The sequence below is a fragment of the Polaribacter sp. Asnod6-C07 genome, assembly GCF_045063625.1.
Taxonomy (GTDB): domain Bacteria; phylum Bacteroidota; class Bacteroidia; order Flavobacteriales; family Flavobacteriaceae; genus Polaribacter; species Polaribacter vadi_A.
The window spans coordinates 2594817-2652487 of record NZ_JBEFOF010000005.1; the positions used below are offsets into that span (position 1 = coordinate 2594817).

Here is a 57671-nt window from a genome sequence, read left to right on the forward strand (position 1 = left end):
TGCTAATGTTTTAAAAAATGGCAATGTTGCACCTAGAGTTGCTGTTAATAATTTAGGAGAAAATAGTGTAGAACTTTTGGCTTTGCCTTATGTAGATTGTAATAATTATTGGGATGTTTTTTGGGACACAAGACAAAAAATTGTAGAAGCTTTAGGTAATGCAGGCTATGAGGCTCCTTTACCACAAAGAGTTGTTACAATGACAAAATAATTCGAAACGAAAATAAATTTAAAAAGACTGTTTTATTGAGCAGTCTTTTTTTTGTATGTTTACTTTTTTTGACAACCAAATTTGAACGAACAAGATTTTATAAATAATTTAAAGCAAGGTAAGCAATCTGCATTTAGTCATCTTTTAGATGATTATCAGCAGAAAGTTTTTAGCACTTGTATTTCATTTATACCTAATAAAGAAGATGCAGAAGATGTAGCACAAGAAGTGTTTTTAGAAGTTTTTAAATCGATTACAAAGTTTAAAGGCAATTCTAAACTATCTACTTGGATTTATAGAATTGCAACCAATAAATGTCTAGAATTCATCAGAAAAAAAAATACCAAAAAACGATTTGCTTTTATGCAATCTATTATGGGGAATGAAATGCCAATAGATAAAACTAGTTATTTTACGGAGTTTAATCACCCAGGAATTTTATTAGAAAATAAAGAAAAATCAGCCACAATTTTTAAGGCGATAAATACTTTGCCAGATTCGCAAAAAGTAGTGTTTACTTTAGCTAAAATAGATGGTAAAAGCTATCAAGAAATAGTAGAAATTACAGGTAAAAGCTTGTCTTCTGTAGAATCTATAATGTTTAGAGCAAAAAAAACATTAAAAGAAAAATTAGCAACTGTTTATAAAAATGAATCATATTAAGTTGTTAAAAATTAATTAAATAAAATTATTTTATAAAGAGCGCAAGTTTTTATAACATAAAGCATCTAAATAATTATAAAATTATTTTATTAAAAAAATGAAAGATGAAACCTAAGAAAGAAATAGAAAATAATATTGATGATGCTTTTAAAGTATTAGAGAATATAGAAGAGGTGAAAGTAAATCACTTTTTTAAACATAAGGTTTTACAACAATTAGAAAATCAAAAAGAAGAAAAATCTAAAGTTTTAGGTTGGTTTTCTCCTCAGTTACAATTAGCAACCTTAGGTTTGGTTTTATTATTAAATGTTAGTGCATTATTTTACGCATATTCATCTCAAAAGGTAACTAACAATGTAACTTTAGAGAATTTTGCACAAGAATATTCTTTACAACCTGAAACAAATTCGATTTTAAATTAAGGCAATATGAAATCAAAATTACTTCCAATATTATTAGTAGTTCTTATTATTTTAAATGGTGTTTTAATTTTTATGTTGATAAAAAAACCGCATTTAAATAATAGAAATCAAGCAGAAAGAATTTTTTTAATAGAGCAGTTACAGTTTTCTAAAGATCAGCAAGAAAAGTTTAAAAGCCTAGATAATATTCATAGAAGAAAAATGATGGATTTAGATCAAAGAATTATAAAACAAAAAGATATTTTGTTCAATTCTTTTGCAGATGAAACTAAAAATATTGATTCTTTAGTAACTGTTGCAGGTAATTTAGAAATAAAAAAAGAGTTAGAAGTATTTAGTTTTTTTAAATCTGTTAGAAAAATATGTACTCCAGAACAACAGAAAAAGTTTGACGTAATTATAGATAAAGCCATACAAGGTGGTAATTCTGGGCATCCAAGAAATAACGAACATCATCCAGAAAGAGGAGAAGGAATGCCTCCACCACCAAGATAATTTTATTTTTTTCAAACTATTTTAAAAAACATAGGTCTAAGGTTAAAAGCGTATAAATGTTTGGGGGAATATTTAAATGTTTTTAGATCCCTACTTATGTTTTAAGTAGGGGGTTTTTATTAGATTAAAAGGTGATAATGTTACAAATAGACAAAATAAGATCACCATTTGTGTAATATTAAACTTTTAATAAATTATAAAGTCTAAAATATAACCACTACATTATAAAATGAAAAATTTTCAAATTATTAAATTTTCTAGCTTATTTTTTCTAGCAACAATTATTATTCTTTCTTGCAGCTCTTCTTCAAATGAAGAAGATATTATAGATGAACCAGAAATTGTAACAGAAACAGATTATGATATCACTTCAATTTTATCAAAATTCGATAATATTGATGCTCTCTCTTATTCCGTAAACGGATCTACTGTAACATTTACAACTACAGATTTACCAAATCACACTAGTCCTTATTGGGACACTTCAAATCCTTTGTATGAAGCTTATAATGGAACTAATACAAGTTGGAACCAAAACCCAAATACAATTGCAGAACAAAATGTAACATTTACAATTTCCTTAAATCCTAAAGAAGCTACCACCAAAAGTGCTACAAGTTTAGGTCCTATAGGAATTTCTAGAAACGGAGTTGTTTTTTTTAATCAGTATGCAGGTCCAAATGAGCAGGAATTAACAAGTGAAATTAATTCTTTCGACCAATATTTAGGACACCCAACAGGAACTAGTCAATATCATTATCATATAGAACCAACTTATTTAACAGGTGAATTTGGACAAGATGCATTTTTAGGTTTGTTAGCAGACGGTTTTCCTGTGTATGGACCTCAAGAAAATGGAACAACAATTACAAATGCAGATTTAGATGATTACCATGGTCATACTTCTGTAACGTCAGATTTTCCTGAAGGAATTTATCATTATCATATTACTACAGAGGCTCCATATTTAAACGGAAATGGTTTTTTTGGAACAGCAGGAAGTATAACAAACTAACCATTTTCTTTTGAAAATTTTAAAAATTATTATTTTAATAAATGTGTTTTTTATTTCTTGTGATACAACAAAACAAGATGTAAAAGAAGTTATTCTTGTTAATGAAATTCAAATTCCATCCATAGAAAAGAATAAAAATAATTCTAATTTTAAATTAAAAAATGGTGTTTTATGGTTTAATGATAAACCTTATTCTGGAATTGTAAATGAATTTTATGTAGATGGTAATTTAAAGTCATATTCAGAATACTATCAAGGAAAAAGAGAAGGGAAATATTTTGGGTTTTATCCTGATAAAAAGAAATGGTTTGAGCGTTATTATGCTAAAGGTATTAAAATTAATAGGCATAATGGATGGTTTAAAAACGAACAGCAAATGTTTGATTATCAGTTTAATGATAAAGGTGTTTATAATGGTTTTGTGAAAGATTGGTATTCTAATGGGCAAATAGCAAAACACTTCAATTTTACTGATGGTAAAGAATCTGGGAGTCAAAAAATGTGGCAACCTTCAGGAAAAATAAAAGCTAATTTTTATACAGTTAATGGAGATAGACATGGTTTAATTGGTTTAAAAAAATGTGTAAGTGTTGTAAATACTGAAAATGAATAAAATGAAATTTAAATTGATAATCTTATTTTTTATTGTCTGTATTTCTTGTAAAAAAGAAACTTCAGTAGATAAATCAAAGGTGCTTCCTTTTTATAATTCAGAAGATTTTACTCCAGAATGGATTTCAGAAAATGATGATAATTATTCTAAAATTCACACAGTAGCTCCTTTTGAGTTTACAAATCAAAATGGAAAAAAAATTACAAATAAAGATTTTGAAGGTAAAATTTATATTACAGATTTTTTCTTTACAACTTGCCCAAGTATTTGCCCAATTTTATCAAAAAATATGAATACTTTTCAAGAAACCTATAAAAGTGATGATAACATTTTATTATTATCTCACTCAGTTATGCCTTGGGTAGATACTGTTGATAAAATTAAAGAATATGCCAAAGAAAAAAATGCGATAGATAATAAATGGCATTTAGTAACAGGTGATAAAAAGGCTATATATAAAATTGCAAGAACTTCTTATTTTGCAGATGAAGACTTTAAAAAAACAAAAGACGAATCTGAATTTATACATACAGAAAATTTTATTCTAGTTGATAAAAAAGGAAGAATTAGAGGTGTTTATAATGGTACTTTATCTTTAGATGTACAACGTTTAAAACGTCATATAGAAATTCTTAAAAAAGAAGAGTAAATTTTAAATAAATGCTAAGTATTTAATTATTAATGTATTATTGTTTTTGTTTTATGTAAAATGGAGATTTTTTATTTGTTAATTTACTTTCTTTGTTAAACTTAAGTTAACGACAACAAGTTTTATAAAGCAACAGCATCTTAATATACATAACATATTAAAAATATAAAAAATGAAAAAATCAATTTTAACAGTAGCAGTAATTTTATTAAGTTTTACAGCAGTATCAGCACAAGAAAACAATGATGATAGAAGAAGAGAAGGACCACCATCTGCAGAACAGCTAATTAAAGAATTAGATAAAGATGAAGATGGTAAGCTTTCTCTAAAAGAAGTAAAAGGACCTTTAAAAAAAGACTTTAAAAAAATAGATACAGATGAAGATGGTTTCTTATCTAAAGAAGAACTAGAAAAAGCTCCAAAACCAAAAAGAAGAGAAAGACCAGAAAATAAATAATTTCTGCACAATTTTTTTAGAAATAATACATCTAATTATTTAAATATTAATTAAATCAACCAAAATGAAAATCAAATTTATTAAAATCACTTTATTTTTAGCAATGTTTTTTACAGTTTTTGTTTCTTGTAGTTCTAATGAAGATGCAGAAGTTGAAACAGAACCAGATGTTACAGACGATGCTATAACTGAATTGCCTGCAGCTTTTGCAGCATTTAATTCTGATGCAGTTACTGTTACCTTATCAGATGATGGTACAGAAATTTACTTGGAAACAACTGGTTATCCAAATCACACATCAATTTACTGGGAAACTGATCATGAACTTTATTTAGATGAATCAGATTATGTTACAAAAACAACAGAAAATACTTATATTGGTGGTGGTACAGGTGAAGCTTCAAGTTTTACTGTTGACTCTACACCAAATTTAAATGGTGCTACAGTTGATACAGAATTAAATACTATAGGTATTGCAGTTAGTGGAGCAGCTATTTTTAATGACCAAGAAGGTATGGGAGATTTAGATCAAGCTGCTGGTAGTTTAGATTACAATGGAGCACACAAAGGTCCAGGTGTTTATCACTATCATTTAGAGCCAAGATCAATATCTAATGATGATGATGAATTGGTAGGGATATTAATGGATGGGATATTCCTTTATGGAAGAAAAGATTATCCTTCAAATGATTATCCTACAGATTTAGATGCATCTGGAGGACACTTTGGCCCAACACCTTATAATGAAGATGGTGAATATCATTATCATATAATTAATGAAGAATACAATGCACCATTATATGGTTATGATGAAGCAGTTGTTCTTTTTGCTGGACCATTTCAAGGATACTAAAAAGTAGGATATATGAGACCAATTCTTTTTTTTATACTAGTAACGTTATCTATTATAGGTTGTAAAAATACAGCATCTAACAAAACTGTTAATACAGATGTAATTGTTGATAAGCCTATTATAATTGATAGCACAGAAGTGTTAAAAAAAGAGTTGGTTCTTAATGGAAACGTTGGACGATGGTATTATAAAGAAAAACCTTATAATGGATATTCTTTAAAGTATTATTCCAATGGAGTTTTAGAAGAAAAATGGGGTTTTTATAATGGTAAAAGAGAAGGAGTTGCTAAGAGATGGACAAAAAGAGGTAAACTTCAAGTGAAATCTTATTATAAAAATAATCGTTTAACAAACGAATATAAAACTTGGTGGGAAAATGACACTTTAGCAAGCCTATCATATTATAAAAATGGTCTTTTGCAAGGTGAAGAGAAGAAATGGTATTCTTCTGGACAATTAGCCAAATTACGAAACCTTGTTGACGGAAAAGAAAATGGTTTTCAAAAAGCTTGGTTAGCAAACGGAAAGCTATATGTTAATTATGAGGCCAAAAATGGACGTATTTTTGGTATGAGAAGAGCAAATTCATGTTATAGATTAGAAGATGAGGTTATTATTAGAAAAAAAATATAGTGTAATATTTCTTTTGTTATTTGGAATTACATTTAGTTGTAAAAAACAAATAAAAAAAACAAATATTCAAGTTGAAGAAACAAGTAGGGTGGAGTATTTACCTTATTATGAAGATGAGTCTTTTACTCCAAAATGGATTACACCAAATTCTATTGAAGAAAAAAGTTTTCATAAGATTCCAGATTTTAAACTAATAAATCAACTTGGAGATACAATTACAGAAGAAACATTTGAGAACAAAATATATGTTACAGATTTCTTTTTTGCTTCCTGCCCAGGTATTTGTCCTAAAATGACAAAAAATATGTTTAAAATTCAAGAAGAATTTAAGTCAGATTCTATTGTATTATTATTATCACATTCTGTAACACCAAGTATAGACTCAGTTTCTGTTCTAAAAAATTACGCTAAAAGTAATGGTATAATTGATAATAAATGGCATTTAGTAACAGGTGATAAAGAAGAAATTTATAGTTTAGGTAGAGATTCATATTTTGTTGAAAATGATTTAGGAGAAGAAAAGAGTATTGAAGATTTTTTACACACAGAAAATTTTTTGCTAATTGATAAGAATAAACATATAAGAGGTATTTATAATGGTTTAAATAGATCTTCTATTGCACAATTAATTATTGACATTAACGCATTAAAAAAAGAATAAAAATTTAAATTTGGTTGGTTTGATTAAAAGACTTCTAACTTCGGTTTGAGGTCTTTTTTAATTTTATCAAATTAGAACAAGTTTTTAGAATAATCTGCATCTAAAATCATAACAGTATAAAGTTTTAAACTTGAACTCAGTTCAAAAAATATTTACATAAAGTTGTTATCAATAAAAATATTAAAAATGATAAAAAAAATAGCAATAGCTTCAATCATGATCTTTGTTGGTTGTAAGAGTAAGCATTCACATTCGCATTCAGATCAGGATCACACACATCAACAACAAGATTATTTTAAATCTTATAGTTTAGAAGATGATAATTATGGAACCAAAACCATAGTTACCGTAAAAAATGGCAAAAGAATTATGACAACTAATGCATTGCCAAATCACGAAACAGGTAATTTTCCAAGAAAAGGAAATCCAAATAAAATTTCTGCACAAAACAGAACTTATACATTTTCTGCTAATCCAAAATATACAGGAAAACCAACTTGGGTAAGAGAGCCAGGTGTTGCTTTAAATGGTGTAAAATTTGAACCAGGTACAGCAGAAGTTGTAGAATGTGAAAATGGAGAAAACTATAGAGTAGAAGCACTGCAAGATGTAATTAATTTAGGCTTAGACTTTAATCATGCACATGTGCAACCTACTGGCGCATATCATTATCATGGAACACCAACTTCTGTAATTGAAAACTTAGATACTGGTAATGATTTAGTTCATATTGGTTTTGCTCAAGATGGTTTTGCCATGTATTATTCAAAAAGTGGTAAGTACAAACCAAGCTACAAATTATTAGATGGTACAAGAGAAGGAGAAGATTGTGTATATGAAAATCCGAAGCAAAAAATAGATATTTCTGTTGGTGGTCATCATGATGGAACTTATGGTTCTGATTTTGAATATGTAGCAGGTTCAGGTGATTTAGATGAATGCAATGGAATTACAATTGATGGTGAATATGTGTATTTGGTTACTAACGAGTTTCCTTATATAAGTCGTTGTTTAATGGGGCAAGTAGAACAACAAGAAAGAAGAGGGCCAGAGAATGAACAACAAGGAGCAAGACCTAAAAATAACCAACGTTTAAGTGCAGCAGATTTGTTTACAAGAATGGATCAAAATAAAGATGATAAACTATCTAAAGAAGAAGTTAAAGGGCCTCTAAACAATCAGTTTACAAAGTTAGATACCAATAAGGATGGGTTTTTATCTAAAGAAGAATTAGAAAAAGGTATTAAGAGATTAGATCAAAATGCCCCAAGAAGAAACTAATTTATTCAATTATTTTAAAGAGCCCTTTTTACAGCAAATAAAACTTGTTTTGTTAAAATATAGTTAATGAGCACAAGTAATTTAAAAAAGAATCATCTAAAATAATAGAATCAAAAATTAAAAATTAGCCAGAGATTAAATTTAAAAAATATGAAAAATTTTAAAACAAAATTGTTATCAGCCTTATTAATACTAATCATTTTTTCATGTTCTAGTGATGATGTTTCAGATATAAATGATGATGAAACTAGCGAAGATACTGTTGAAGTTGAAGTAGATGATACAGATTTTGAACCAACAGATTGGACCACAGAAACACATAGTAATGATGTAGACCCCAATTTAGATGAAGTATTTGAAGACAATACTGTAAAAAGATTAGATTTTGTAATTTCTGAAAATAACTGGCAAAGTATGTTAGCTGATATGACTTCTTTATATGGAACTTTTGGTACAGGTAGAGGTTCTTTTTCAGATGATGACGAAGACCCAATTTTTGTTCCAGGTCAAGTTTTTTACGAAGGTATAGAATGGTATAAAGTAGGTTTACGTTTTAAAGGAAACTCTAGTTTAGCTTCATCATGGTCTAGTGGAATTTTAAAATTATCGTTTAAAATGGATTTTGATGAATTTGAAGATGATTATCCACAAATTAAAAACCAACGTTTCTATGGTTTTAAAAAGTTTAGTCTTAAAAATAATTATGATGACGAATCTTTATTAAGAGAAAAAGTAGCAACAGATGTATTTAGAAATGCTGGTTTGGCAGCTTCTCACACTGCTTTTTACACTTTATATATAGATTATGGTGATGGACCTCAATATTTTGGTTTATACACTTTAGTAGAAGAAGTAGATGATACAGTTATAGAAACTCAATTTACATCAGAAGAAGAAGGAAACCTATACAAACCAGATGGTGATGCAGCCACCTTTGCTAGTGGAACTTATGATGAAGATGAGTATGTAAAGAAAAATAATGAAGATGAAGCAGACTTTACAGATGTAAGTAATCTATTAACAGTTTTACATGATGGAACAAGAACAACAGACCCAGAAACTTGGAGAACAAATTTAGAAGCCGTTTTTGATACTGACGTATTTTTAAAATATTTAGCCGTAAATACAGTAATTCAAAATTGGGATACTTATGGTAGAATGACACACAATTATTATTTGTATAACAATCCAGAAACCAATAAATTAACATGGATTCCTTGGGATAATAATGAAGCATTAAAAACGGGTAATCAACAAGGTGCTTTACCATTAAATTTTTCAGGTTTAAGTTCTACTAGTTGGCCTTTAATTGGCTATTTATATCAAGATGATGTATATAAAGCTAAATATGATACTTATGTTCAAGAAACTATAGATGGGCCATTTAATGAAACAACAATGCAAGATTTGTACACAAATTATCAAACTTTGGTAGAAGAATATGCAACATCTGAAGTTTCTGGATATTCATTTTTAAACAGTAGTTCAAGTTTTTATTCTGCCATTAGTACATTAAAAAGTCATGTAACATCAAGAAAAAATGCTGTAGAAACATACTTAGATTAATTTTTTTCTAAAAATAGAATTTTAATTAAGGTTTATATTTTTTGTAAAAAAGGGTATTACAATTTTTTAAGCTTTAAAAGTAGTATTGTAATGTTTGGGGGAATATTATAATACAAATCAGATGTCTTGTCATTAATGATAAGACATTTTTTTTTGATTTTTTTAACAAATTTAGAACAAGTTTTCTAAAGCTTTTGCATCTAAAAATAAGTAACAATTTAATAACAATAACTAAACTTTAAAGAGAAATTTTATGTTAAAGGATGTAGAAAAAATAATTGAAAATTTTAAGCCAATTACTTTAAATGAAATGAATAGTGTTGCTTTAATGAAAAGAACGGATACAAAGTTTGTGGTTAATAAAAGTCAATTAATTTCCATCTTAGAAAATCTTAAAAACGATTACAAAGTGCTCGAAATTAATAGTGATAGAATAATGAGTTACTCGTCTTTATATTTTGATACAGAGAGTAATAAGTTTTATAATGATCATCATAATGGAAAAAACAACCGAACTAAAATTAGACAAAGAAAATACGTAGAATCTGATTTATGTTTTTTAGAAATTAAACAAAAAAACGGAAAAGGAGAAACTAACAAAACTAGAATTCCTGTAAAAGATTTTGAATTAAATCTAACTCAAGATTCTAAAAAATTTATTGCTAACACTACACATCAAGAGTATAATTTAGAACCAAGTTTATGGAATGCTTTTAACAGAATAACCTTAGTAAATATTAAAAGTAAAGAACGAGTTACGTTAGACTTAAATTTAAATTATAAAATAAAAGATGTAGAAAAAAGCTTCGAAAATTTAGTAGTTATAGAAGTAAAACAAGAGCGTTTTAATAGAAAATCTAAAATAGTAAAAGCATTAAAATCCATACACCAACATCCATATAGTATTAGTAAATATTGTATTGGTATGATTAGTCTTTACAACGATTTAAAATACAATGTTTTTAAGAAAAAATTAATAAGAATAAATAACACAATAGCTTAATATGGAGTTTTTAGAAATCCCAATTTTTGATGACGATTTTTTTAAAATGTCATTTCGTTTTACAATTAATTTAATTTTTTTAACACTGATTATTAGGTGGTTATATTACACATCAACAAGAAGAAAAGATTACCTTTTTACTTTTTATATGATAAGTTTTATCGTGTTTTTCTTGTGTTTTACCTTAAAAAAGTTTGAACTTGATATTGGTATGGCTCTTGGTCTTTTTGCAATATTTGGCATTATTAGGTATAGAACAGATGCCATAAATATTAAAGAAATGACCTACTTATTTGTGGTAATTGGTGTTTCTGTAATGAACTCTTTAGCTAACAAAAAAATGAGTTATTCAGAAATAATTTTAGCCAATGTTGTTATTGTTGTTTCTATTGCTATTATCGAAAAAATTTGGCACTTAAAACATCAAGTATCAAAAGAAATTATTTACGAAAATATCGATAATATAAAACCAGAAAACTACAATTTATTAAAGCAAGACTTAGAAGATAGAACAGGTTTAGAAATTAATAATATAACCATTGGTAATGTAGATTTTTTAAGAGATACAGCTGTACTAACCATATTTTACTTCAACAGAAAGTAGTAACAAAAAACTTAAAAATGAATATTTATAAAAAAAATAAAAATGCAATTATTAAAATTGTGTTTGTAAACTTCCTTTTACTTTCTAACATAAGTTTAGCGCAAGAAGGTGATAAAGATTGGGCTTCTTGGAACACTATAGGAATTGAATATAAGTTAAATAAAAAATGGAATTTTGGCTTAGAAGAGCAATTCAGATTAAAAGAAAATTTTTCTGCAGTAGATGAATTTTTTACACAATTATCTAGTGAATACAAAGTTTTTAAAGGTTTTAAACTAGGTGCTGCAATTCGTTATATAAGAGAAAATGACAATCAAGGAAATGTACAGGGTTACGAAAATCATTTTCGATTTCAGTTTGAAGCAAAGTACAAACACGAAATCAATGACTTTACAATAGGGTACAGATTCCGTTATCAAAATAAAAATGAATTAGGGATTTCTGTTGATGAAGGAGATGAGGCAAAACAAAACCTACGTTTTAAAACTTCTTTAGAATATAACTTTAAAGATTGGAAATTAGACCCAAAGTTTTCTGCAGAAATATTTAATAGGTTTCAAGCAGAAGAAGACAATGGTTTTAGTAAATACAGACTAACATTAGGTACAGATTATAAAATTAAAAACTTCGGAGAATTGGGTATCTATTATAGGTATGAAAGAGAATTAAACGAAGACTACCCAGATGTAAATAACATTTTAGGTTTAAAATATACGTACAGTTTTAAAAGTAAAAAGAAATAAAAAATTGAATTTGGTTGATTTGATGAAAAGGCTTCTAACTTAGGTTTGAGGTCTTTTTTTATTGAATAATATTAACCTCTATTTCCAAAGTAATTTTAAACTGCTCTAAAATTGTTTGTTGAATTTTTTCAGCAAGCTGATAAATATCTTTACCAGAAGCATTACCATAATTCACTAAAACCAAAGCTTGTTTTTCGTGAACTCCAAAATCACCAAAACGTTTTCCTTTAAAACCGGCTTTTTCTATCAACCAACCAGCAGGAACTTTTCTTTCATTTTCAGAAATTATATAACTTGGTATATTTGGGTATTTTTTTTGTAAAGCTAAAAATGCTTCTTTATTAATTACAGGATTTTTAAAAAAACTACCACTATTACCAATCACTTTTGGATCTGGTAATTTCGATTTTCTAATGGCAATTACAGCATCAGAAATATTTTTTAAAGTAGGTTTTTCTATTTTTTTTGATGCTAATTCAGTTTCAATTGCACCATAAGAAGTATTTAATTTATGATGCTTTTTTGTTAATTTAAAACAGACAGCAGTAATTATATATTTCCCTTTTACTTCGTTTTTAAAAATGGAGTTTCTATACTCAAAATTACAATCTTGGTTAGAAAAAGTATTTAGTTTTTGAGTCGCTATTTCTAAAGCTTCAACTTTGGTAATTATATCTTTAACTTCAACACCATAAGCACCAATATTTTGTATTGGGCAAGTACCCACATTACCAGGAATTAAAGATAAATTCTCAATTCCTCCATAATTTTGTGATACAGACCACAAAACAAATTCGTGCCAATTTTCACCAGCATTTACTGTAATGTAAGCATTGTTATCGTCTTCATTATCAATAGAAATTCCTTTAATATCTATATGTACAACTAATTTTTCAATATTTTTGGTGAGTAACATATTAGAACCACCAGAAATTAAAAAAATGTCTTTTTCTGTTTTTAATAATTGTTTTAATTGATAAACAGAATCTACAGAAACAAAACGTTTTGCAGTAACATCAATACCAAACGTATTGTAGTTTTTTAGAGATATATTTTGTTGAATTTTCATAAATAATAAAAAATATAAAGTTGAGTGTAGCTAAAAACAGCAACTACACTCAACATAAATATTTATGAATTATATTGTTTTAAAGCTTCGCCTAAAATTTCTACAGATTTAATTAAATCTTCATTTTTTAAAACATAAGCCATTCTTATTTGGTTTTTTCCTTCACCTTCAGTAGAATAAAATCCGCTTGCAGGTGCAACCATAACAGTTTCGTTATTCAAATTGAATTTTTCTAACAACCACTGTGCAAAATCATCAGTATCAGTAACAGGCAATTCTGCAACACAATAAAAAGCTCCTTTAGGATTGGCAACTTTTACACCTTCAATTTTTTTAAGTTCTGTTACTAAAGTATTTCTTCTTTCTACATATTCTGCTTTTACATCATCAAAATATTGTTGAGGTGTATCTAAAGCAGCTTCACTTGCAATTAATGCATACGTTGGTGGGCTCAATCTTGCTTGAGCAAACTTAATAGCAGTTTTTATAAACTCATCATTTTTAGAAACTATACAGCCAATTCTTGCGCCACACATACTATAACGTTTAGAAACAGAGTCAATTACAATTGCGTTTTGCTCCAAACCTTCTAAAGATAATACAGAAGTATGTTGTAATCCATCATAAGCAAACTCTCTATAAACTTCGTCTGCAATTAAAAATAAATCGTGTTTTAAAACAATTTTTTTTAGTTTTTCAATTTCTTCTTTAGAGTATAAATAACCTGTTGGGTTACCAGGGTTACAAATTAAAATTGCTTTGGTTTTTTTGGTGATTAATTTCTCAAAATCTTCAATTTTTGGCAAAGCAAAATTATCTTCAATTTTAGAAATTACAGGTACAACTGTTACTCCAGATGCTTTAGAAAAACCGTTATAATTGGCATAAAAAGGCTCAGGAATTATAATTTCATCACCAGGATCTGTAATGCTACCCATTGTAAATAATAAGGCTTCAGAGCCACCTGTAGTTACTACAATGTTGTTTTCGGTTACATTTATTTTATGATTTGCATAATAGTTTGCAAGTTTAGTTCTATAAACTTCAGAACCCTCAGAACGTGCATAAGATAACGTTTTAATATCATTATTTTTTACAGCATCTAAAGCCACTTGAGGTGTTTTTATATCTGGCTGTCCAATATTTAAATGATAAACTTTTGTTCCTCTTTTTTTTGCATCTTCAGCATAAGGTACCAATTTACGAATTGGTGATTCTGGCATTTGTAGTCCTTTTTCAGAAATTAATGGCATAATATGTGTGGCTTTAATTGAAATACAAAGTTGCGAAATAAAATTTATATCTCACTTTTAATTTAAGATTCTTTAAATGATTAAATAATTATTAATAATTATTTAAAAATTAATCTTTAAATTGTATATTCATTATTCATTTAATTTATTTTTTTTTGAAAAAAACGCTTTTTTTATTTATAGTTCTTTCTCTAAATTTTTCTTGGATACTTAGTGCACAAGGAGAATTTCGTTTTTTAAATAAGCAGTTCACAAAACAACGAATTTCTTTTGAATTAATCAATAATTTAATTGTAATTCCTGTAGATATTAACGGAGAAAAACTTTCATTTATTTTAGATTCTGGGGTTAGTAAATCTATTCTTTTTAACATTACCCAAAATGATAGTATTGGTTTAAATAATGTAAAGAAAATTGAGTTATTGGGTTTAGGAAATGGAGAACCTGTAAATGCTTTACTATCTAAAAACAATAAAGTTGCTATTAACAATATTGTTAATTATAACGAGTCTTTATATGTAATTTTAAAAGATTATTTTGATTTATCTAGTAAAATGGGAGTTACTATTCACGGTATTTTAGGCTATAACTTACTTAAAAACTTTATTGTTAAAATAAATTATAAAACAAAAAAAATAGAATTTTATAATCCTAGAAAATTCAAACCTAAAAAATGTAAAAAATGCGAAGTTTTTCCACTTCAATTTTATCGAAAAAAACCATATATAACTGCTCAAGTTCAATTAGATACTATTGGTAATGAACTTATAGATGTAAAACTTTTAGTAGATTCTGGAGGTAGTGATGCTGTTTGGCTTTTCGAAGATACTAAAGACAAAATAACAACACCTAAACTTTTTTTTAATGATATTTTAGGAGAAGGTTTAAGTGGGCCAATTTATGGTAATAGGAGTAGAATTTCTAGAATAAAGCTAAAATCTTTCGAGTTAAAAAATCCTACAGTTTCTTTTTTAGATTCTGCTTCTACAAAAAGCGCCAGAAAATTTAAAGAAAGAAATGGTAGTATAGGAGCAGGAATTTTAAAAAGGTTTGTGGTTTGGTTCGATTATCCGAATAAAAAGATGATGCTTAAAAAAAATAGATTTTTTTATAGCGATTTTAACTATAATATGAGTGGTTTAGATGTTGTTTACAATGGTAAGCAATTGATAAAAGAGCAAAACATAAATCGTTATATAGATGGTTATAATCAAAACGTAAGCTCTAACAATTCCGTAAGTTTTATTACTAGTTTTTCTTATAAATTTAAGCCTTCATTTAAGATTAAAAATGTAGTAGAAGGTTCGCCTGCAGCAAAAGCAGGTTTGCTTAAAGGAGATGTTATTTTAAAAATAAACAATACATCTGCATATAATTTTACATTGAGTAAAATTACCCAAGTTTTTCAAGAAAGAAACAATAAAAGGATAAGAATTACAATAGTAAGAAATGCTCAGAAAATGAAATTTGAATTTCGTTTGCAAAAGAAAATCTAACTATCAGAAAGTAAACTTTTCTCTTTTTCTAAAGAAATTTCTTTATTTACGTTTCCTTTAATTCTAATTACTTTTCTAGGATTCTTAGCATTAGAAAAAATTGTAATAGATTTAGAGAAACCACCAACTATTTTTGTATTGTAAGAAACTTTAATTTCGCCTTTTTCTCCAGGCATAATTGGTGCTTCTGGCTTTTTTGGAACTGTGCAGCCACAAGTAGATTTTATGTTTTTAATAATCAAAGGTTTATCACCAATATTTGTAAAAATAAACGTTCTTTCTCCATTAGAACCTTTATTTATTTTACCATAATTAATACTTTCTGCCTCAAATTTAAACTCTTGAGCAGTTGTTGCTAAACTGATAAATGCTATGAATAATAATGTGAAAATTGCCTTCATAATGTTTTTATTTACTGATGTAACCTTTTATTTTAATTCGTTTTATTGCTTCTTTTGCATTAGAAAAAATGATAATTTCTTTAGAAAAACCTCCCAATTTAGAAGTATCATATTCTACTATTAACTTCATTTTTTCACCAGGCATAATAGGTTTTTTAGGTTTTTCAGGAATAGCACAATCACAAGATGTTTTAATGTCTTTTATAATTAAAGGGGCATTACCTATATTGGTAAACTCAAAAATGCGTTTTCCATTTTCACCTTTTTTAATTTTGCCATAGTTTATGATCTCTTTTTTAAATTCAAATTCTTGTGCAGAAACCTTTAAACTTAAGAAGAATATCAATAAAAAAATAAAACCTTTATGCATATAACAAATTTACAATTTTTAAAATTATAAAATAATCAATCACTAATTTTCTCTACAAAAAAGAGAATTGTATTTTTGCCAACTATATATCAAAAAGGATACCAAAGTATGACAATTCCATCTAAATACGATGCAAGTAAAGTAGAAGATAAATGGTATGATTACTGGATGAAAAACAACTATTTTCATTCAACACCAGATGAAAGAGAGCCTTACACTATTGTAATTCCACCACCAAACGTAACAGGGGTTTTACACATGGGGCATATGCTAAATAATACCATACAAGATGTCTTAATAAGACGTGCACGTTTGTTGGGTAAAAATGCTTGTTGGGTTCCTGGAACAGACCATGCATCTATTGCTACAGAAGCAAAAGTGGTTGCTAAATTAAAAGAACAAGGAATTTCTAAAAGCGATTTAACCCGTGAAGAATTTTTACAACATGCTTTTGATTGGAAAGATGAATATGGAGGAATTATATTAGAACAATTAAAGAAGTTAGGAGCTTCTTGTGATTGGGAAAGAACTGCATTTACAATGGATCCAGAAATGTCTGAATCTGTAATTAAAGTTTTTGTTGATTTATACTACAAAGGTTTAATTTACAGAGGATTTAGAATGGTAAATTGGGATCCTGAAGCAAAAACTACACTTTCTGATGAAGAAGTAATTCACGAAGAAAGACAAGGAAATCTATATTATTTAGAATATAAAATCGAAGGCTCAGAAGATACTTTAACCATTGCTACTACTAGGCCAGAAACTATTTTTGGTGATACTGCAATTTGTATCAACCCAAATGATGAACGTTTCACGCATTTAAAAGGTAAAAAAGCAATTGTGCCTTTATGTAATAGAGTTATTCCTATTATCGAAGATGAATATGTAGATTTAGAATTTGGTACAGGTTGTTTAAAAGTTACGCCTGCGCACGATGAAAATGATAAGAATTTAGGTGATAAGCATAAATTAGAAGTAATTGATATTTTTAATGATGATGCTTCTTTAAACTCATTTGGTTTACATTATCAAGGAAAAAATCGTTTTGTAGTTCGTAAAGAAATTGCTGTAGAACTAGAAGAAAAAGGAATTTTAGTAAAAACTGAGGTACATACAAATAAAGTAGGTACATCAGAAAGAACAAAAGCGGTTATAGAACCAAGATTATCAGATCAATGGTTTTTAAAGATGACAGATTTAGCAAAACCTGCTATTGATGCTGTTTTAGGTGATGATACTGATATCAATTTATATCCAAAGAAATTCGAAAATACCTATCGTCATTGGATGGAAAATGTGCGTGATTGGAACATTTCTCGTCAGCTTTGGTGGGGTCAGCAAATTCCTGCTTATTATTATATTTCTGCAAGTTCTAATGGTCAAAAAGAATTTGTAGTTGCAGAAAGTAAAGAAGAAGCTTTAAAATTAGCTTGGAAAAAATCTAACGATTATGAATTAACTTTAGAAGATTTAACGCAAGATGAAGATGCTTTAGATACTTGGTTTTCTTCTTGGTTGTGGCCAATGTCTGTTTTTGATGGAATCAGAAATCCTGAAAATGAAGAAATTAAATACTATTATCCAACAAACGATTTAGTTACAGGACCAGATATTTTGTTTTTCTGGGTAGCAAGAATGATAGTTGCAGGTTACGAATATAAAGGAGAAAGACCTTTTAATAATGTTTATTTAACGGGTTTAGTTAGAGATAAACAAAGACGTAAAATGTCTAAATCTTTAGGAAACTCGCCAGATGCATTAAAATTAATTGATGATTATGGAGCAGATGGTGTAAGAGTTGGACTTTTATTAAGTTCTGCTGCTGGTAATGATTTAATGTTCGATGAAGATTTATGTCAGCAAGGAAAAGGATTTGCCAACAAAATTTGGAATGCTTTTCGTTTGATAAAAGGTTGGGAAGTTGATGAAACTTTAGAGCAACCAGAAACCGCAAAAATAGGTTTGGCTTGGTACGAAGCTAAGTTTCAAAAAACGTTAGCAGAAATAGAAGATCATTTTTCTAAATATCGTTTGTCTGATGCTTTAATGGCAATTTATAAATTAATTATGGACGATTTTTCGTCTTGGTTATTAGAGATTGTAAAACCAGCATATCAACAACCCATTGATAAAATTAGTTTTGATGCAATTATAGAAGTTTTAGAAAATAATTTAAAAATATTACATCCTTTTATGCCGTTTTTAACGGAAGAAATCTGGCAATTTATTTCAGAGAGAACATCAGAAGAAGCTTTAATTATTGCTAAATATCCAGAACAAAAAGAATTTAATACTACAATTATTTCTGATTTTGAATTTGCAACAGGTGTAGTTTCCGGAATTAGAACTATCAGAAAAGAAAAAAATATTTCTTTTAAAGATGAAGTCGAATTATTTGTGATTGATGCAGAACAAAATTCTAAAGAATTTGATGTTGTTATTCAAAAATTAACAAACACTTCTGCCATAAATTATGTATCAGAAAAAGTAGATGGAGCCTCTTTTAGAGTGAAATCGAATGAATATTTTGTGCCAATTTCTGCAGCTAATATCGATGTTGAAGCAGAAATTAAAAAACTAGAAGCAGAATTAAAAAGGGCAGAAGGTTTCTTATTTGGTATTTCTAAAAAATTATCAAACGAACGTTTTGTAGCTAATGCACCAGAAAAAGTTATTGCTTTAGAACGTAAAAAAGAAGCAGATACTTTAGCAAAAATTGAAACTATTAAAAGTAGTTTAGGTTCGCTTAAATAAAATTGTATCAATTTATAATATTTATAAGTCTATAAAAACTAGTTTTTTATAGACTTTTTTTGTGCTTTTAAAATAAATTTAATTTTTTGGGTAGGGTAATTTTAAAGTGAGTTGTTATACCTATAGAGAACTATTAAATAACCCAATGGCCTTTTTGGCTATATAACTTAAATTAATAAATTATGAGAAAATTAATTATTCCTGTTGTAGCAATTTCTTTATTAGCAACATCTTGTGTTTCTAAGAAAAAGTATGTAGAATTAGAAAATCAATTAATAGACACTAAAGGAAATCTTCAAAAAACAACAGTAGAAAAAGAAGAATTAGAAAGTAAATTTGCAACTATAGAAAAACGAGTAGCAGACTATAATCAAAAAATAAATTCTTTAACAGAAAACAATGCTTCTTTGCAAACAGAAAATGATGTAAAATTAGATATGGTTGGTAATACAGCAGTAATTTCTAATAATACAAAAGAATTAATGATGAAAACTTTAGCTAAAGTAGATCCATCAGAATTAGCAAAAGCTAAAACATTAAAAGATTCTTTAAATTTAGCCATTTCTTATAATCTGAAAAATAAGATTAATACTGCAGATTTAAATGGTTCTGATGATGTAAATATAGATATCGATCAAACTGTGGTTATGATTTCTGTATCAGACAAATTATTATTTAACACTGCAAGTTACAGAGTTAAAAATCAAGCTTATGATTTAATTGAAAAGTTGGCAACTATTATAAAGTCTGAACCAAGTATGGATGTTATGATAGAAGGCCACACAGATTCTAGAACAATTAGTAACGCAACTGTAGAAGACAATTGGGATTTAAGTGTAAAAAGAGCAACCTCTATTGTTAGACTTTTAGAAAACAAATACAATATTGATGGTAGCAGATTAATTGCAGCTGGTAGAGGTTCTACAATGCCTTTAGTAGAAAATACAACCAATGAAAATAGAGCAAAAAACAGAAGAACTAGAATTGTTATTCTACCAAATTTAGACAAATTCTTTGCTTTATTAGCTGATGAGCAACTTACTGATTAAGTAAAGTTTGATATTAAAGGAAATAAAAAGGCTATCTGATAAGATAGCTTTTTTTATACTCTTAATTTTAAAAATGAGTAGAAAAGTAATATTTAAGACTAATAATCAAGATCAATTAAGTTTTTATTTTCTAGTTAGGATGAAAACAGCGTTGTTTGTATGTGTAAGCTTTTTTTGGAAATATGAAACTACAATATGAATTTTAAACGATTATTTATTTTAAGGTGATATATAAAGTAAGTGTCAAATGTGTTTAATTGATAAGTATCATAACTTTAAAAAGTAAAGTTAAACTGTAAACTAAGCCAATAACTTTTAAAGGATTTACTTTTAAATCAAATTTAGCTAACCAATTTCTAAATTAGAGCTATCATAATAAAAAATCGCCTAAAAATAATCTTTTAGACGACCTTTTTTTATTTTTATAGAATTCTCTTATCTAAATATAATTTTTGAAGTTCCGTAATTTGTTAATTTACTATTTACTTTTAAGTACATAATACCCGGTTTTACTTTTATATTAAATTCTAATTCATTTTTACCAGCTGTTAATTTAGTTGGTGCTTTATAAATTTCTTTCCCAGTAATATCATATAAAGTTAAAGTTGCTTCTGTATTTGTGTTGCTATATAAAAGTACATTTACATTTCCTTTTGATGGATTAGGATACGTTATAAAGTTATTGTTTAAAGCTTCAATTTTCTCTACAGTTTGGCTTAATACAGAGTTTTTAGTGAATTTTACATCAGAAATTTTTAGATCTAAATCGTTGGTATTTGCTTCAATAGCCAAAAATGTAAATGTTAGGGTAGTTAAATCATCAGCTGTAATTTTATCAGTACTTCCAGTAGATGAAAATAAATCAAAAGGTACAAAGTAAGTTTGTTCTTCGTCTGATAGATCTACCATAACTCTATACTGTTCTTTCCATTCTTCTACAGAAGATTTTATTAAACCTAATTCAATTAATCCAGATCCTTTGGCAGTAAAAGATAGATATTTGTACTCAGAATAATCTGCAGATATATTACCAGGTAGTAAAGATTTATAAATACTTAAGTAATCATATTCACTAAATGCTTTTATTTGTACATTTCTATTGATGGTATATTCATCTTCATTATATACTCTGTCAGAATTATTAGTTACAAAATATTCTTCAATTTCAGTGTATTGAGAGTCGTAATCTAAGCCCCAGTTACCATCAGCATGATAGAATTCATCCTGTATTTCGCCATCAACTTTAATCATACCTTCATACTCATATCGATCATCAATATTTATTTTTAAAGTTTGTTTTAATTCGGTGTTTAAAGGGTTATATCTATATTTTAATTCCTGAGAAGTTTCTGAGTAATTCTCTATCATAGAAACTTCTGTACTTAAACCTACCTTAATACTTTCTAAGTTGATAAATAAATCAGATTTTTCTCTATAAATTTTAGTAGCAAAAGTTTTTGGTATTTTTTGAGTTTCTGTTTGTGTAACAGGTAAGTTAGATTTTAAGTTTGTTAAAATATCTTTTACAAGTTTTTGTGTGTCTTCATAATTTGTAGACCAAACTTGAAAGTTATAAACATCATTAAATTTAGTATAGCCACTTATATACCAGTTTGTTTGTAGTGTGTAATTTACATCTTCGGTATTTTTACCAACTACAAATGAAATGGCATATTCAACAACACCACTTCGTTGTTTAATTCCTTGCATTAAGAAGTTATAGCCATCTAATTTTACTGTTTGTATATTAAGTATTTCTGCACCTCTTAATCTATCACAAGAAGCTTTTGTGTGGTTATAAACCTTGTCTGTAGTTTTAATACCTAATACTACACCTTTAGTTTTTCCGTCTACAGAGAAATCTACGGATAAAACTTCATCTGCAACAGTATAGTCTAAAATATCTGTTGGAGAAGTAACATTAGAAACGTTACCAGCTACTAGCTCTGTAGGAAACATATCTAATAAAGTTTGCCCTTTTCCTTGGTATGGTTGCTCTCTTTTTAATTTCTCTTTGTTGTACAGGTTCTTCTCAGATTTAACAAAAATAGTTGGTACACTATTCATTTTACGTTTTACGTAAATTTTAGAAATAGCATCTCCTAAGCTTTCACTTTCAGTACCACCATCGTTTCCACCACTAACTTCTCCAGAAGCAATTACAACTTCATAATTTAAACTTTGTGGGCAACCGTCTTTAATTCCTGTTAGAGTAAGTGTGTAAGAATCTTCTGCAGTAAAATCAAAAGTTACAACTTTTTCATTCGGATATAAGTTAGAACCTACGTCTACTAATTTCCAAGAATATGTATCAAAATACGTATCATTATCTAATGTAAACTCTTTAGTAACAGTTCCAGATCCACTAGCTAATGTCTCCTCTGTTAATATTGGTAAATCAATTTCGTTATTGACTGTAACTTGTTGGCTAGTTGTATCTGTACCATAAGTATTAGTTGCAACTAAAGTTACTGTATAAGTACCAGAAGTTGTATATGTTTTAGAAGGATTCATTAATGTACTAGAAGTACCATCTCCAAAAGTCCAATTATAAGTAATAGGATCTGAAGGTTGAACAGTAGTTCCAGTATTAGAAGTATTGTTAAGTACAAATTCATTACTTTCAAAACATTGGTTATTATCATTAGTAGTAAATTCTGCAATAGGAGCGATGCCAGTAGCTGGGCTACAAGTTTTTATTGCAGGTTCAAAATTTGCAGAATGTACTTCTCCTCCAGAATGTAAAAACGATTTACCAATTATTTGTCCTTCTATGTTAGATTGATTTGCAGTTTTGTTAATGTCTGCAAAAGGCGCAAATACAGTACCTTCAATTGTAGAATTACCTTCTATATTAAGAGTAGTAGTATTATAAAAATTATATATAATATAAGGTGCATTTTGTTGTGAAACACCAGATTGGTTCCAAACATCCCAATTAAATGTTCCAGAAGCATTTACATTTATAACCAATACTTTTGTTGCACTTGGTGTGTTGTTGTATGTAAAAACATCTACATTATTTAAATCAGTTCCCTTAACATTTAAGTAGTTAATACCATCTTGTAAGTTAATTTTTACTTGATTTGGTAAATCAGTATTAGAAATCGATTGTCCATTAGGATTTGTTAATTGCGCATTATGATCATTTTTAGAAATACTTGTTGAGTTTAGTTCTAAGGTTTGAAAAGCGCTTGCAAAATCGATTAAATTACTTTCAAAAACAGGGTTGTTTGTAGAAGATACATTTAATGAATTTGAGTTTGCTTGTAATAAAACCCTTGGCGAAGAATTATAATCTGAACTAGGAGTTATTCTAATATTAGAATAAGCATTGTTTTGATCTTTATACCAAACTGTAGATCCTTGATTGTCTCCTATTTTTATATAACTATTTTGATTTACTTGTAAAGAGTTACCTGATGTATATATAATTTTACCTCCTACTAATAAACCAATAGGAGTATTGTCTACTTCAAAAGTGCCTACTTCATTTGTAGCAATTTGGTAACTTCCAAGTATTGTTAAATCTCCTCCAGTTGCTACACTTCCTTCACTTTCATTTGTTTTTAATTTTAAACTTTCTAAAGTAAAAACATTAAAACCTAAAGCAGGCTCTGTTGGTGAGGTTTCTTTACAGTTTTCAACATTAGAAACTTGTTCTACAGTAATTGTTACTGTAGCATTTTTAGTATCTCCATTTGCATCTGTAATTGTATACTCAAAAGTATCAGTTCCACTAAAGTTTGATGCTGGTGTGTAATTTATAGTGTCATCTGTTGGATCATTTGGAGTATCGTAATTATTTACTGTAACTGTTCCGTTATTATTGGTTGTTCCACTAGATAATGTTATTGCCCCAGTATTAGGTCCATCACCTCCAAAATCATCATTATCTAAAACATCAATATTATTATTAGTACTATTCTCGTCTACTTTTGCAGTATCGTTTACAGCATTGGGTAAATCGTTTACTGCATCTACAACTATTGTAATTAATGCACTATCTGTACCATTATTATCATCGCTAATTGTGTACGGAAAGCTTACTGTGCCATAATAATTATTAGAAGGAGTAAAAGTGATTGCTCCTACAGCATCTATAATTACATTACCATTAGTAACTGGTATCGTTTGTGCAACACCAGTAAGAGTAACTCCGTTTATAGAAGTAATGGTTAAAACGTTTTCTTCAGGATCACTATCTGAAGTACCCGTTGTTAAGGGAGTTAAGGTTGTTGAGGTATCTTCGTTAGTTATATAATTATCAGCAACTGCAGTTGGTAATAAATTTACAGATAAAGTTGCAGAACTAGATTCTAATAAACAAACATTATTATTATGAGTTACTATTACATAATATTGTGAAGCGTCAAGCCCATTAACGTTAGAAATTTTTAAACTACTAGTGTTGGTTCCTGAATAGACACCAGTGTCAGAAAGTAAAGTTCCTCCATTATTAGGTTCTCCTAAATACCATTTATATACAATGCCGATATTAGCATTTCCGGCAGTACCAAATGCTGGTGTTCCGTTTGCATAACTTGTAGCTTCTTCTGCGGAAGCTTCAACAGTAAAAGTTGTATCGTCGTTTTCGTTAATTGTTTGATTACTTAGAGTGTTAATTGTGCTTAATTGAAGTGCCGTTAATTCTGCTCCATTAGATCCATTGTATCCACCAGTATTTCCGGTAACTCTTCCTTCATTATCATAACCAGTTCCATCTAAAATTCCATCTCCATTTGCATCTATTCCTCCAGATTCTACAACATCTAAACAGCCATCTCCATCAGAATCTAAATCTTGACTATTTGGAATTCCATCTCCATCTGTATCTAAGCATATTTGATTACCGCTTAAATCTATATTTAAAACTTTTGCACCATCATTTGAGCTTGATGCAGTACTGTTAGAAAAAAAAGTTGCGTTAAAAGTTGAGTTATTTAAATCTACTAGATAAATAACCCCAGTTGTATTGTTACTTAGGTATAATTTACCATTTAATGTAGCATATGCTGCACCATAATTAGCTGAAGGCAGATTATTAACTGCTCCAAGTAATGTAGATAATTCATTTTCAACATCAATTTTGTAAATATTTTTTGAATTACCCCTAATTCCGTAGAAGTTACCATCATTTGAGTTATAAGCAATATCAGGAATGTTTTTGCCAGGTCCTGCAAAAGATTTCACTAAGGTTTTATAACCCGATGAATTTGGGTCTCCATCATAAACATAGATTTTTTTCCCATTAGAAGAAATCATTATATATTGTTTTTTTACAATATCGAAAGCTCCAGAATTAATGTTATTCTCAGTAAAATTATTTGGTAATGTATCTTCAATAGCAAAAGTTGTTGGGTTTATTAATTCTATACTGGTTGTTTCATTATTATATACCCAAAATAAGTTGTCAATTTCATTAATAGCAACAGCGTTGTATGAATTATTAAATGTGTGAATTTTTGCACTCTCACCAGTTTTTAAATCTACTGTAAAAACTTGTGTAGGACTTTTTTGAAATAAATATCCTTTTGTAGCATTTGGGAAGGTAGAGATAATGTCTCCACAACCTTCTTCTGTATCTAAAATACCATCATTATCGTCATCTAGATCACATACGTTATTTATTCCATCTCCATCAATATCATTTGCGGTAATAGTACCTACTATTGCACCTTCTGTACATGTATCTGTAGTTTTGTTATTTGTTATATCTAAAAAAGTCTTTGTAGAATTTACTTTTTCTTTTTTATTCCAAAAAGGGGCAGTATTAAAGAACTCTTTGTTTATCCAGTTTAATTTGTAATTCTCATAAAAAGAATTTGATTTTTTAATTTCAACCTTTTTATAAGACAGCTCTAAATTTGTAGTTTCCTTAGAAGTAGAAAAGGCTGATATAAATTGAAATGAAAAGAATAAACTGACTAATAGAATGGAGGTAATATTTTTTTTGTAATTCATAGCTTATATTTATTAATATTAAATTCTTGCTCGGGGGGATAATTACGATAAATAGATTAAAAGTAAATTATACGTTATAAAATGAATTATCAACTTTAAAATCTTGATTAAATTTACAAAAATATTTTTAATTAACTCACTTATTGATATTTGTTTTTAGAAAAAAAAATAAAAGACATTTATTATTATTTAATTTTTTGGCATTATAGTTATTGATTTCTCAATTTTGAGTTCTAAAAAACAATAAAATGAATTCTTTAAAACGAAAAAATATGAATTTTAAAAAAGTGATTTATTAAATTTATAAATTTTAGATAACAAAGCAGTGATATCAAAAAAAAGAAAGAGCAAGTTTCAATAAGACATTTTTCTAAATTGAAACTAAGAAATTGACTACAGCCAATACTTTTAAGGCTACCTTAAACTTAGCTATTTCTTATAATTTTAAAATAAAGATTAACACAGCAGATTTAACTAATTCTGATGATGTAAAATTGTTATACTTTTAGAAAATAATATAATATTGAAGGTAGCAGATCAATTGTATCTGGTAGAGGTTCTATAATGCCTTTAGTTGATAATAAAACCAATGAAAATAGAGCAAAACATAGAAGAATTAAGATAGTTATTTTACCAGATTTAGATAAAACCTTTGCTTTATTGGCTGATGAGCATCTTACATATTAAGTTAAGTTTGATTTTAAAGGAAATAAAAAAGGAAGCATTTTGCTTCCTTTTCCTATTTTAAAATACTGTTTATTTTTTCTAATTCATCCTCAGAAAAAGTGGTGTTTTCAATAGCTTTTACACTATCTAAAATTTGTGATGTTTTACTAGCGCCAATTAAAACAGAGGTAATTCTATCATCTTTTAAAATCCAAGAAATGGCCATTTGTGCCAAATTCTGATTTCGGCTTTCTGCCACCTCATTTAATGTCTTAATTTTAGGTAACATTTCTAAAACAGTTTGTGTATTTAAAAACGGACTGTCTTTTACAGCTCTAGAGTCTTTTGGCAAGCCATTGATATATTTATTAGTTAACATGCCTTGTGCTAAGGGAGAAAAACAAATTGCGCCTACACCAGAATTGCCTAATAAATCTAACAATCCATCTTCTATCCATCTATCAAATAAACTATATCTTGGTTGATGTATTAAGCAAGGTGTACCTAAATCTTTAAGAATTTTAAAAGCTTCAGTAGCTCTTTCTGGCCTGTAATTAGATAAACCAACATACAAAGCTTTTCCTTGTCTTACAATCAAATCTAGAGCTCCCATAGTTTCTTCTAAAGGAGTGTTTTCATCTGGTCTATGATGATAAAAAATGTCAACATAATCTAATCCCATTCTTTGTAAACTTTGATCTAAACTAGCCACTAGAAACTTTTTAGATCCCCAATCACCATAAGGACCAGGCCACATTCCGTAACCAGCTTTAGATGAGATAATTAATTCATCTCTGTAAGATTTAAAATCTTTCTTTAATATTTTACCAAAGTTTTTTTCTGCAGAACCAGCAGGAGGCCCGTAATTATTTGCTAAATCAAAATGAGTAATACCATTATCAAAAGCACATTTTAATAGGTTTCTAGCATTTTTAAAATCGTCATTTTCTCCAAAATTATGCCATAATCCTAAAGAGAGTTCAGGTAATAATAAACCACTGTTACCTGTTCTTCTGTAATTCATTTTTTCATAGCGATTTTCATCAGCTATATATTTGTTTTTCTTACTCATTTTTTATTGATTTTTTTAACCCTAAAGCTGGTAATAAACCTATAATGGGAATAATTGTGAAAGTTATAAATAAATTTTGATATTCGATAATCGTCGCATTTTCACCAAGAATATAACCATTAAAAATGTCTGGTGTAAAACCAATCACAGAAATAATTCCGACTAAAGTTTCTGTAAATTCAATAGATGTTTTAGTTTCTTCGATAATTGCAAAATACAACCCTCTTAAAGAATAAATAACAAATGTTATCATTATAAAAATTGTAAATGATAAAAATATGAATTGTTGATTAAAGAAGTCAATACCAAAGATAACAGAAGTTATTGTTAGAATAAAAAAACTTGGAATTATTAATTTTGATGGCATATACCTATCTGTAATCCAACCAATAAAAATAGCTGTAATTTGTCTTAAATATTGTATAATAACTGCAAAATAAGTAGTTTTTTTAAAAGAGAAATTCCGTAAATTTTCTACATAAAACCCTGTTAATTTATAGCAATAATAAACACAAGAAATTATTAAAGAATTATAAATTACTTTTTTACTTTTCATTAATATAAAAGCATTTTTAAAATTGAATTTATGCTCATTATTATTCTTTTGATTATTAGAACTTGTATTTTCTTTAGGCAAAATTTTCTAAACTAAAATAGCCACTAAAAAAACAATTAAAGTAATGCTACCAATAATATATTGTAAAGTTTTTACTTTGTCAACAATAATAATTTCTACTCCTTTTTCTAGAAAAAAGAAGGTTAAGATTTCTGCTTTAAAGAGTGAAATTGTTGCTGCAAAAAAATCTGCTTTCATCATCTATAACCCAAAAGATAAACTATGGTTGTGCTCATTTTTCCATTGTCTATGGGCTTTTATTAAAGAGGCCTAAAAGCAAAGAAAATTACTCAAATTAAAGCAAAGCTTCTTTTAATAAAGTAATTGGGTGTTTTGCAATACGTTTGGTTCCATCAAAAATCTGATGCCTACAACTTGTACCTGCTGCAGCAATTTCTGTTTCTGCACTACAATTTCTAACTTTAGGAAACAAAGTATCTTCACCAACTTGCATAGAAACCTTATAATGTTCTTTTTCATAACCAAAAGAACCAGCCATTCCACAACAACCAGTATTCATAATAGTTACAGCATAGTTTTTTGGTAAACTCAGCATTTTAAAACTAGCAAAAGTACCTGTTAATGCTTTTTGATGACAATGACCGTGAATTTTTAAAGTCTTCTTTTCTGATGTAAAAAGGCTTTTATCAATATTTTCTATCTCTATTTCTTTGGCTAAAAACTCTTCGAAAGTAAATGCATTTTTGGCAATTTTTTCTGCGGATGTTTTATCGTCTGCTAACCTTAAATATTCGTCTCTAAAACTCAAAATTGCTGAAGGTTCTACACCAATCAAAGGAATATCATCAGAAATTAAATCTTTAAAAATGGCAATATTAGTATTACAAATTTCTTTGGCTTCTTTTAAAAATCCTTTAGAAATATGACTTCTTCCACTTTCATCATGTGTTACAGATTTTACTTCATAACCTAATTTTTCTAACAAGATTACTGCGTCTTTCCCTATTTCTGCATCGTAATAATTGGTGAATTCATCATTAAACAAATAAACTGCTTTTTTAGAAGCTTTTGGCTCATATTTCTTTAACCAACTTTCTAAAGTTTGATTTGCTAATTTAGGAACAGTTCTTTCAACTGCAACACCTAATACTTTTTTTGAAAAGTTGGTATTGGTAATAAAGTTTGTAAGTGATGGGAAAATGCTTCCTAGTTTATTATATTTTGCATTATTAGCAAACATTTTGCTTCTAAAAGAATAACCATTTGTTTCTTGATATTGATATAAAAATTCAGCTTTCATACTTGCAATATCTACATTACTTGGGCATTCTGTTGCGCAAGCTTTACAACTTAAACAAAGATCTAAAACTTGTTTTAATTCTTTTGAATCAAATTTATTTACTGCTGTATTATTTGTTAAAACATCTCGCAAAGTATTTGCTCTTGCTCTTGTGGTATCTTTTTCGTCTTTTGTAGCTCTATAACTTGGGCATAAAGTTCCACCAGCTTCAACAGGTTTTCTACAATCTCCAGAACCATTACATTTTTCTGCTAATTTTAAAATACCTTCATCTTTAGAAAAATCTTGAAGTGTTTTAATAACAGGTTCTTCTCTATCAATTTCATAACGTAGGCTTTCATCCATAGCAAAAGCATCTGTTATTTTTCCTTGGTTAAAAACATTATTAGGATCGAATGCTTTTTTTATTCTTCTTAAAAGTTGATAATTTTTATCACCAATCATTAGAGGAATAAATTCTGCACGTACAATTCCATCTCCATGTTCTCCAGAAAACGAACCTTTATATTTTTTTACTAATTGAGCAGTTTCAGTTGTTATTTTTCTGAATAAAACTACGTCTTCTTTTTTCTTGATATTTAAAATAGGTCGTAAATGTAATTCTCCAGCTCCAGCATGTGCATAATACACAGCATTTTGCTGATATTTATCCATTATTTTGGTAAACTCTTCTATATAATTTGGCAAATCTTCTAAAGCAACTGCTGTATCTTCAATACAAGCAACCGCTTTTTTATCCCCCACAATATTTGCTAAAGCTCCTAAACCTGCTTTTCTTAAATAATGCACTTTTGCAATATCTGCACCATATACTTTTGGATGATGATACCCAAAATTGTTTTTTTCTAAATCTGCAATTAAATTATCTGCATAAATTTCTGCTTGTTCTATAGTTGCAGCAGAAACTTCTAACATTAAAACTGCTTCTGGATCTCCTTGTAAAAAGAACCTGTTTTTTGCTAAATCTGGATGGTTTTTAGTACAATCTAAAATCGTTTTATCCATTAATTCACAATTGTATAAATTGTGATTCATAGCAATTACAGTTGCTTTTAAACTTTCATTTATACTCTTAAAATGAGTACAAACCATAATGCTTTCTTTTGGAGCAACATCATCTAATTGTAATGTAATTGATGTAGAAAAAGCCAAGGTTCCTTCACTACCAGAAAGTAATTTTGCAACATTTATTGAAGGTTCTGTTCCTCCAAATAAATCTGAAGTTAAAAATTCATCAACAGCATAACCTGTACATCTTCTATGGATGGTTGTTTTAGGAAATTCATTTTTAATTTCTTGCTGATTTTCTACGGATGATAATTCCTCAAAAATGGCTTTATAAATTTTACCTTCTTGTGTGTTTTCTTTAGTTTTTTTGATGAAATCTTCTGATGAAATTTCGTTAAAAATAGCTGTACTACCATCACTTAGAATAGCATCAATACTTAACACTTTATCTCTAGTTACACCATATTTTATTGATGTACTTCCTGATGAATTGTTACCAACCATACCACCAATCATACATCTATTAGATGTTGAGGTATTTGGACCAAAAAATAAACCATATTGTTTTAAATAAACATTTAAAGAATCTCTTACAATTCCTGGTTGTAATGTTATGGTTTTTGCTTTTTCATCAAAAGAAATAATGTTTGTAAAATGCTTAGAAACATCAACTACAATTCCATCTCCTACACATTGGCCTGCTAAAGAAGTTCCTGCAGTTCTTGGTATTAATGTAATGCTGTTTTTGGTAGCAAATGCAATTAACGTTTTAATGTCTTTTTCGTCTTTTGGAAAAGCAACTGCTAAAGGAATTTTTCTGTACACAGAAGCATCAGTTGCGTATAAAGTTTTGTGTAAATTATCGAAAAGAACATCACCAGAAAGTGAGCTATTTAAAATCTCTAAAGTAGCGTTATCTATCATCAAAAAAAGTAGTAAAAATATCTAATTTACAAATATCAGAATAATAAATCTATTTAAAGAAAATAAGAAAAACCTTTCACTAATTTTATCAATTTGTTAAAAAAAAGCAATATTCATAACAGAATGTATAGCAATTGTGATTACCTGTTTATGCTGTTTTGATTTTCTATAAAATAAGATTGAATAAATAGCCAGAAATGATAATACATAGGGTTACCACACCAAAAAAGATTGCAATTAGTTTTAAAGACATTACTTTTTTTAAGAGCATTGCTTCTGGTAAAGAAAGCCCTACAACCCCCATCATAAAAGCAATTGCAGTTCCTATAGGTATTCCTTTTGCAACTAATACTTGTACTACAGGTAAAATACCTGATGCGTTAGAATACATTGGCACAGCTAAAATTGTTGCAATGGGCACAGCAAACAGGTTGTCTTTGTCCATATATTGTTCAAAAAATCCTTCAGGTATATATCCATGCATTAATCCGCCAATGGCAATACCAATAATTACAAAAGGAATAATTCCTTTAAGAATTTTAAGGACTTCTGCCCAAATTATTTGTAAACGTTGTTTTAAAGTTTGTTGTTCTGCAATAAATACATCTTGTTCTTTTTGTGCATTTGCTATAACTTCTTTTACCCAGGTAGTTAAAAAAGGTTCGAGTTTTAATTTTTGAAGAATTATACCAGAAATTGTACCTAATAAAATACCACTTAAAACATAAATAATTGTCATTTTAAGCCCGAATAAACCTACAAACAAACCAATAGCGACTTCATTAACTAAAGGAGATGTAATTAAAAATGCAAAAGTTACGCCTAGAGGAATTCCTCCTCTTACAAAACCAATAAAAAGCGGAACAGAAGAACAAGAACAAAAAGGAGTAACAACTCCAAAAAGACTTGCCATTAGATACTCTAAACCATATAATTTATTTCTAGAGAGGAAATTTTTAACCTTGTCTATAGGGAAATAACTGTTTACAATTCCCATAAAAAAGATCACAATAAAAAGTAAAATCAGGATTTTTGTAGTATCGTAAATAAAGAAATTTAAAGCTTCTGCTAAATGCTGTCCTCTTTCTAAATTAAGAACATCATACACAAACCAATCAGCTATATTTTGTATCCAATTAAACATATTAAATTTGAGCTTTCTATTTTAAAAGCTCTAAAACTTCATTTTTAGAAGGTATTCTTCCTTTAATACTAATTACATCATCTATAATCAAAGCAGGTGTGCTCATTACATTGTATTTCATAATTTCCATAATATCTTCTACTTTTTCAATGTTTGCTTCTATATTGTTTTCAGAAATCACTTCTTTTACAACATTGGTCATCAATTGACATTTTGTACATCCAGTACCTAAAATTTTAATAGTTTTACTCATAATATTATTGTTTGTTTATCGCTAATAGGCGATTTTGATGTTAAAAGAAAATCAATCAAAAAATTGTTGAAAAAGTGATTTTGCTTTTTCCCAGTTTTCTGTATTGATACAGTATTTTATTTTTGGTGGTTTTAATTCTCCTTGAATTAAACCTGCTTTTTTTAGTTCTTTTAAATGTTGCGAAATTGTAGATTGAGCTAATGGAAAAACATTTACCAAATCGCCTGTAAAACAGCAAGATTGATTTTCTAAATGTTTTAAAATTGCAATACGAGTTGGGTGTGCCAATGCTTTTGCAAATGTTGCAAGTGCCTCTGTGTTTTGCTGATATGTTATTGTTTCTATAGTTCGTTTCATAATTGCTTATCGCAAATTTACGATTGGCTTTTTAGTAGAAATCTGATTTTTATCACCTTTTCTATTTTTGTGAAATTTCTCTATTTTAAAGCCAAAGTAATTCAGAAGCAAACTCTTAATATATTCTTAATACTTTGTTAAACCTCTCTTATAAAATTTTCGAATACCTATATTTGGTTACTTCAATTCAAATTTCTAATCAACATGAAAAAAATATTACTATTATTTTTATTGAGTTCTTTTTCTATAGCAGCTCAAAAAGTAGACTTATCTTACTATTTGCCCAAAAACACCACTTACAATACCAACATTCCTACTCCAGAATCTGTAATTGGTCATGAAGTAGGTGAGTGGCATATTACTCACGATAAATTAGTGGAGTATATGAAGATCTTAGCAGCTTCATCAGACAGAATATCAATAGAAAATAGAGGGAAAACTTATGAAGATAGACCTTTGTTATTGCTTACAATTACATCCGCAGAAAATCATAAAAATTTAGAAAGTATTCGAGAAAAGCATATTGATGCTACCAATTCTAATTCTGTTGATGTTAGCAATAATCCGATTGTGGTTTACCAAGGATTTTCTATTCATGGTAATGAAGCTAGTGGATCTAATGCAGCTTTAGCAGTGGCTTATTATTTGGCTGCAGCAGAAAATATAGACGATTTATTAAACAATGTTGTGATTCTTTTTGATCCTTCTTTAAATCCTGATGGATTGCAACGTTTTGCTTATTGGGCAAATACCAACAGAAGTGCCAACTTAAATCCTGATCCTAATGACAGAGAATTTTTTGAGATTTGGCCAAGAGGAAGAACCAACCATTATCAGTTTGATATGAACAGAGATTGGTTGCCAGTTCAATTACCAGAAAGTACTGCAAGAATTGCAAGTTTTCATAAATGGTTGCCAAATATTTTAACAGATCATCATGAAATGGGAAGCAATTCTAGTTTCTTTTTTCAACCAGGAATTCCTAGTAGAACAAACCCTTTAACGCCACAAATGAATCAAGATTTAACCAAAGAAATTGCAACTTATCATGCAAAAGCGTTAGATAAAATTGGTTCTTTATATTATTCTGAAGAAAGTTTCGATGATTTCTATTATGGTAAAGGTTCTACTTTTCCAGACATTAATGGTAGTATTGGAATTTTATTTGAACAAGGAAGTTCTAGAGGACATGCACAAGAAACTGTAAACGGAGTTTTAACGTTTCCTTTTACTATTAGAAATCAATTTACGGCTGCTTTATCTACTTTAGAAGCTGCAAAAAGTATGCGTGTAAAGATTTTAAAATATCAACAAAGTTTTTACCAAGAATCTAGAAATACAGGTGTAAATAAAGCTGTTGTTTTTGGTGATGAAAAAGATGCTGCTAAAAGTTTTCATTTGGCAGAAGTAATGAAAAAGCACAAGATTAAAATTCACGAAGTAAAATCAGATTTTACAGAAAATGGCAAAACCTTTAAAAAAGGATATAGTTATGTAGTGCCTATGAATCAAAAAAATCATCGTTTGGTAAAAGCAATGTTCGATGTTAGAACTACCTTTAAAGATAGTCTGTTTTACGATGTTTCTGCTTGGACGTTTAATCATGCTTTTGGTTTAGATTATGCAGAAAATGTTTCTATTTCTAAAGCAGGAGCAGAAATTACAGATTTAAAAATGAAATTGGGTAGTGTTTCTGGTAAAAGTGACTATGGTTATTTATTGCCTTGGAACGAGTTTTACACTCCAAAAGCTTTAAATGCTATTTTGCAAAAAGGAATTAGAGCCAAAGTTTCGATGCGTAATTTTAAAAATGGTGGAAATTCTTACGATTATGGAACTATTTTTATTCCTGTTCAAAATCAAAAATTGAATACTACAGATTTATACAACTTTTTAACTAAAGTTGCTGCTGATAGCCATACAACAATAACTGGTGTTTCTACAGGTTTAAATGATGGAATTGACATGGGATCTAACAATTTTAGAGCTATAACAAAACCTAAAGTAGCAATGATTGTGGGTGATGGAGTAACTGGTAATGATACTGGAGAAATTTGGCATTTGTTCGATCAACGTTTTGATATGCACATTACACGTTTAGATACCAGAAATTTAGGTAGAGTAGATTTATCTAAATACACACATATTGTAATTCCTAGTAGTCGATTAGAAAAATCTGACATAGAAAAAATTAAAACTTGGGTAAGAAATGGTGGAGTAGTAGTAGGTTATAAAAACACAGCTTCTTGGTTAGCAAGCAATAAAATGATTAATTTAAGTTTTGATAAAGCGAAAAGAGACTCTGTTAAGAATATTACTTTCGAAAACAAATCGTTATTTTCTGGTGCACAAGTAATAGGTGGTGCTATTTTTGAAGCTAAAATAGACAGATCTCATCCAATTAATTTTGGATATAAGAATGATAAAATTGCTTTATTTAGAAACTCAACCATGTTTTTAAAAGCAGATAAAAATAGTTATAACAATCCTATTCAATATACTAATAAGCCATTATTAAGTGGTTATATTTCTAAAGAAAATGCTGCAGTAATTCCGAATACAGTACCTTTTAAAGTGGAACGTTTTGGTAGAGGTAGAGTTATTGTTTTTACTGATAATACTAACTTTAGAGCTTTTTGGTTTGGTACAAACAAGTTGTTAATGAATACTATTTTCTTTGGTAATATGATGTAGAATATCAATCTAAATAGATTAAATTTAAAAGATTCAGAATCATTCTTATAAATAGATGATTTTGAATCTTTTTTTTTGATGAAAATTACTGTAACAAAACTTGTTTGTAAACGTCTTATTTATGTAACCAACTAAAATGTAAATGAGTTTTTTTAGAGTATTATTTGCTATTATTTTTCCTCCACTATCTGTAATCGATAAAGGTTGTGGGTCTTTCTTTATTATATTTTTGCTAACTCTTTGTGGATGGATTCCAGGTGTAATTGGAGCTTTGGTAATTCTGAATAATCCAAAAAGATAATCATTCTAGAAATTAATTTCAAGAATTTTTATTTTTGCAAACTGCAAACTGCAAACTGCAAACTGCAAACTGCAAACTGCAAACTGCCAACTGTCTTAACTAACCTGTTCTCCATTTTTAATGGTTTTAGATGGCTGTAGTAAAACTACTTTATCTTCTGTATTATAAACACCTATAACCAAAACTTCACTCATAAAATTAGCAATCTGTCTAGGTTTAAAATTTACGATTGCAGAAATTTGTTTATTTAATAATTCGTCTTTTGTATATAAATCTGTGATTTGAGCACTCGATTTTTTAATGCCTAAAGCACCAAAATCAATCTTAAGTTGATAGGCGGGTTTTCTAGCTTTCGGAAAATCGTTCACTTCTATTATTGTACCAGTTCTAATATCAACTTTCAAAAAATCTTCGAAGGTAATTTCGTCTTTCATGTAATTTTTTTATTCGGTTTCTTTTTTAGGTTTCTTGCCCAATTTTTGAATCACCCAAAGAGGGCCAATCAATAAAAACTCTAAATCTTTTAAGAAAGATGGTTTTGCACCTTCTACTTTATGTCCGTAAAACTGGCCAATCCAAGCCAAAACAAAAATGGCAATAGAAACATAAAATAAATTGAAGTTATTGCTAATCCAGAAGTTGCCAATAATAGACAATAGAATTACAAAAAGCATTTCAGCAAAATACCAAAAACCCAAACGTAAATAAAATATAGAAATGACAACTGTAACAACTACAGCCCAATTTTCTATAAGTGGATTGTATAAACCTAAAGTATTCTCTAAAAAAGTAATAGGAATACTCATCAGCAAACCAATAACACTAAAAAATATTAATGGCACACAAATATAATGTATGGCTTGGTTGGTTTCGTTTTGATGACTTATTGCATATTCATCAAAATATTCTTGTGCAGTTTTCATTATCTCTAAATTAAGTTTTTAAAGATAGGTAATTTTGCAAAAATGTAAAGAATTTATTTCCAGCCTTCGCGAATCATTAATTGCTCTATATGTGCATAATGATGTTGACAATGCCAAGCATAAATACCTATATTTTCTTGTAAAGTAACGCGTTTATTTCCATCAGGATGAATAAAAGCCTTTTGCAATTCTTCTTCACTTAAACCCTGTAATAAATACACCCATTTAGCATGCAAGCCTTTTAAAGCATCTAAAGTTGGTAAAATTGGTGCAGATTTAGAGTCACTTAATTTTGCCCAAAGTTTTTCATCGTAGGCTTTTATAACAGGTTCATTTTCGGTTAAAGCCCATTTAAAACGCATATAAGAATTATGATGACTGTCGTAAGAATGATGTATAACTTGTCTTATTGTCCAGCCACCTTCTCTATAAGGTATTTCTAATTGATTGTCTGATAATTCTCTTACTAAAAACTCTAATTCGTGAGGAAAACGTTCAATGTCAGAAATCCAGTTTTCTATATGTTTTTTGGTAATTTGTTCAGGAATATCAATTTTACCTATTGGGTATTTTAATTCTTCTAATGTCATTCTATTTGGTTAATTTCTTTAAAAATTGCTCAGAATTTCTATTCTCAGGATTAACAGCTAACGATTTTTTAAAGCTAATGATTGCATTAGCAGTATCCTTTTTTAAGAAATAAGCTTCACCTAAACTATTAAAAACATTTGAACTATTAGGGTATAATTCAGAATTTATTTTAAAAATTTCTAAAGCAGCATCATAATTCTTTTCTCTAACAAAACGATATCCCCAACTATTTAAACTTCTTTCTCTAATAAGATAATTTGTAGAATCATTAGTTTGTATTGCTTTAAAAGCTAATAATGCTTTGTTGTATTCTTTGGCTTTAAAATATTCACCTGCTGTTTTTTCTTCAGCATTCAATTTTTTAAAATGATATAAAGTGCCTTTATGTTCAGTTTTTGGATCTAATTCAATATGCATTTTTGGCTGACTTACAAAAAGCATTTTCTCATTTAGTTCTTTCATATAAAAAGAACTATCGTTTACTTTTAGTAATTCTGCATCAGTTCCACGCCATTTTGCGTGCATAATTGCATCTTCAAAATAAATTTCTAAAACTTCATTGGCATTAAATAAATAGCGTCCAGAAGTTGTATTAATAAATTCCTCAGAATTTTTTTGTGAAGTACAACTAACTAGTAATATTAGAGATAAAAAAGTGAAGAATAGTTTTTTCATAAGGTTGATAGATAAAGTAGATTCATTACTTTAGACGACTGAAATATACTTTTTGTTACATATAAATAATAAGATTTTTAAACTATTTTTAATTTTACAAGTCAAATAATAAACTATTTTTTATGAGAGTATCTTTAATTATAAGTTTATTGTTAAGTATTTTATTATTCAACTGTAGTTCTCCTTCTGAAAACAGAGATAATGAAGTTGATGATATTGATACTCCTGTAAATGCTTCAAAACCAAATATTTTATTGGTTATTGCAGATGATGTAAGTAAAGATGCAATTCCTAACTATTCAGAAGGAATCTCTAAAGCAAATATGCCAAATCTACAAAGTTTAATGAACTCAGGAATAACGTTTGATAATGTTTGGACTTACGCTGTATGTTCTCCAACAAGAGCATCTATTATTACAGGTAAATATGGCAACAATACAGGTGTTATAGAAGTTGGAGATCAAATTTCTACTTCAGAAACCTCTATTCAAAAATATATTTCTAACAATACCAATGCTGCATATGCATCAGCAATTTTTGGAAAATGGCACATTTCTAATGATACTAATGATGCTGAAACTATGGGTGTAGATTATTTTGCTGGTATTAAAAGTGGTGGAGTGCAAGATTATTATAGCTGGCCTTTAATAGAAGATGGAGTAAGTGCAACAAACACAGATTATATGACAACTAAATTAACAGATTTAGCCATAGATTGGAAAGCTGCACAAACAAAACCTTGGTTTTTGTGGGTGGCATATACAGCACCACACACACCATTTCATTTGGCTCCTAACAACTTACATTCTCAAGGAAATTTATCTACAGATCAAACAACTATAGATGCAAACCCTTTGCCTTATTATTTATCTGCCTTAGAAGCTTTAGATACAGAAATGGGAAGATTAATTAATAGCATGTCAGATGAAGAAAAAGCAAATACCATTATTATTTTTATTGGTGATAATGGAACTCCAGGCCAAGTAGTACAATCTCCTTATGGAAGAAGAACTGCAAAAGGAAGCTTGTATCAAGGAGGTGTTAATGTACCAATGATAATTTCTGGATTAGGTGTAAATAGAATGGGGGTTAGAGAAACTGCATTAATAAACTCCACAGATTTATATACTACAATTGGTAATATTACTGGGGTTTCAACTTCAGAACTTCATAATAGTAAAAGTTTTTATGATTTATTTACAGATGCAAATGCTACAAAAAGAGAATATGTATATTCAGAAAAAGAAGATGCTTATACTATTAGAAATGCGACATATAAATACATAAAGTACGATGATGGCACAGAAGAACTCTACAATTTAGCTACAGATGCTTACGAAAGTTCTAATTTAATAAACAGTACTTTATCTACAGATGAAACAAATGCAAAAACAGCTTTAATTGCAGAGGCTACTAAAATAAGAAATTAGTATGTCTTTGCGAGTTTACTAAGTGATCTCTAATTAATTTGATAAACAGTTTTATTCTTCTCACCAATTTTTATAATAAGATGTTGAGCAACACCATTTTTTAAATCTCGACTTGCAGTTGCAGAAGAAATATCTTTAAAAACAGTCAGATAATCTTTTCTAGAAAAAGGCGTTTTATTTAGTGATACAAAATACGCAAGCGTTCTTTTTGAGTAAAAATTCTTTGATTAAAGTCTAATATATCTTCCAATGAAATATCAATAACAGCCAATCTTATCACTTTCAGAAAGTGCTTTGTAATATGTGTTTTGGTTTTTACTGATTAAAGTTTCAAATGGAATAAACTCAAAAACAGGATATTCTTGTATTAAAATATGCGTTTGCCACAACCTGACCAATCTTCCATTTTCATCTAAAAACGGATGAATAAACTCCATTTCGTAATGAAAAACACAGCTTTTTATAAGCGTAATTTCTTCGGACGTTTTTACATAATCAAATAAGTCTTTCATAGCAAATAGGAAGAATTTGATGAAATAAATTTACAATTAATCTATCTTATAAAGTATTCCATTTTTAAATAATAACATCAAATTTATCAACAGAAAAGGTAACTAACTTTCTAAAAACGACCTACTTTTATTTTTCGTAGAAATTCAATTTTTATGGAATGGCAAGTGTCCCAAGAGTGAAATGGTCTGGACATGATAATGGAATAAAAAGTAGAATTTAAGAAAAATAAAATTATTCTAAATTTTGTTTCTTTTCATAAATGGAAATAAATTATGATTCTTCAACAAGCTTATCATAACATTTTGTTTCAAAATAAAATTATGTTTTCAACTCAAAATTTTTTAGAAACTTCAAAGAAAAATACTTAAAGAATTCTCGACTTTTATTACATTTCGCAAGAAATCACAAATCCTAACTTATCAATAAACCTCTATAAAAAACTTGATTTTATCCTTCAAAAAATTAATTACAACACCCATATGCAATAATAATCTATAAATTTGTAGCTTATTAAAAATAAAAAAGAAAATGTTTAAAGGAGTAATTTTTGATTTAGATGGTACACTTGTAAATTCTCTAGGAGATATTACCAATGCAATAAATACAGTGTTAAAAAAGCATAACTTTCCAACACTTAGCATTCAGGAGTGCCAAAGTTTTATAGGTCATGGTGTTAGAGATTTGGTGGTAAAAGCTTTACCTCAAGAAAATCAGAATGAAGAATGGATCAATCGTTGTTTTAATGAAATGTTAGCCGTTTATCAAGATAATTGCACAATTAAAACAGCTATGTATCCTAATATTAGTAATTTATTAGATGAGTTAACTGCTCGTAAACTAAAATTAGCTGTGTTTTCTAATAAAGCAGATAAACTCACTAAGAAAGTTGTAAAAGCGGTATTTCCTAAATGGAACTTTGAAGTTGTAGAAGGTTTAAAATTAGAAGCCTTAAAAAAACCAAACCCTACTGTTGCTTTAGAAATTAGTGAAAAGTTAGCCATACCTACAGAACAATTAATTTTTGTAGGAGACACAGATGTAGATATTCTAACTGCTAAAAAGGCAAATATGTATCCTGTAGGCGTTGATTGGGGGTACAGAACCAAAGAAGAATTAATTTTAAGTGGAGCAAAATATATTTTAGAAGATCCATTAGATTTAATTAAAATTTTATAGCGAGTTAAAATTTTAATAACCATAACTTTTCAAGTAATTTAAGACGAACTAAAAAAGTGATATTTCAGATTTTGTTTATCTAAAACTTACAGATATCTTTTTCAAAATAATTGGATTGTAAATTAACCCTTTAAAAAAATCAGCACATACAAATTAAATAGACATCGTATTTTAAATTAGGTTAAAAGTCTAAAAAACAAAACAATAAGTGTTCTTTTAACAGTTGAATATAATACAGTGAATCCTTTAAGCAATCCCAAAAATGGAAGAATACCTTATTTTTGATTTTAGATTTTAATAATCAAGAAATAAAGTAAAAAAATGGCAAAAACATTATTTGACAAAGTATGGGACTCACATGTAGTACGTAGCGTAAAAGACGGACCAGATGTGTTTTTTATAGATCGTCATTTTATCCATGAAGTTACAAGTCCTGTAGCTTTTTTAGGATTAGAAAGTAGAGGAAACAGTGTAGTATATCCAGAACGTACATTTGCAACAGCAGATCATAACACACCAACCATAAATCAACATTTACCTGTAGAAGATGCATTGTCTGCAAATCAGTTAGATGCTTTAGAAAAAAATTCTGAAAAACACGGAATTTCGCATTGGGGTTTAGGAGATGTAAATAACGGAATTGTACACGTTGTTGGACCAGAAAACGGAATTACGTTACCTGGAGCAACAATTGTTTGTGGAGATTCTCATACATCTACCCATGGTGCTTTTGGTGCTATTGCCTTTGGTATTGGTACTTCTGAAGTAGAAATGGTATTGTCTACACAATGTATCATGCAGCCAAAACCTAAAAAAATGCGTATTAACGTAAATGGTAAATTAGGTTTAGGAGTTACTGCAAAAGATGTAGCTTTATACATTATTGCACAACAAACTACTTCTGGTGCTACTGGATATTTTGTAGAATATGCAGGAGATGTTTTTGAAGACATGACTATGGAAGGACGAATGACAGTTTGTAATTTGTCTATAGAAATGGGAGCAAGAGGTGGTATGATTGCACCAGATGCAAAAACTTTCGAATATTTAAAAGGCCGTGCTCAAACTCCTAAAGGAGCAGATTGGGACAAGGCAATGAAATATTGGGAAACTTTATATACAGAAGAAGGAGCAGAATTTGATGTAGAATTTAATTATGAAGCATCAGATATAGAACCAATGATTACTTATGGTACAAATCCTGGTATGGGAATTGGAGTAACTAAATCTATTCCTTTAGCAGAAAATGTAGAAGGTGGAGTAGATACTTATAAAAAATCTTTAGGATATATGTCTTTTAACGAAGGTGATTCTATGATTGGTAAAGAAATAGACTTTGTATTCTTAGGTTCTTGTACAAACGGACGTATAGAAGATTTTAGAGCATTTTGTTCTATTGTAGAAGGAAGACAAAAAGCAGACAATGTTACTGCTTGGTTAGTTCCAGGATCTCACAAAGTAGTAGATCAAATACAAGCTGAAGGATTAGATAAAATAATCACAGATGCAGGTTTTGTTTTAAGAGAACCAGGTTGTTCTGCTTGTTTAGCAATGAATGATGATAAAATTCCTTCAGGAAAATTATCAGTTTCAACATCAAACAGAAACTTCGAAGGAAGACAAGGACCAGGATCTAGAACATTATTAGCTTCTCCTTTAGTTGCTGCAGCATCTGCAGTAGAAGGTGTAGTTACAGATCCAAGAACAATTTTAAACTCAAACGCTTAATAAAGAAAACAATGGCTTACGATAAATTTGACGTACTTACAAGTACAGCATATCCTTTACCTACAGAAAATGTAGATACAGATCAAATCATTCCTGCTCGTTTCTTAAAAGCAACTGAGCGTAAGGATTTTGATATTAACTTTTTCCGTGATTGGAGATTTGAACAAGATGGAACACCAAAAGCAGATTTTCCTTTAAATAAAGAAATTTATGCAGGTTCTAAAATTTTAGTTGGAGGTAGAAATTTTGGTTCTGGTTCTTCTAGAGAGCATGCAGCTTGGTCTGTGTACGATTTTGGATTACGTTGTGTTATTTCATCAGCATTTGCAGATATCTTTAAAAATAACTGTTTAAATGTTGGGGTTTTACCTGTACAAGTTTCAGCTGAGTTTGCAGATACTTTATTTGCAGCAATTATGGCAGATCCTAAAGCAGAAATTAAAGTAGATTTACCCAACCAAACTGTAACTTTAGTTGCAACTGGGGAGTCTGAATCTTTTGTAATTAATACATACAAAAAAGACAATATGTTAAATGGTTTTGATGATATCGATTATTTAAAAAATATCGAAAACGAAATTTCTGCATTTGCAGAAACAAGACCATTTTAATAAAATAGTTTTCTATTAAAAATGTCATTCTGAGTAAAGTAATAACGAAATAGAGGAAACTATAAAACAATAAAAAGAATCTTTTTTTCAAGTTGATATAAATGACAAAGAGAACAATAGAAATAATGGATACGACACTGCGTGATGGAGAACAAACATCAGGAGTGTCGTTTTCAGTTTCAGAGAAATTAACAATTGCCAAATTACTTTTAGAAGAACTTAAAGTAGATCGAATAGAAATTGCATCTGCAAGAGTTTCTGAAGGTGAGTTAGAAGCTGTTAAAAAAATAACTTCTTGGGCAGATTCAGAAAATCTTTTAGATAAAATAGAAGTGTTAACTTTTGTTGATGGAGGAACATCTATAGATTGGATGATTGCTTCTGGTGCAAAAGTTCAGAATTTACTAACAAAAGGTTCTTTAAATCACTTAACACATCAACTTAAAAAAACACCACAACAACATTTTGCAGATATAAAAGCAACTATAGAGTTGGCTGCAAAGCATAATATAAAAACCAATGTTTATTTAGAAGATTGGTCTAATGGAATGCGTACTTCTAAAGAATACGTTTTTGAATATTTAGATTTCTTAGTAAATCAAAATGTAGAACGAATTTTATTACCTGATACTTTAGGTGTGTTAACGCATGATGAAACTTTTAGTTTTATAAATGAAGTTCGAGAAAAATACCCAACTGCTCATTTCGATTTTCATGGTCATAATGATTACGATTTAGGAGTTGCTAATGTTATGGAAGCTGTTAAAGCAGGTGTAAATGGTTTGCATTTAACCATAAATGGGATGGGTGAACGTGCAGGAAATGCACCTATGGCTAGTGTAATTGCAGTAATTAATGATTTTTTAGAGGATGTGAAAATCAACACTAACGAAAAAGCATTAAATAAAGTAAGTAAGTTAGTAGAAACTTTTTCTGGGTTTCGTATCCCTGTAAATAAGCCAGTTGTTGGAGCAAATGTGTTCACACAAACTGCAGGAATTCATGCAGATGGAGATAATAAAAACAATCTTTATTTTAACGATTTAATGCCAGAACGTTTTGGAAGAAAACGTAAATATGCTTTAGGTAAAACTTCAGGAAAAGCAAATATTCAGAAAAATTTACAAGATTTAGGTTTAAGTTTAAATGACGAAGAACTTAAAAAAGTTACCCAAAGAATCATAGAATTAGGAGATAAAAAAGAAGTGGTTTCTCAAGACGACTTACCCTATATTATTTCTGATGTTTTAGACAGTGACACCATAGAAAAACGTGTTGTTGTAGAAAACTATGTTTTAGGACATGCAAAAGGAATGAAACCTTCTACAACTTTACAATTAAAAGTAGAAGGAGTTTTATACGAAGCGCATGCACAAGGAGATGGACAATTTGATGCATTTATGAATGCATTGCGTAAATTGTACAAAACACATAGCAAAAAAGATTTACCAGATTTAATAGATTACGCCGTTAGAATTCCACCAGGGAGTCATTCTGATGCGTTGTGTGAAACTATTATAACTTGGAAGAGTGAAGAAAAAGAATTTATATCTCGAGGTTTAGATTCAGATCAAACAGTATCTGCAATAAAAGCTACAGAGAAAATGTTGAATATAATATAAAACAGAGGTTTTGAAGATGGAAGCTTGAAGTTGTCATTTTGAGCGAAACGAAGTGAAGTCGAAAAATCTCAATAAATATAATTAATCAAAAAGATCTCTCATAAAGTCGAGATGACAAAAATTAAAAAGAAATGAAATTAAATATCGCATTATTAGCAGGAGATGGAATTGGTCCTGAAGTAATTGACCAAGCAGTAAAAGTATCTGATGCAATTGCTAAAAAATTCAATCACGAAATCAATTGGAAACCAGCTTTAACAGGAGCTGCAGCTATTGATGCAGTTGGAGAACCTTATCCAGATGAAACACATGAAATTTGTGTTGCTTCTGATGCTGTATTATTTGGTGCAATTGGACATCCAAGATTTGATAATGATCCTTCTGCAAAAGTTCGTCCAGAACAAGGATTATTAAAAATGCGTAAGAAATTAGGTTTATTTGCAAACGTAAGACCAACGTTTACGTTTCCTTCTTTGTTAGATAAATCTCCTTTAAAAAGAGAACGAATTGAAGGTACTGATTTGGTATTTTTACGTGAATTAACTGGTGGTATTTACTTTGGAGAAAAAGGTAGAAGAGATGAAGGTGAAACTGCTTTCGATAATTGTGTTTATACAAGAGATGAGGTTAAAAGATTAGCTGTAAAAGGTTTTGAACTTGCAATGACTCGTGGTAAAAAATTATGTTGTGTAGATAAAGCAAACGTTTTAGAAACATCAAGATTATGGAGAGAAACTGTACAAGCTATGGAAAAAGATTATCCAGAAGTTGAGGTTTCTTATGAGTTTGTTGATGCTGTTGCAATGCGTTTAGTACAATGGCCAAATAGTTACGATGTTTTAATTACTGAAAACTTATTTGGAGATATTTTAACTGATGAAGCTTCTGTAATTTCTGGTTCTATGGGCTTAATGCCAAGTGCTTCTTTAGGTTCTGATATTGGTTTATTTGAACCAATTCACGGTTCTTATCCACAAGCAACAGGGTTAAATATTGCAAACCCAATGGCTACAGTATTATCTGCAGCAATGATGTTCGAAAACTTTGGTTTACAAGAAGAAGGTAAAGCAATTAGAGATGCTGTAAACAATGCTTTAGACAAAGGAATTGTTACAGAAGATTTAGCAGATGGAGGTAAAGCTTATGGTACAAAAGAAGTAGGAGATTGGTTAGCTGAGAATATTTAGAAGCTTAGTTTACATATATTTATAAAAAAGCACTCCATTTTGAGTGCTTTTTTTATATATTATTTTATAATTAATTTAGTAAAATAATTACTACCATCATTAGTTTCAGCTTTTAAATAGTATACACCTTTGTTAAGGAAACTAATATTTAAACTTGCTGATATGGGGTTAATTTTATTTATTTTATGAACTTCTTTTCCAATAGTATTATAAATTTGAATTTCTGAAAAATTTAATTCTGAATTCCAATTTATATATCCAGAACTAGGGTTTGGATAAATATTAAAATATGAATTCTTATTATCTGTAATTTTGTCAATTGATAAGGTAGATGAATTTATAAAATATTTTACGGTACTATTTAAGTAATCCGTAGATATAATGTCTAATTTACCATCATTATTTAAATCTCCTAAAGAAGCATTTTTATCTAAACTTCCTAAGTTTCCAGGTGATTCAATTGCCACTTGATTTTCAAATTGATTACCATTGAAAAGATAATATAATATCTGATCTCCATCTCCAGATGGATGATAAACTGTTCCAACAATATCCAAGTAACTATCATTATTTATGTCACCTAATACTATTGATTGAAGACTCTGTTGATCAATAAAAATTTTATTAAAAACAGGATTGTTTTGATTATTAGAAATTGAACTCATAAAAATGTTCAAACTGTTTTGGGAATAATCATTGTCTCCAGATACTACAATATCTATGGTACCATTATTATCAATATCACCAAGATCAATATCACTACAGTAAACGGATGAAGCAATAATACTTTCTGCAAAATTTCCTAAGCCATCATTTCGAAAAAATTTCAATATACTTTTATCTTTTTCACCAACTATTATATCATTATCTCCGTCATTATCTACATCAGCACTTTTAAATGAAAAATCCTTATAATATCCGTAATTTGATTCATATATTGGAGCTATGTTTTCAAAGTTAAAATTTAGTTTATTTATTATTTTACTTAAAGGATAAAATCCAGAATTATGAGCAATTAAAAGATCTTCAATTCCATCACTATCTACGTCTTTCAATTCAATTTCTTCTACAAAATATTCAATAGTAATTATTTTTTCTAAACTAAATTTTGTACCATTATTGTTTTTGTAAAACTCTAATTTATCTTGTCTTCCTGCAACTATATCTATAAATCCATCTTGGTCAAAATCAAAAAACTCTATATCAGTAACTAAATTTCCAATACTTTCTGATATTAGAATTTGAGAAGAAAAAATATTATCACCATAGTTTTTATTATAAACAACAGAATTAAAACCAGAAATTATGTCATTTTTCCCATCATTATCCAAGTCTTGAATTTTTACAACAAAGGCTGGAGACATAGGGAATTGTATCAAGGTTTTTTGGTAAATATTAGTACTTGGGTCTATTTCAAACTTTGAAATTAAATTTTTATTATTACTTGCTGTTATTATTTCTAAATTACCATTTTGAGTTAAATCTTTTAAAATAAAATGTTTTACACTAGAAACATTGTTAGAGATTTCAATAAAATTGGAAAATTCGCTAACATCTTCTTGCTTGAACCAACCAATTTTACCACTACTTTTTGTGGTTGCTATAATATCATTTTTTCCATCTTTATTAAAATCTAATATTTTTATATTATATATATCTTCAACTTTATCACCAACAACAATATTATTATTTGAAAAGGAACTTCCTTGTTCGTTTAATCTATAGGAAATATGATCATCATAATGAGATACGAAAAATAAATCTAAATAAGAATCATTGTTAATGTCAAGGAAATCAAATTCATAACCATCACCTGAGGTCTGAGCAGCAAATATTTTGTCACTAAAATTGATTCCATCAATATTTTTAATCCAATATATACTACCTGATGGCTCTCCATTTATAACATCTAAAAAGCCATTATTGTTTAAATCTTTAAGTAATAACTTACTACTACCATAATTATTATTAAACAAAACTTTTTTTGATAAAAAAGAATTATTTCCAGAGTTATCAAATAAAATTACCTCATCTTCAGAACCAACTATAATGTCAATATCTCCATCTTTATCAATATCCTCAGCGACAACTGAAGTTGGTTTTTTTAAACTATTATCAATAATAATTTCGTTAGAAAACTTATAATCTCCTAGATTTTCATACCAAGAAGTAGTATTTTTAAACTCATTGGTTACTAATAAATCAACTAATCCGTCATTATTTAAATCTTTAGGAAAAATATTAAAATTAGAGTAATAAGAGCCATCAGGGTCATACGTTAAAATTTCTCTTTGAAAATGTTGAATATTTCCATTAATATTTTTATAAAAATGAATCTTATTATCATAATAAGAGCCAATAACAATCTCATTAAATCCATTATTATTTAAATCAACAGAAACCATAGATGTAACTAAATTAGAAGAAACTGTTCTATCAATTAGTTTATTAGCTTCAGAGAAATTAACTTGAGTAAATAATAACTGATGGATTAATATAATAAGAAGTGTAATTTTTTTCATTATCTTTTTTAACAAATTTAGTTATTTTAATAAAAAAAAGAATATAATATTTTACCTAATTTCAAGTTCATCTTTAGGTTCTGATATTGGTTTATTTGAGCCAATTCACGGTTCTTATCCACAAGCAACAGGATTAAATATTGCAAACCCAATGGCTACAGTTTTATCTGCAGCAATGATGTTCGAAAACTTTGGTTTACAAGAAGAAGGTAAAGCAATTAGAGATGCTGTAAACAATGCTTTAGACAAAGGAATTGTTACAGAAGATTTAGCAGATGGAGGTAAAGCTTATGGAACAAAAGAAGTAGGAGATTGGTTAGCAGAAAACATCTAAACAAATAAATAAGTTCTATATTTAATTTCAAGAACTTTTTAAGTACAAAAAAAACCAAGCAATTTAAATTGCTTGGTTTTTTATTTTTAGAAAACAAAAAGTAAATTACTTTGTTTTTTCTTCTTTTTTAACTTCAGCTTTATCAGCTATAATTCTTGTTTCTTTATTGGCAACTTCCCAAGCTGTATGAAAAACCAAGCGTGTTCTATTTTCTAATAATTCATAGTTAATTTTGTCTGGTGTGTCAGAAGGTTTGTGGTAATCTGCATGCGTTCCATTAAAATAAAATATAATAGGCACATTATGTTTTGCAAAGTTGTAATGATCTGATCTATAGTAAAAACGATTTGGATCTTTCTCATCATTATACTTGTAATCTAAAGAAATGTTTGTGTACTTTGTATTTATTTCTTCTGATAAATTATGCAATTCTGTACTTAACTTATCAGAACCAATTAAATATACATAATTTGGATTTTCTTTATGTCTTTCATCAATTCTACCAATCATATCAATGTTTAAATCGCAAACTGTATTTGCAATAGGAAAAATTGGGTTTTCAGTATAATATTTAGAACCTAACAAGCCTTTTTCTTCACCAGTAACGTGTAAAAATAAAATAGAACGTTTTGGACCTTTACCTGCATCTGCAGCCATTTTAAAAGCTTCAGCAATTTCTAAAATAGCAACAGTTCCAGAACCATCATCATCTGCGCCATTATAAACTACTCCATCTTTAACTCCTTCGTGATCTAAGTGTGCAGAAATAACTACAATTTCATCTGGTTTTTCTGTACCTTTTATAAAAGCCAATACATTTTCAGAATCTTTAAATTTTCCACGACGTGTATTTTTGTTAATCCATTCTGCAGGTACTTCTTGAAAATAATCATCACTTCCAATTGGTGAAACTATACCTTTATTTACATAGAAATTCTTTAAATATTCAACTGCTTTTTTCTGTCCAGGTTCTCCAGTTTCTCTTCCTTCAAATTCATCTGAAGCATAAGTAAAAAGGTGAGTTCCTAAATCTTTGGCAGTAATAGTTTTTGCGTATTTTGCAGCTTGGTCTACATTTGCATCCTCATTAGATGCGTCTTTACTAGAACTACATGCCATAAAAGCAATTGCACTAGCAACGTACAGTATTTTTTTCATCGATTAAAAAATGTGATTAATTTGAATTAATTTGTTACCAAAAGTAATAAAAAGTAACAGCGAAATCAAAATTAAGACTTGTTTATAATAAATTGCTCTAACTTTTTGTTAAAATTAACGATGTCGTTTGGAAACAAATTATCAAAAGCTTCATTTTCTATGAGTTCTGCAGGGGTTCCTGAATGTATTTTGGAATCTGTGAATAAGACAATTTCATCAGCAAATTTAATACACAAATTTACTTCATGAGAAGATAAAATTATCGTTTTAGAAGTCTCTTTGACCAACTTTTTTAGTAAATCAAAAATTTTAATGGTATGATGCAAATCTAAATGAGCTGTGGGTTCATCTAAAATAATAATATCAGTGTCTTGTGCTAAAGCTCTTGCAATTAGTACTCTTTGTAATTGACCATCACTCAGTTCATAAAAAAACTTTTCTTTTAGGTGATCAATTTCTGTCTGATCAATTGCCCAGTTTATTTTTTCTAAGTCATTTTCTGAAAGTTTATCAATCCAATTGGTGTAGGGTTGTCTTCCAAGTGCTATGAGCTCAAAAACCGTAATTTGACTTTCTGGTAAACGTTCCGTTAAAACCAAACTTAAAACTGTAGAAAGCTCTTTATTTGTAAATCTGTCAATATTTTTTTGATTGATAAAAACCTCGCCTTTTAATACTTTTTGAACTTTAGAAATTGTTCTTAATAACGTTGATTTACCTATACCATTTTTGCCTAAAACTGCAACTAATTTTCTTTTTTCTATAGCAATATCTATCTTAGAAGCTACAATGTTTTGCGCTTTTTTATCTTGATAACCTATGCTTAGATTTTCAGTTTTTAAGATGATGTTTTTATGATGTTTCAAAATTTAAAAAGTTTCAAAGATTACTACTATTGTAAATAGATTATACATAAATCTTCTTTTTTCTAACTAACAACCAAATAACAACAGGAGCACCAAAAAGTGATGTGATTGCATTAATTGGTAGCGTAAATTCGCTTGTTGGTAATTGTGCAATAGCATCGCAAATCAATAGAATAATAGCACCCAAAATGGCTACAGCTGGTATTAATATTTTATGATTAGACGTTGTAAAAAACATTCTTGTAATATGAGGTACAGCCAAACCCACAAAAGCAATAGGGCCAGAAAAAGCAGTAATAACACCAGTTAAAATGCTGGTTATTAATAAAATTATGTTTCTACTTTTTTTAATGTTGATGCCTAAACTTTTTGCATAATTTTCGCCCAATAAAAAACTGTTTAAAGGTTTTATGATTGTTAAAGTTGCAAGAATTCCAATACTATAAATTATAGAAAAAATTAAAATTTCATTCCAACTTAAATTTCCTAAACTACCAAAACTCCAAAATAAATATTGTTGAATTTGGTCAGCTTCAGAAAAGTAAGCTAAAACACTAATTATTGCAGAAGTTAAGGAGCCAAACATTAAACCAATAATTAAAATAGACATTGTGTTTTTTACTTTATTTGCGGCAATAATTACTGCAGATAACACTAAAAAAGCACCTAAGCTAGCAGCAATTGGCAAAGACCAATTAGATATAGAATTGGTAAATAAAAATCCTCCAAAAACAGACGAACCTAAAATTAAAATAGCAACACCTAAACTTGCTCCAGAAGAAATACCTAATACAAAAGGACCTGCTAACGGATTTCTAAATAAAGTTTGCATTAACAAACCACAAATAGACAACCCAGAACCAACTAAAATTGCAGTTATTGCTTTTGGTAATCTAAAATTTAAAATAATTGTTGTCCAACTTTCTTTGGATGAAATACCACCTAAAAGCGTATTTAAAATATCTTTTAAAGGAATAGAAACTGAACCCAAACTAATATTTACAAAAAACAAGAATATCAGAAATACTGATAATAAGATAAAGTGTTTTGTGTAAGATTTGTTTTTCATTTAAAACTTTTAGGTTTCATCTAATTGAAACCTATTTTTTATAATCAGATAAAAAAGCGACTAATTTCTGAATTGCAATTCCTCTATGAGAAATTTTATTTTTTTCTTCAGAACTCATTTCTGCAAAAGACAACTTGTATCCTTCAGGTTTAAAAATGGGGTCGTAACCAAAACCTTTTTCGCCTTGTTTTTCGGTTAAAATATCACCTTTACAAATGCCTTCAAAAAGAAATTTTTCATCATCTAAGTTTAAAGCAACAGCAGTTCTAAATTGTGCTTTTTTGTTCTCTTTAGCTTGTAATTCTGATAATAATTTTTGCATATTATTTTCAGAATTGGCAGGCTCACCAGCAAAACGTGCAGAATAAACTCCTGGTTTTCCTCCTAAACTTTCAACTTCTAAACCTGTATCATCAGCAAAACAATTGTAACCAAATTTATGGGTAATATAATCTGCTTTTAATTTGGCATTGCCTTCTAAAGTTGCTTCAGTTTCATCAATTTCATCAAAACAATTTATGTCTTTTAAACTTAATAAGTCAATTGATGTTGGCAGCATTTTTTGAACTTCAGCCAATTTGTTAAGGTTGTTTGTGGCAAAAACTAATTTCATGAAGCGAAAATAATCATTTTAATGTCGTTAAAGAAAAATACTTAAACCAGTTATTTGATTACTTTTCGTAATAAGAGTTTTACTTTTTTTAGGGTAAAGTTTGTGTAGCGTTATTTAAAATAAAACCTGCCAGTAGTTTTGTTTAATTTAGGTTTTAGAAGTAGATTATTTAAAATCCCCCAATCATAAATAATTATTCTTTTTCCTTTTTTACAAACATTTTAAAACTGACAGGTATATTTATGTGTATTAAGTAGATAATATGCTGTTGTCAAACATATAATAAATAAATAGATTATAGTTCGCTAAAACAGTTGCCTGTTCTTATTTTAGCTAAATCAGTAAGAATTTTAAACAATCAGTAAGATATATTTAAAAAAGAATAATCAATTTTACTACATTTGATTTATAAAATCCCTATTTATTTTGATTGAATCTTTTTTGTTTTTATTTACAGGGATTATTGGAATTGTAACCCTTGCATTAATGTTAAGATTTTATCGTTCTAATCCTTTTTGTAATTTTTTTTTAATTCTTGCTCTAAGCATAGTTTCTATTCGTTTTTTTATTCATGGTAGTTACAATTTTGGTTTACAAACTGTAATAAAACCAGATAGGGGTTTGTTTTCAATTCTATTTTTATTAATTGTACCTAGTTCTTATTTGTATTATAAAAACTTAACTTTTCAAATTAATACGTTTAATTATAAAGATTTAAAACATTTATTTTTTATTCTCTTCTTATTCTTAATTAACGCAATAGATGTTTTAAAACATAGTTTTATTTTTTATTTTGGACGTTTAACGAACCTTTTTTTAATAACATTTTTTTTAGTTTTTTATCTATCAATAATCTTTAAATTATTGAGTAAGAATATTTGGTTTCAAAAAACAATGCTTTTAAATAATGAGCATTTTAAATTGGTTAAAAACTGGACTATTTATTTTTTTGTAATTCATGTACTTTCTAGTCTTACAGTTTTAATTTCTTTATATATAGAAATTAAAAACGGATCTCTGCCTTCTGGGAAATCAATGGCAGTTTTTTTACTACTTTTTTGGTTATTCATTTTTTTTAAAATTTTAATTTCACCAGAAATTTTATATGGGCTTCCAATTCTTAATAAAACGTTATTAAAATTTAATGATACTTTAATAGAAAATACTGAAACTTTAAAACCAAGAACAGATAATTGGATCTTAGAAACGAAAGCTAAAAAAAGCGACCAAGATCAAAAATTACAAGAAAAAATCACAAAAAATATAAGTAGCTATATTTTAGAGGTTGATAAATTAAGTTCTGAAGATTTAATTTTTAGAAACCAAAAAGCTTCTCAAAGCACAATTGCAGAAAAATTAGGAGTACCAACAAGTCATATTGTGTATTTATTTAAATATCATTCTAAGATTTCTTTTTCAGAATATAGAATGAACAGTAGAATTCAAGATGCAATTCATTTAATAAATCAAAAATTTTTAAGTAATGAAACTTTAGAGTCTTTAGCTTACACAACAGGTTTTTCATCTTACAATCCCTTTTTTAGTGCATTTAAAAAAATAACTACTTATTCTCCTCAAGATTATATTAAAGTAAACAAAATCTAGAGTTTTTATTCATGATGATAAGGCTCATTTTTTAAAATCGTAAAACCTCTATACAATTGCTCTACAATAAAAAGACGAATCATTTGATGAGAAAAGGTCATTTTAGATAAGGATATTTTTCCTTGTGCTTTTTGGTAAACAGCATTAGAAAAACCATAAGGCCCACCAATTACCAAAACCAATTGTTTTAAACCAGAATTCATTTTCTTTTGTAGGTATTTAGAAAATTCTATGGATGTAAAATGTTTTCCTTTATCATCTAACAAAATTAACTGATCTGTATTTTGAAGTTTAGAAAGAATTAAATCACCTTCCTTTTCTTTCTGCTGAACTTCGCTTAAATTCTTCACGTTTTTAATATCAGGAATAATTTCGAGTTCAAACTTAATATAATGTTTTAGTCGGTTTTTATATTCATCAATCAATTGAATTAATTGTTTGTTATCGGTTTTACCTATGGCTATAAGTTTAATTTTCATAAGTTCTTAGGTTTGTCACTTCGAGTCATTTTCGATTTTATGAGAAAATTGTATCGAGAAGTTTACTATAATTGTTCTCGATACAAATTTATTCGTTTTCACTCATTAAATTCACTCGAACTGACAAAAAGTTAAAAAATCATTCCTATTTTTACATCAGAAATACGAAAAAATGATATCAAAAGAACAATTTCAGAAAGAATTAGACCTCATTATAAAAAACGCAATTAGAGAAGATATAGGAGATGGAGACCATACATCACTTTCTTGTATACCTGCAAATGCTAAGGGTAAAGCAAAATTACTAGTAAAAGACGATGGTATTATTGCTGGTGTTGAGTTTGCTAAACTTGTTTTTAACTATGTTGATGCAGATTTAGAGGTTGAGACTTTTATAAAAGATGGTGAAAAGGTAAAATATGGTGATATTGTTTTTCACGTTTCTGGTAAATCGCAATCAATTTTAATGGCAGAGCGTTTGGTGTTAAATGCTATGCAAAGAATGAGTGCAATTGCTACTAAAACTGCCTTTTTTGCGAATCTTTTAGAAGGTACAAAAACCAAAGTTTTAGATACCAGAAAAACCACTCCAGGAATTAGAGCTTTAGAAAAATGGGCAGTAAAAATTGGTGGTGGAGAAAATCATAGATTTGCTTTGTATGACATGGTTATGATTAAAGATAATCATATTGATTTTGCTGGCGGAATTACAGCTGCAATTACAAAAACAAAAAATTATTTAGCAGAAAAAGGTTTAGATATTAAAATAATTGTAGAGGCAAGAAGTTTGGCAGAAATTGAAGAAATATTATCTGTTGATGGTGTTTACAGAATTTTAATTGATAATTTTAATTACGAAGATACTAGAAAAGCAGTGGCTTTAATTGGTGATACTTGCCTTACAGAATCTTCTGGAGGAATTAATGAAAAAACAATTAGAGAATATGCAGAATGTGGAGTAGATTTTATTTCATCTGGTGCTTTAACGCATTCTGTTTATAACATGGATTTAAGTTTAAAAGCCATTTAAATTCAATTTTTCCTTGTCTTTCCTGTCTAGGCAGGAATCTCAATATAAAGATACAATTACAAAAAAAGATTCCTGCCTTGGCAGGAATAATAAATATGATAGACAATTATTTCGATAGCGAAGAATACTCCAAAATTGATTTTACAAAATCAAAAATCAAAAAAGGAGAATATGACAATTGTACATTTATCAATTGTAATTTCGAAAGCATTCACGCATCAAATATTCAGTTTGTAGAATGTGAATTTATAGATTGTAATTTTAGCAATACTATTGTAAAAGACACCGCTTTTAAAGATGCTAATTTTAGCAATTGTAAAATGATTGGCATAAAATTCAATGAATGCGATCCTTTTTTATTGCAATTTTATTTTAAAGATTGTCAGTTGAATTATGCATCATTTTATCAATTAAAAATTCAGAGCACAAAATTTAAGAACTCTAACTTAGAAGAAGCTGATTTTACAGAATCTAATTTAACGAGTTCATTTTTTGATAATTGCGATTTAAAAAATACAATTTTTGATAGAACATCATTAGAAAAAGTAGATTTTAGAACCGCATTTAATTTTAAAATAAATCCAGAAGAAAATAGTCTAAAAGGAGCCAAGTTTAGTAAAGAGAATTTAGGAGGATTGTTATCGAGTTATAAAATATGTATAGAATAACTCAACTTAATAATTAAGTAACTTTTAAACTTTACAACTAATTTATACTTTACAACTTTTAAAAAAATGTCAAGAGAAATAGAAGACAAACTTAATAAAATACCAATAATAAATTTGTTGGTTAAATTCGGGAAACAAATAAAAATTCCGGGTTTAATAGGTATGTCTTTATACGATCTTTTAGAATTGTACATTATTGGTATTATAGAAGGTGCTTTAACTACAAGAGCAGGAGGAATTGCTTTCAGTTTTTTTATGGCAGTTTTTCCATTTATGCTATTTATTTTAACCCTAATTCCTTACATTCCTATAGAAGGTTTTCAAGAAGGTTTATTCTCATTTATAAA

55 protein-coding genes and 1 pseudogene (2 of these 56 cut by a window edge) are annotated in these 57671 nt (G+C 28.4%); 33 read left to right on the forward strand and 23 right to left on the reverse strand.

The window, feature by feature from the left end; translation table 11 throughout:
- From ACJJVK_RS11110 to ACJJVK_RS11185, 16 genes are all read left to right on the forward strand, one after another.
- Positions 1-211: the end of a mechanosensitive ion channel family protein gene (locus ACJJVK_RS11110; protein ID WP_405566001.1), read on the forward strand. Its footprint begins 620 nt before the window's first position; 211 of the gene's 831 nt are visible here — the last part of the coding sequence; its start codon lies beyond the left edge, outside the window; the stop codon is at positions 209-211.
- Positions 212-292: 81 nt separating this feature from the next.
- On the forward strand, positions 293-874 hold the full coding sequence (locus ACJJVK_RS11115) for an RNA polymerase sigma factor (RefSeq protein WP_215993038.1): 582 nt from the start codon (positions 293-295) through the stop codon (positions 872-874).
- A gap of 104 nt (positions 875-978) precedes the next feature.
- Positions 979-1296: a hypothetical protein gene (locus ACJJVK_RS11120; protein ID WP_215993037.1), complete on the forward strand. Its 318-nt coding sequence runs from the start codon at positions 979-981 to the stop codon at positions 1294-1296.
- Positions 1297-1302: 6 nt separating this feature from the next.
- Positions 1303-1791 (forward strand): Spy/CpxP family protein refolding chaperone, encoded by a 489-nt coding sequence (locus ACJJVK_RS11125; protein ID WP_215993036.1) that lies wholly within the window; start codon positions 1303-1305, stop codon positions 1789-1791.
- Between the two features lie 229 nt (positions 1792-2020).
- On the forward strand, positions 2021-2806 hold the full coding sequence (locus ACJJVK_RS11130; protein ID WP_405566004.1) for a YHYH protein: 786 nt from the start codon (positions 2021-2023) through the stop codon (positions 2804-2806).
- Between the two features lie 10 nt (positions 2807-2816).
- Entirely contained in the window at positions 2817-3419 is a 603-nt protein-coding gene (locus tag ACJJVK_RS11135) for a toxin-antitoxin system YwqK family antitoxin (RefSeq protein ID WP_405566006.1), read from the forward strand.
- A 1-nt stretch (position 3420) separates the two neighbouring features.
- Positions 3421-4068, forward strand: a complete 648-nt coding sequence (locus tag ACJJVK_RS11140) for an SCO family protein (protein WP_405566008.1) — start codon at positions 3421-3423, stop codon at positions 4066-4068.
- A gap of 172 nt (positions 4069-4240) precedes the next feature.
- Positions 4241-4525 carry an EF-hand domain-containing protein gene (locus ACJJVK_RS11145; protein ID WP_215993032.1) on the forward strand — a complete coding sequence of 95 codons (285 nt, stop codon included), beginning with the start codon at positions 4241-4243 and terminating at the stop codon, positions 4523-4525.
- Between the two features lie 64 nt (positions 4526-4589).
- The gene (locus ACJJVK_RS11150; protein WP_215993031.1) at positions 4590-5378 is read left to right on the forward strand and encodes a YHYH protein; all 789 of its coding nucleotides are present in this window, start codon (positions 4590-4592) and stop codon (positions 5376-5378) included.
- A gap of 12 nt (positions 5379-5390) precedes the next feature.
- On the forward strand, positions 5391-6011 hold the full coding sequence (locus ACJJVK_RS11155) for a toxin-antitoxin system YwqK family antitoxin (RefSeq protein ID WP_405566011.1): 621 nt from the start codon (positions 5391-5393) through the stop codon (positions 6009-6011).
- Positions 5983-6672: an SCO family protein gene (locus tag ACJJVK_RS11160; RefSeq protein WP_405566013.1), complete on the forward strand. Its 690-nt coding sequence runs from the start codon at positions 5983-5985 to the stop codon at positions 6670-6672. Before ACJJVK_RS11155 ends, ACJJVK_RS11160 begins: the two co-directional genes overlap by 29 nt.
- A 186-nt stretch (positions 6673-6858) precedes the next feature.
- Positions 6859-7953, forward strand: coding sequence for a YHYH protein (locus ACJJVK_RS11165; protein ID WP_405566014.1), 1095 nt, complete (start codon positions 6859-6861; stop codon positions 7951-7953).
- A 150-nt stretch (positions 7954-8103) separates the two neighbouring features.
- Positions 8104-9519, forward strand: a complete 1416-nt coding sequence (locus ACJJVK_RS11170; protein ID WP_405566016.1) for a CotH kinase family protein — start codon at positions 8104-8106, stop codon at positions 9517-9519.
- Between the two features lie 253 nt (positions 9520-9772).
- Positions 9773-10522, forward strand: coding sequence for a polyphosphate polymerase domain-containing protein (locus tag ACJJVK_RS11175; protein ID WP_405566017.1), 750 nt, complete (start codon positions 9773-9775; stop codon positions 10520-10522).
- A 1-nt stretch (position 10523) separates the two neighbouring features.
- The gene (locus ACJJVK_RS11180; RefSeq protein WP_405566018.1) at positions 10524-11126 is read left to right on the forward strand and encodes a DUF4956 domain-containing protein; all 603 of its coding nucleotides are present in this window, start codon (positions 10524-10526) and stop codon (positions 11124-11126) included.
- Positions 11127-11143: 17 nt separating this feature from the next.
- Entirely contained in the window at positions 11144-11869 is a 726-nt protein-coding gene (locus ACJJVK_RS11185; RefSeq protein WP_405566020.1) for a DUF2490 domain-containing protein, read from the forward strand.
- 58 nt (positions 11870-11927) lie between these two features.
- Here the strand turns inward: ACJJVK_RS11185 and murB are convergent, their stop codons facing one another.
- Together murB and ACJJVK_RS11195 are read right to left on the reverse strand one after the other, a co-directional pair.
- Positions 11928-12938, reverse strand: a complete 1011-nt coding sequence (gene murB / locus ACJJVK_RS11190) for a UDP-N-acetylmuramate dehydrogenase (protein WP_405566021.1) — start codon at positions 12936-12938, stop codon at positions 11928-11930.
- Positions 12939-13000: 62 nt separating this feature from the next.
- Positions 13001-14191, reverse strand: coding sequence for a pyridoxal phosphate-dependent aminotransferase (locus ACJJVK_RS11195; RefSeq protein ID WP_405566022.1), 1191 nt, complete (start codon positions 14189-14191; stop codon positions 13001-13003).
- A 155-nt stretch (positions 14192-14346) separates the two neighbouring features.
- On the opposite strand from ACJJVK_RS11195, the gene ACJJVK_RS11200 reads away from it, so the two are divergent.
- Complete coding sequence (locus ACJJVK_RS11200; protein WP_405566024.1) at positions 14347-15687, forward strand: aspartyl protease family protein; 1341 nt, start codon at positions 14347-14349, stop codon at positions 15685-15687.
- On the opposite strand, the gene ACJJVK_RS11205 is transcribed toward ACJJVK_RS11200, so the two are convergent.
- Positions 15684-16088 carry a DUF1573 domain-containing protein gene (locus ACJJVK_RS11205; protein WP_405566025.1) on the reverse strand — a complete coding sequence of 135 codons (405 nt, stop codon included), beginning with the start codon at positions 16086-16088 and terminating at the stop codon, positions 15684-15686. The genes ACJJVK_RS11200 and ACJJVK_RS11205 overlap by 4 nt on opposite strands.
- Before the next feature lie 7 nt (positions 16089-16095).
- On the reverse strand, positions 16096-16458 hold the full coding sequence (locus tag ACJJVK_RS11210; protein WP_405566027.1) for a DUF1573 domain-containing protein: 363 nt from the start codon (positions 16456-16458) through the stop codon (positions 16096-16098).
- A gap of 108 nt (positions 16459-16566) precedes the next feature.
- On the opposite strand from ACJJVK_RS11210, the gene ACJJVK_RS11215 reads away from it, so the two are divergent.
- Together ACJJVK_RS11215 and ACJJVK_RS11220 are read left to right on the forward strand one after the other, a co-directional pair.
- Positions 16567-19215, forward strand: a complete 2649-nt coding sequence (locus ACJJVK_RS11215) for a valine--tRNA ligase (protein WP_405568359.1) — start codon at positions 16567-16569, stop codon at positions 19213-19215.
- 182 nt (positions 19216-19397) lie between these two features.
- A complete protein-coding gene (locus tag ACJJVK_RS11220; RefSeq protein WP_405566029.1) occupies positions 19398-20264 on the forward strand; it encodes an OmpA family protein in 867 nt (288 codons plus the stop codon).
- Between the two features lie 435 nt (positions 20265-20699).
- Here ACJJVK_RS11220 and ACJJVK_RS11225 read toward each other — a convergent pair whose 3' ends face one another.
- Positions 20700-26228 (reverse strand): choice-of-anchor A family protein, encoded by a 5529-nt coding sequence (locus ACJJVK_RS11225; protein ID WP_405566031.1) that lies wholly within the window; start codon positions 26226-26228, stop codon positions 20700-20702.
- Positions 26229-26792: 564 nt separating this feature from the next.
- Here ACJJVK_RS11225 and ACJJVK_RS11230 point away from each other — a divergent pair.
- The gene (locus tag ACJJVK_RS11230) at positions 26793-26915 is read left to right on the forward strand and encodes a hypothetical protein (RefSeq protein ID WP_405566033.1); all 123 of its coding nucleotides are present in this window, start codon (positions 26793-26795) and stop codon (positions 26913-26915) included.
- Between the two features lie 52 nt (positions 26916-26967).
- Here ACJJVK_RS11230 and mgrA read toward each other — a convergent pair whose 3' ends face one another.
- From mgrA to ACJJVK_RS11265, 7 genes are all read right to left on the reverse strand, one after another.
- On the reverse strand, positions 26968-27966 hold the full coding sequence (gene mgrA / locus ACJJVK_RS11235; protein WP_405566035.1) for an L-glyceraldehyde 3-phosphate reductase: 999 nt from the start codon (positions 27964-27966) through the stop codon (positions 26968-26970).
- Positions 27959-28522 carry a hypothetical protein gene (locus tag ACJJVK_RS11240; protein ID WP_405566036.1) on the reverse strand — a complete coding sequence of 188 codons (564 nt, stop codon included), beginning with the start codon at positions 28520-28522 and terminating at the stop codon, positions 27959-27961. Before ACJJVK_RS11240 ends, mgrA begins: the two co-directional genes overlap by 8 nt.
- Positions 28523-28609: 87 nt before the next feature.
- On the reverse strand, positions 28610-28783 hold the full coding sequence (locus tag ACJJVK_RS11245; protein ID WP_405566038.1) for a hypothetical protein: 174 nt from the start codon (positions 28781-28783) through the stop codon (positions 28610-28612).
- Positions 28784-28877: 94 nt separating this feature from the next.
- Positions 28878-31775 (reverse strand): FAD-binding and (Fe-S)-binding domain-containing protein, encoded by a 2898-nt coding sequence (locus tag ACJJVK_RS11250; RefSeq protein WP_405566039.1) that lies wholly within the window; start codon positions 31773-31775, stop codon positions 28878-28880.
- Positions 31776-31941: 166 nt separating this feature from the next.
- Positions 31942-32919: a permease gene (locus ACJJVK_RS11255; RefSeq protein ID WP_405566040.1), complete on the reverse strand. Its 978-nt coding sequence runs from the start codon at positions 32917-32919 to the stop codon at positions 31942-31944.
- A gap of 16 nt (positions 32920-32935) precedes the next feature.
- Entirely contained in the window at positions 32936-33172 is a 237-nt protein-coding gene (locus ACJJVK_RS11260; RefSeq protein WP_405566042.1) for a thioredoxin family protein, read from the reverse strand.
- 51 nt (positions 33173-33223) lie between these two features.
- Positions 33224-33529: an ArsR/SmtB family transcription factor gene (locus ACJJVK_RS11265; protein WP_405566044.1), complete on the reverse strand. Its 306-nt coding sequence runs from the start codon at positions 33527-33529 to the stop codon at positions 33224-33226.
- A 204-nt stretch (positions 33530-33733) separates the two neighbouring features.
- Between ACJJVK_RS11265 and ACJJVK_RS11270 the strand changes: the two genes are divergently transcribed.
- Entirely contained in the window at positions 33734-36223 is a 2490-nt protein-coding gene (locus ACJJVK_RS11270; protein ID WP_405566045.1) for a M14 family zinc carboxypeptidase, read from the forward strand.
- A gap of 142 nt (positions 36224-36365) precedes the next feature.
- The gene (locus ACJJVK_RS11275; protein ID WP_215994925.1) at positions 36366-36524 is read left to right on the forward strand and encodes a YqaE/Pmp3 family membrane protein; all 159 of its coding nucleotides are present in this window, start codon (positions 36366-36368) and stop codon (positions 36522-36524) included.
- 95 nt (positions 36525-36619) lie between these two features.
- Here the strand turns inward: ACJJVK_RS11275 and ACJJVK_RS11280 are convergent, their stop codons facing one another.
- Genes ACJJVK_RS11280 through ACJJVK_RS11295 form a run of 4 tightly spaced genes read right to left on the reverse strand, consistent with a single transcriptional unit; the run spans position 36620 to position 38713 of the window.
- Positions 36620-36958, reverse strand: a complete 339-nt coding sequence (locus ACJJVK_RS11280) for a tRNA-binding protein (RefSeq protein ID WP_405566047.1) — start codon at positions 36956-36958, stop codon at positions 36620-36622.
- A 9-nt stretch (positions 36959-36967) separates the two neighbouring features.
- Positions 36968-37447 carry a DUF962 domain-containing protein gene (locus ACJJVK_RS11285; protein ID WP_405566049.1) on the reverse strand — a complete coding sequence of 160 codons (480 nt, stop codon included), beginning with the start codon at positions 37445-37447 and terminating at the stop codon, positions 36968-36970.
- Between the two features lie 53 nt (positions 37448-37500).
- Entirely contained in the window at positions 37501-38037 is a 537-nt protein-coding gene (locus tag ACJJVK_RS11290) for a YfiT family bacillithiol transferase (RefSeq protein WP_405566051.1), read from the reverse strand.
- A gap of 1 nt (position 38038) precedes the next feature.
- Positions 38039-38713, reverse strand: a complete 675-nt coding sequence (locus ACJJVK_RS11295) for a tetratricopeptide repeat protein (protein ID WP_405566053.1) — start codon at positions 38711-38713, stop codon at positions 38039-38041.
- Between the two features lie 122 nt (positions 38714-38835).
- Between ACJJVK_RS11295 and ACJJVK_RS11300 the strand changes: the two genes are divergently transcribed.
- Positions 38836-40143 (forward strand): sulfatase-like hydrolase/transferase, encoded by a 1308-nt coding sequence (locus ACJJVK_RS11300; protein ID WP_405566055.1) that lies wholly within the window; start codon positions 38836-38838, stop codon positions 40141-40143.
- A 257-nt stretch (positions 40144-40400) separates the two neighbouring features.
- Here the strand turns inward: ACJJVK_RS11300 and ACJJVK_RS11305 are convergent, their stop codons facing one another.
- On the reverse strand, positions 40401-40655 hold the full coding sequence (locus ACJJVK_RS11305) for a Fic family protein (protein WP_405566057.1): 255 nt from the start codon (positions 40653-40655) through the stop codon (positions 40401-40403).
- A 529-nt stretch (positions 40656-41184) separates the two neighbouring features.
- On the opposite strand from ACJJVK_RS11305, the gene ACJJVK_RS11310 reads away from it, so the two are divergent.
- From ACJJVK_RS11310 to leuB, 5 genes are all read left to right on the forward strand, one after another.
- Complete coding sequence (locus ACJJVK_RS11310; protein ID WP_405566058.1) at positions 41185-41832, forward strand: HAD family hydrolase; 648 nt, start codon at positions 41185-41187, stop codon at positions 41830-41832.
- 321 nt (positions 41833-42153) lie between these two features.
- Complete coding sequence (leuC, locus tag ACJJVK_RS11315; RefSeq protein ID WP_405566060.1) at positions 42154-43560, forward strand: 3-isopropylmalate dehydratase large subunit; 1407 nt, start codon at positions 42154-42156, stop codon at positions 43558-43560.
- 11 nt (positions 43561-43571) lie between these two features.
- Complete coding sequence (leuD, locus tag ACJJVK_RS11320) at positions 43572-44171, forward strand: 3-isopropylmalate dehydratase small subunit (RefSeq protein ID WP_405566062.1); 600 nt, start codon at positions 43572-43574, stop codon at positions 44169-44171.
- Between the two features lie 101 nt (positions 44172-44272).
- Complete coding sequence (locus ACJJVK_RS11325; RefSeq protein WP_405566064.1) at positions 44273-45793, forward strand: alpha-isopropylmalate synthase regulatory domain-containing protein; 1521 nt, start codon at positions 44273-44275, stop codon at positions 45791-45793.
- A gap of 131 nt (positions 45794-45924) precedes the next feature.
- A complete protein-coding gene (gene leuB / locus ACJJVK_RS11330; protein ID WP_405566066.1) occupies positions 45925-46980 on the forward strand; it encodes a 3-isopropylmalate dehydrogenase in 1056 nt (351 codons plus the stop codon).
- A gap of 59 nt (positions 46981-47039) precedes the next feature.
- Here the strand turns inward: leuB and ACJJVK_RS11335 are convergent, their stop codons facing one another.
- Complete coding sequence (locus ACJJVK_RS11335) at positions 47040-49502, reverse strand: FG-GAP-like repeat-containing protein (RefSeq protein ID WP_405566068.1); 2463 nt, start codon at positions 49500-49502, stop codon at positions 47040-47042.
- Positions 49503-49557: 55 nt separating this feature from the next.
- On the opposite strand from ACJJVK_RS11335, the pseudogene ACJJVK_RS11340 reads away from it, so the two are divergent.
- Positions 49558-49836, forward strand: a pseudogene (locus tag ACJJVK_RS11340) (isocitrate/isopropylmalate family dehydrogenase); the annotation flags it as partial.
- Between the two features lie 105 nt (positions 49837-49941).
- Here ACJJVK_RS11340 and ACJJVK_RS11345 read toward each other — a convergent pair.
- The 4 genes from ACJJVK_RS11345 to ACJJVK_RS11360 form a co-directional block, all read right to left on the reverse strand.
- A complete protein-coding gene (locus ACJJVK_RS11345) occupies positions 49942-50994 on the reverse strand; it encodes a M28 family metallopeptidase (RefSeq protein WP_405566070.1) in 1053 nt (350 codons plus the stop codon).
- A gap of 71 nt (positions 50995-51065) precedes the next feature.
- A complete protein-coding gene (locus tag ACJJVK_RS11350; RefSeq protein ID WP_405568361.1) occupies positions 51066-51863 on the reverse strand; it encodes an ABC transporter ATP-binding protein in 798 nt (265 codons plus the stop codon).
- 37 nt (positions 51864-51900) lie between these two features.
- Positions 51901-52929 (reverse strand): FecCD family ABC transporter permease, encoded by a 1029-nt coding sequence (locus ACJJVK_RS11355; RefSeq protein ID WP_405566071.1) that lies wholly within the window; start codon positions 52927-52929, stop codon positions 51901-51903.
- A gap of 31 nt (positions 52930-52960) precedes the next feature.
- The gene (locus ACJJVK_RS11360) at positions 52961-53542 is read right to left on the reverse strand and encodes a non-canonical purine NTP diphosphatase (RefSeq protein ID WP_405566073.1); all 582 of its coding nucleotides are present in this window, start codon (positions 53540-53542) and stop codon (positions 52961-52963) included.
- Between the two features lie 864 nt (positions 53543-54406).
- Here ACJJVK_RS11360 and ACJJVK_RS11365 point away from each other — a divergent pair.
- Positions 54407-55147: a helix-turn-helix domain-containing protein gene (locus tag ACJJVK_RS11365; RefSeq protein WP_405566075.1), complete on the forward strand. Its 741-nt coding sequence runs from the start codon at positions 54407-54409 to the stop codon at positions 55145-55147.
- 5 nt (positions 55148-55152) lie between these two features.
- Here ACJJVK_RS11365 and rlmH read toward each other — a convergent pair whose 3' ends face one another.
- Complete coding sequence (gene rlmH / locus ACJJVK_RS11370) at positions 55153-55626, reverse strand: 23S rRNA (pseudouridine(1915)-N(3))-methyltransferase RlmH (RefSeq protein ID WP_405566077.1); 474 nt, start codon at positions 55624-55626, stop codon at positions 55153-55155.
- A 172-nt stretch (positions 55627-55798) separates the two neighbouring features.
- Between rlmH and nadC the strand changes: the two genes are divergently transcribed.
- The 3 genes from nadC to ACJJVK_RS11385 form a co-directional block, all read left to right on the forward strand.
- A complete protein-coding gene (gene nadC, locus ACJJVK_RS11375; RefSeq protein WP_405566078.1) occupies positions 55799-56656 on the forward strand; it encodes a carboxylating nicotinate-nucleotide diphosphorylase in 858 nt (285 codons plus the stop codon).
- Positions 56657-56733: 77 nt separating this feature from the next.
- Positions 56734-57324 (forward strand): pentapeptide repeat-containing protein, encoded by a 591-nt coding sequence (locus tag ACJJVK_RS11380; protein WP_405566080.1) that lies wholly within the window; start codon positions 56734-56736, stop codon positions 57322-57324.
- 66 nt (positions 57325-57390) lie between these two features.
- Positions 57391-57671, forward strand: the 5' end (the start) of a protein-coding gene (locus ACJJVK_RS11385; RefSeq protein WP_215994942.1) for a YihY/virulence factor BrkB family protein. 667 nt of this gene lie beyond the right edge of the window; 281 of the gene's 948 nt are visible here — the first part of the coding sequence; the start codon lies at positions 57391-57393; the stop codon falls past the right edge of the window.

What these genes read in the sequence shown, in the direction of transcription:
- ACJJVK_RS11305 (WP_405566057.1), bottom strand. Translation starts at nt 40,655, where the DNA reads ATGAAAGACTTATTTGATTATGTAAAAACGTCCGAAGAAATTACGCTT.
- ACJJVK_RS11295 (WP_405566053.1), bottom strand. Translation starts at nt 38,713, where the DNA reads ATGAAAAAACTATTCTTCACTTTTTTATCTCTAATATTACTAGTTAGT.
- ACJJVK_RS11165 (WP_405566014.1), top strand. Translation starts at nt 6,859, where the DNA reads ATGATAAAAAAAATAGCAATAGCTTCAATCATGATCTTTGTTGGTTGT.
- ACJJVK_RS11140 (WP_405566008.1), top strand. Translation starts at nt 3,421, where the DNA reads ATGAAATTTAAATTGATAATCTTATTTTTTATTGTCTGTATTTCTTGT.
- ACJJVK_RS11150 (WP_215993031.1), top strand. Translation starts at nt 4,590, where the DNA reads ATGAAAATCAAATTTATTAAAATCACTTTATTTTTAGCAATGTTTTTT.
- ACJJVK_RS11355 (WP_405566071.1), bottom strand. Translation starts at nt 52,929, where the DNA reads ATGAAAAACAAATCTTACACAAAACACTTTATCTTATTATCAGTATTT.
- ACJJVK_RS11185 (WP_405566020.1), top strand. Translation starts at nt 11,144, where the DNA reads ATGAATATTTATAAAAAAAATAAAAATGCAATTATTAAAATTGTGTTT.
- ACJJVK_RS11300 (WP_405566055.1), top strand. Translation starts at nt 38,836, where the DNA reads ATGAGAGTATCTTTAATTATAAGTTTATTGTTAAGTATTTTATTATTC.
- ACJJVK_RS11265 (WP_405566044.1), bottom strand. Translation starts at nt 33,529, where the DNA reads ATGAAACGAACTATAGAAACAATAACATATCAGCAAAACACAGAGGCA.
- ACJJVK_RS11230 (WP_405566033.1), top strand. Translation starts at nt 26,793, where the DNA reads ATGCCTTTAGTTGATAATAAAACCAATGAAAATAGAGCAAAACATAGA.
- rlmH (WP_405566077.1), bottom strand. Translation starts at nt 55,626, where the DNA reads ATGAAAATTAAACTTATAGCCATAGGTAAAACCGATAACAAACAATTA.
- ACJJVK_RS11335 (WP_405566068.1), bottom strand. Translation starts at nt 49,502, where the DNA reads ATGAAAAAAATTACACTTCTTATTATATTAATCCATCAGTTATTATTT.
- ACJJVK_RS11175 (WP_405566017.1), top strand. Translation starts at nt 9,773, where the DNA reads ATGTTAAAGGATGTAGAAAAAATAATTGAAAATTTTAAGCCAATTACT.
- ACJJVK_RS11220 (WP_405566029.1), top strand. Translation starts at nt 19,398, where the DNA reads ATGAGAAAATTAATTATTCCTGTTGTAGCAATTTCTTTATTAGCAACA.
- ACJJVK_RS11180 (WP_405566018.1), top strand. Translation starts at nt 10,524, where the DNA reads ATGGAGTTTTTAGAAATCCCAATTTTTGATGACGATTTTTTTAAAATG.
- ACJJVK_RS11275 (WP_215994925.1), top strand. Translation starts at nt 36,366, where the DNA reads ATGAGTTTTTTTAGAGTATTATTTGCTATTATTTTTCCTCCACTATCT.
- ACJJVK_RS11225 (WP_405566031.1), bottom strand. Translation starts at nt 26,228, where the DNA reads ATGAATTACAAAAAAAATATTACCTCCATTCTATTAGTCAGTTTATTC.
- ACJJVK_RS11325 (WP_405566064.1), top strand. Translation starts at nt 44,273, where the DNA reads ATGACAAAGAGAACAATAGAAATAATGGATACGACACTGCGTGATGGA.
- ACJJVK_RS11210 (WP_405566027.1), bottom strand. Translation starts at nt 16,458, where the DNA reads ATGCATAAAGGTTTTATTTTTTTATTGATATTCTTCTTAAGTTTAAAG.
- leuC (WP_405566060.1), top strand. Translation starts at nt 42,154, where the DNA reads ATGGCAAAAACATTATTTGACAAAGTATGGGACTCACATGTAGTACGT.
- ACJJVK_RS11160 (WP_405566013.1), top strand. Translation starts at nt 5,983, where the DNA reads ATGAGGTTATTATTAGAAAAAAAATATAGTGTAATATTTCTTTTGTTA.
- ACJJVK_RS11285 (WP_405566049.1), bottom strand. Translation starts at nt 37,447, where the DNA reads ATGAAAACTGCACAAGAATATTTTGATGAATATGCAATAAGTCATCAA.
- leuD (WP_405566062.1), top strand. Translation starts at nt 43,572, where the DNA reads ATGGCTTACGATAAATTTGACGTACTTACAAGTACAGCATATCCTTTA.
- nadC (WP_405566078.1), top strand. Translation starts at nt 55,799, where the DNA reads ATGATATCAAAAGAACAATTTCAGAAAGAATTAGACCTCATTATAAAA.
- ACJJVK_RS11310 (WP_405566058.1), top strand. Translation starts at nt 41,185, where the DNA reads ATGTTTAAAGGAGTAATTTTTGATTTAGATGGTACACTTGTAAATTCT.
- ACJJVK_RS11130 (WP_405566004.1), top strand. Translation starts at nt 2,021, where the DNA reads ATGAAAAATTTTCAAATTATTAAATTTTCTAGCTTATTTTTTCTAGCA.
- ACJJVK_RS11360 (WP_405566073.1), bottom strand. Translation starts at nt 53,542, where the DNA reads ATGAAATTAGTTTTTGCCACAAACAACCTTAACAAATTGGCTGAAGTT.
- ACJJVK_RS11125 (WP_215993036.1), top strand. Translation starts at nt 1,303, where the DNA reads ATGAAATCAAAATTACTTCCAATATTATTAGTAGTTCTTATTATTTTA.
- ACJJVK_RS11155 (WP_405566011.1), top strand. Translation starts at nt 5,391, where the DNA reads ATGAGACCAATTCTTTTTTTTATACTAGTAACGTTATCTATTATAGGT.
- ACJJVK_RS11260 (WP_405566042.1), bottom strand. Translation starts at nt 33,172, where the DNA reads ATGAGTAAAACTATTAAAATTTTAGGTACTGGATGTACAAAATGTCAA.
- ACJJVK_RS11195 (WP_405566022.1), bottom strand. Translation starts at nt 14,191, where the DNA reads ATGCCATTAATTTCTGAAAAAGGACTACAAATGCCAGAATCACCAATT.
- ACJJVK_RS11250 (WP_405566039.1), bottom strand. Translation starts at nt 31,775, where the DNA reads ATGATAGATAACGCTACTTTAGAGATTTTAAATAGCTCACTTTCTGGT.
- ACJJVK_RS11345 (WP_405566070.1), bottom strand. Translation starts at nt 50,994, where the DNA reads ATGAAAAAAATACTGTACGTTGCTAGTGCAATTGCTTTTATGGCATGT.
- ACJJVK_RS11240 (WP_405566036.1), bottom strand. Translation starts at nt 28,522, where the DNA reads ATGAAAAGTAAAAAAGTAATTTATAATTCTTTAATAATTTCTTGTGTT.
- ACJJVK_RS11205 (WP_405566025.1), bottom strand. Translation starts at nt 16,088, where the DNA reads ATGAAGGCAATTTTCACATTATTATTCATAGCATTTATCAGTTTAGCA.
- ACJJVK_RS11245 (WP_405566038.1), bottom strand. Translation starts at nt 28,783, where the DNA reads ATGATGAAAGCAGATTTTTTTGCAGCAACAATTTCACTCTTTAAAGCA.
- ACJJVK_RS11270 (WP_405566045.1), top strand. Translation starts at nt 33,734, where the DNA reads ATGAAAAAAATATTACTATTATTTTTATTGAGTTCTTTTTCTATAGCA.
- ACJJVK_RS11290 (WP_405566051.1), bottom strand. Translation starts at nt 38,037, where the DNA reads ATGACATTAGAAGAATTAAAATACCCAATAGGTAAAATTGATATTCCT.
- murB (WP_405566021.1), bottom strand. Translation starts at nt 12,938, where the DNA reads ATGAAAATTCAACAAAATATATCTCTAAAAAACTACAATACGTTTGGT.
- ACJJVK_RS11170 (WP_405566016.1), top strand. Translation starts at nt 8,104, where the DNA reads ATGAAAAATTTTAAAACAAAATTGTTATCAGCCTTATTAATACTAATC.
- ACJJVK_RS11255 (WP_405566040.1), bottom strand. Translation starts at nt 32,919, where the DNA reads ATGTTTAATTGGATACAAAATATAGCTGATTGGTTTGTGTATGATGTT.
- mgrA (WP_405566035.1), bottom strand. Translation starts at nt 27,966, where the DNA reads ATGAGTAAGAAAAACAAATATATAGCTGATGAAAATCGCTATGAAAAA.
- leuB (WP_405566066.1), top strand. Translation starts at nt 45,925, where the DNA reads ATGAAATTAAATATCGCATTATTAGCAGGAGATGGAATTGGTCCTGAA.
- ACJJVK_RS11145 (WP_215993032.1), top strand. Translation starts at nt 4,241, where the DNA reads ATGAAAAAATCAATTTTAACAGTAGCAGTAATTTTATTAAGTTTTACA.
- ACJJVK_RS11215 (WP_405568359.1), top strand. Translation starts at nt 16,567, where the DNA reads ATGACAATTCCATCTAAATACGATGCAAGTAAAGTAGAAGATAAATGG.
- ACJJVK_RS11120 (WP_215993037.1), top strand. Translation starts at nt 979, where the DNA reads ATGAAACCTAAGAAAGAAATAGAAAATAATATTGATGATGCTTTTAAA.
- ACJJVK_RS11280 (WP_405566047.1), bottom strand. Translation starts at nt 36,958, where the DNA reads ATGAAAGACGAAATTACCTTCGAAGATTTTTTGAAAGTTGATATTAGA.